This is a genomic window from Ruegeria sp. HKCCD7255 (genome assembly GCF_013031565.1).
In the GTDB taxonomy this organism is placed as follows: Bacteria; Pseudomonadota; Alphaproteobacteria; order Rhodobacterales; family Rhodobacteraceae; genus Ruegeria.
The window spans coordinates 220,721-276,885 of the sequence record NZ_WQAG01000006.1 but is presented as its reverse complement, the minus strand read 5'-3'; the positions used below and the strand labels follow the sequence as shown (position 1 = coordinate 276,885).

Annotated in this window: 55 protein-coding genes (2 of these 55 running past the window's edge); 35 read left to right on the top strand and 20 right to left on the bottom strand. The window is 58.5% G+C overall.

The features are described 5' to 3' along the window. The 4 genes in view from GOX45_RS13620 to GOX45_RS13605 are tightly spaced (at most 9 nt apart) and all read left to right on the top strand, a layout consistent with a single transcriptional unit that may run on beyond the window. Positions 1-300, top strand: the end of a protein-coding gene (locus GOX45_RS13620) for a carbohydrate ABC transporter permease (protein ID WP_171101689.1). It extends 708 nt beyond the left edge of the window; 300 of the gene's 1,008 nt are visible here — the last part of the coding sequence; its start codon lies beyond the left edge, outside the window; it ends in the stop codon at positions 298-300. Between the two features lie 3 nt (positions 301-303). Beyond that, positions 304-1,452, top strand: a complete 1,149-nt coding sequence (locus tag GOX45_RS13615) for a carbohydrate ABC transporter permease (protein WP_171101688.1) — start codon at positions 304-306, stop codon at positions 1,450-1,452. A 9-nt stretch (positions 1,453-1,461) separates the two neighbouring features. Next, positions 1,462-3,108, top strand: a complete 1,647-nt coding sequence (locus tag GOX45_RS13610) for an alpha-glucosidase (protein WP_171101687.1) — start codon at positions 1,462-1,464, stop codon at positions 3,106-3,108. A gap of 3 nt (positions 3,109-3,111) precedes the next feature. Beyond that, entirely contained in the window at positions 3,112-4,194 is a 1,083-nt protein-coding gene (locus GOX45_RS13605) for an ABC transporter ATP-binding protein (protein WP_171101686.1), read from the top strand. 12 nt (positions 4,195-4,206) lie between these two features. Here the strand turns inward: GOX45_RS13605 and GOX45_RS13600 are convergent, their stop codons facing one another. The 5 genes from GOX45_RS13600 to GOX45_RS13580 are packed head-to-tail and all read right to left on the bottom strand — an operon-like array spanning position 4,207 to position 8,413. Next, on the bottom strand, positions 4,207-4,749 hold the full coding sequence (locus GOX45_RS13600) for a DUF3833 domain-containing protein (RefSeq protein WP_171101685.1): 543 nt from the start codon (positions 4,747-4,749) through the stop codon (positions 4,207-4,209). Beyond that, positions 4,746-5,363, bottom strand: a complete 618-nt coding sequence (locus GOX45_RS13595; RefSeq protein WP_171101684.1) for a DUF3833 domain-containing protein — start codon at positions 5,361-5,363, stop codon at positions 4,746-4,748. The genes GOX45_RS13600 and GOX45_RS13595 overlap by 4 nt, the downstream gene beginning before the upstream one ends. After that, a complete protein-coding gene (locus GOX45_RS13590; RefSeq protein ID WP_171101683.1) occupies positions 5,360-6,583 on the bottom strand; it encodes an MFS transporter in 1,224 nt (407 codons plus the stop codon). Before GOX45_RS13590 ends, GOX45_RS13595 begins: the two co-directional genes overlap by 4 nt. Then, complete coding sequence (locus GOX45_RS13585; protein ID WP_254446020.1) at positions 6,583-7,128, bottom strand: hypothetical protein; 546 nt, start codon at positions 7,126-7,128, stop codon at positions 6,583-6,585. Before GOX45_RS13585 ends, GOX45_RS13590 begins: the two co-directional genes overlap by 1 nt. Next, a complete protein-coding gene (locus GOX45_RS13580) occupies positions 7,091-8,413 on the bottom strand; it encodes an NAD(P)/FAD-dependent oxidoreductase (RefSeq protein WP_171101682.1) in 1,323 nt (440 codons plus the stop codon). Before GOX45_RS13580 ends, GOX45_RS13585 begins: the two co-directional genes overlap by 38 nt. A gap of 179 nt (positions 8,414-8,592) precedes the next feature. Between GOX45_RS13580 and GOX45_RS13575 the strand changes: the two genes are divergently transcribed. Beyond that, a complete protein-coding gene (locus GOX45_RS13575; RefSeq protein WP_171101681.1) occupies positions 8,593-9,318 on the top strand; it encodes an SDR family oxidoreductase in 726 nt (241 codons plus the stop codon). A gap of 34 nt (positions 9,319-9,352) precedes the next feature. Here GOX45_RS13575 and GOX45_RS13570 read toward each other — a convergent pair whose 3' ends face one another. Continuing rightward, the gene (locus GOX45_RS13570) at positions 9,353-9,643 is read right to left on the bottom strand and encodes an I78 family peptidase inhibitor (protein ID WP_171101680.1); all 291 of its coding nucleotides are present in this window, start codon (positions 9,641-9,643) and stop codon (positions 9,353-9,355) included. 130 nt (positions 9,644-9,773) lie between these two features. Between GOX45_RS13570 and GOX45_RS13565 the strand changes: the two genes are divergently transcribed. Continuing rightward, a complete protein-coding gene (locus GOX45_RS13565; RefSeq protein WP_171101679.1) occupies positions 9,774-10,886 on the top strand; it encodes an S-(hydroxymethyl)glutathione dehydrogenase/class III alcohol dehydrogenase in 1,113 nt (370 codons plus the stop codon). Positions 10,887-10,913: 27 nt separating this feature from the next. On the opposite strand, the gene GOX45_RS13560 is transcribed toward GOX45_RS13565, so the two are convergent. Further along, positions 10,914-11,852 (bottom strand): DMT family transporter, encoded by a 939-nt coding sequence (locus GOX45_RS13560; RefSeq protein WP_171101678.1) that lies wholly within the window; start codon positions 11,850-11,852, stop codon positions 10,914-10,916. 246 nt (positions 11,853-12,098) lie between these two features. On the opposite strand from GOX45_RS13560, the gene GOX45_RS13555 reads away from it, so the two are divergent. Continuing rightward, entirely contained in the window at positions 12,099-12,563 is a 465-nt protein-coding gene (locus GOX45_RS13555) for a DUF1203 domain-containing protein (RefSeq protein WP_171101677.1), read from the top strand. Here the strand turns inward: GOX45_RS13555 and GOX45_RS13550 are convergent. Beyond that, positions 12,560-13,552: an ABC transporter ATP-binding protein gene (locus tag GOX45_RS13550; protein WP_171101711.1), complete on the bottom strand. Its 993-nt coding sequence runs from the start codon at positions 13,550-13,552 to the stop codon at positions 12,560-12,562. The genes GOX45_RS13555 and GOX45_RS13550 overlap by 4 nt on opposite strands. Before the next feature lie 87 nt (positions 13,553-13,639). Between GOX45_RS13550 and GOX45_RS13545 the strand changes: the two genes are divergently transcribed. The 3 genes from GOX45_RS13545 (at position 13,640) to polA (ending at position 17,238) form a co-directional block, all read left to right on the top strand. Beyond that, positions 13,640-13,816: a zinc-finger domain-containing protein gene (locus tag GOX45_RS13545; RefSeq protein WP_171101710.1), complete on the top strand. Its 177-nt coding sequence runs from the start codon at positions 13,640-13,642 to the stop codon at positions 13,814-13,816. 91 nt (positions 13,817-13,907) lie between these two features. Continuing rightward, the gene (locus tag GOX45_RS13540) at positions 13,908-14,369 is read left to right on the top strand and encodes a hypothetical protein (protein WP_171101676.1); all 462 of its coding nucleotides are present in this window, start codon (positions 13,908-13,910) and stop codon (positions 14,367-14,369) included. A 70-nt stretch (positions 14,370-14,439) separates the two neighbouring features. Further along, positions 14,440-17,238, top strand: a complete 2,799-nt coding sequence (polA, locus tag GOX45_RS13535) for a DNA polymerase I (RefSeq protein WP_171101675.1) — start codon at positions 14,440-14,442, stop codon at positions 17,236-17,238. Positions 17,239-17,288: 50 nt separating this feature from the next. Here the strand turns inward: polA and GOX45_RS13530 are convergent, their stop codons facing one another. Both GOX45_RS13530 and GOX45_RS13525 read right to left on the bottom strand, forming a co-directional pair. After that, positions 17,289-17,519: a DUF2798 domain-containing protein gene (locus GOX45_RS13530; RefSeq protein ID WP_171101674.1), complete on the bottom strand. Its 231-nt coding sequence runs from the start codon at positions 17,517-17,519 to the stop codon at positions 17,289-17,291. A gap of 65 nt (positions 17,520-17,584) precedes the next feature. Continuing rightward, a complete protein-coding gene (locus GOX45_RS13525; protein WP_171101673.1) occupies positions 17,585-18,343 on the bottom strand; it encodes a hydroxypyruvate isomerase family protein in 759 nt (252 codons plus the stop codon). Positions 18,344-18,517: 174 nt separating this feature from the next. On the opposite strand from GOX45_RS13525, the gene GOX45_RS13520 reads away from it, so the two are divergent. Beyond that, complete coding sequence (locus GOX45_RS13520) at positions 18,518-19,468, top strand: DMT family transporter (protein WP_171101672.1); 951 nt, start codon at positions 18,518-18,520, stop codon at positions 19,466-19,468. Here GOX45_RS13520 and GOX45_RS13515 read toward each other — a convergent pair. Next, on the bottom strand, positions 19,451-20,026 hold the full coding sequence (locus tag GOX45_RS13515) for a DUF1285 domain-containing protein (protein ID WP_171101671.1): 576 nt from the start codon (positions 20,024-20,026) through the stop codon (positions 19,451-19,453). The genes GOX45_RS13520 and GOX45_RS13515 overlap by 18 nt on opposite strands. Positions 20,027-20,090: 64 nt before the next feature. On the opposite strand from GOX45_RS13515, the gene GOX45_RS13510 reads away from it, so the two are divergent. The 5 genes from GOX45_RS13510 to GOX45_RS13490 all read left to right on the top strand — a co-directional run bounded on the left by GOX45_RS13510 (position 20,091) and on the right by GOX45_RS13490 (position 29,045). Further along, positions 20,091-21,098 (top strand): MoxR family ATPase, encoded by a 1,008-nt coding sequence (locus tag GOX45_RS13510; RefSeq protein WP_171101670.1) that lies wholly within the window; start codon positions 20,091-20,093, stop codon positions 21,096-21,098. Then, a complete protein-coding gene (locus tag GOX45_RS13505; protein ID WP_171101669.1) occupies positions 21,095-21,970 on the top strand; it encodes a DUF58 domain-containing protein in 876 nt (291 codons plus the stop codon). The genes GOX45_RS13510 and GOX45_RS13505 overlap by 4 nt, the downstream gene beginning before the upstream one ends. Next, positions 21,967-24,729 carry a DUF4159 domain-containing protein gene (locus GOX45_RS13500; RefSeq protein WP_171101668.1) on the top strand — a complete coding sequence of 921 codons (2,763 nt, stop codon included), beginning with the start codon at positions 21,967-21,969 and terminating at the stop codon, positions 24,727-24,729. Before GOX45_RS13505 ends, GOX45_RS13500 begins: the two co-directional genes overlap by 4 nt. Further along, complete coding sequence (locus GOX45_RS13495; RefSeq protein WP_171101667.1) at positions 24,726-26,768, top strand: hypothetical protein; 2,043 nt, start codon at positions 24,726-24,728, stop codon at positions 26,766-26,768. The genes GOX45_RS13500 and GOX45_RS13495 overlap by 4 nt, the downstream gene beginning before the upstream one ends. A 66-nt stretch (positions 26,769-26,834) precedes the next feature. Next, entirely contained in the window at positions 26,835-29,045 is a 2,211-nt protein-coding gene (locus GOX45_RS13490; RefSeq protein WP_171101666.1) for a response regulator, read from the top strand. On the opposite strand, the gene yaaA is transcribed toward GOX45_RS13490, so the two are convergent. The 3 genes from yaaA to GOX45_RS13475 all read right to left on the bottom strand — a co-directional run bounded on the left by yaaA (position 29,042) and on the right by GOX45_RS13475 (position 32,257). Beyond that, positions 29,042-29,818, bottom strand: coding sequence for a peroxide stress protein YaaA (yaaA, locus tag GOX45_RS13485; protein WP_171101665.1), 777 nt, complete (start codon positions 29,816-29,818; stop codon positions 29,042-29,044). The two genes, GOX45_RS13490 and yaaA, sit on opposite strands and share 4 nt — an antisense overlap. Before the next feature lie 33 nt (positions 29,819-29,851). Then, positions 29,852-31,891 (bottom strand): DNA helicase RecQ, encoded by a 2,040-nt coding sequence (gene recQ, locus GOX45_RS13480; protein WP_171101664.1) that lies wholly within the window; start codon positions 31,889-31,891, stop codon positions 29,852-29,854. A gap of 78 nt (positions 31,892-31,969) precedes the next feature. Next, positions 31,970-32,257 (bottom strand): YggT family protein, encoded by a 288-nt coding sequence (locus GOX45_RS13475; protein WP_171101663.1) that lies wholly within the window; start codon positions 32,255-32,257, stop codon positions 31,970-31,972. A 129-nt stretch (positions 32,258-32,386) separates the two neighbouring features. Here GOX45_RS13475 and GOX45_RS13470 point away from each other — a divergent pair, with 129 nt between their 5' ends. The 10 genes from GOX45_RS13470 (at position 32,387) to smpB (ending at position 40,505) form a co-directional block, all read left to right on the top strand. Further along, complete coding sequence (locus tag GOX45_RS13470; protein WP_171101662.1) at positions 32,387-33,754, top strand: MFS transporter; 1,368 nt, start codon at positions 32,387-32,389, stop codon at positions 33,752-33,754. Continuing rightward, positions 33,751-34,614 carry a penicillin-insensitive murein endopeptidase gene (mepA, locus tag GOX45_RS13465; RefSeq protein WP_171101661.1) on the top strand — a complete coding sequence of 288 codons (864 nt, stop codon included), beginning with the start codon at positions 33,751-33,753 and terminating at the stop codon, positions 34,612-34,614. The genes GOX45_RS13470 and mepA overlap by 4 nt, the downstream gene beginning before the upstream one ends. Next, positions 34,587-35,471 carry an esterase-like activity of phytase family protein gene (locus GOX45_RS13460; protein ID WP_171101660.1) on the top strand — a complete coding sequence of 295 codons (885 nt, stop codon included), beginning with the start codon at positions 34,587-34,589 and terminating at the stop codon, positions 35,469-35,471. The genes mepA and GOX45_RS13460 overlap by 28 nt, the downstream gene beginning before the upstream one ends. Positions 35,472-35,562: 91 nt before the next feature. Beyond that, entirely contained in the window at positions 35,563-36,207 is a 645-nt protein-coding gene (locus GOX45_RS13455; RefSeq protein WP_171101659.1) for a queuosine precursor transporter, read from the top strand. Positions 36,208-36,470: 263 nt separating this feature from the next. After that, the gene (gene arfB / locus GOX45_RS13450) at positions 36,471-36,890 is read left to right on the top strand and encodes an alternative ribosome rescue aminoacyl-tRNA hydrolase ArfB (protein WP_171101658.1); all 420 of its coding nucleotides are present in this window, start codon (positions 36,471-36,473) and stop codon (positions 36,888-36,890) included. A 56-nt stretch (positions 36,891-36,946) separates the two neighbouring features. Further along, the gene (locus tag GOX45_RS13445; RefSeq protein ID WP_171101657.1) at positions 36,947-37,681 is read left to right on the top strand and encodes an SDR family oxidoreductase; all 735 of its coding nucleotides are present in this window, start codon (positions 36,947-36,949) and stop codon (positions 37,679-37,681) included. 82 nt (positions 37,682-37,763) lie between these two features. Next, a complete protein-coding gene (locus GOX45_RS13440; RefSeq protein ID WP_171101656.1) occupies positions 37,764-38,795 on the top strand; it encodes a P1 family peptidase in 1,032 nt (343 codons plus the stop codon). 56 nt (positions 38,796-38,851) lie between these two features. Beyond that, a complete protein-coding gene (locus GOX45_RS13435; RefSeq protein ID WP_171101655.1) occupies positions 38,852-39,265 on the top strand; it encodes a cytochrome c family protein in 414 nt (137 codons plus the stop codon). 162 nt (positions 39,266-39,427) lie between these two features. Beyond that, a complete protein-coding gene (idi, locus tag GOX45_RS13430; protein WP_171101654.1) occupies positions 39,428-39,970 on the top strand; it encodes an isopentenyl-diphosphate Delta-isomerase in 543 nt (180 codons plus the stop codon). A 58-nt stretch (positions 39,971-40,028) separates the two neighbouring features. Then, on the top strand, positions 40,029-40,505 hold the full coding sequence (gene smpB, locus GOX45_RS13425; RefSeq protein WP_171101653.1) for an SsrA-binding protein SmpB: 477 nt from the start codon (positions 40,029-40,031) through the stop codon (positions 40,503-40,505). A 6-nt stretch (positions 40,506-40,511) separates the two neighbouring features. On the opposite strand, the gene glpK is transcribed toward smpB, so the two are convergent. The 3 genes from glpK to panB form a co-directional block, all read right to left on the bottom strand. Then, positions 40,512-41,990 carry a glycerol kinase GlpK gene (glpK, locus tag GOX45_RS13420; protein WP_171101652.1) on the bottom strand — a complete coding sequence of 493 codons (1,479 nt, stop codon included), beginning with the start codon at positions 41,988-41,990 and terminating at the stop codon, positions 40,512-40,514. Between the two features lie 72 nt (positions 41,991-42,062). Beyond that, entirely contained in the window at positions 42,063-42,914 is an 852-nt protein-coding gene (gene panC, locus GOX45_RS13415) for a pantoate--beta-alanine ligase (RefSeq protein WP_171101651.1), read from the bottom strand. After that, a complete protein-coding gene (gene panB / locus GOX45_RS13410) occupies positions 42,911-43,750 on the bottom strand; it encodes a 3-methyl-2-oxobutanoate hydroxymethyltransferase (RefSeq protein WP_171101709.1) in 840 nt (279 codons plus the stop codon). Before panB ends, panC begins: the two co-directional genes overlap by 4 nt. A gap of 168 nt (positions 43,751-43,918) precedes the next feature. On the opposite strand from panB, the gene GOX45_RS13405 reads away from it, so the two are divergent. Genes GOX45_RS13405 through GOX45_RS13385 form a run of 5 tightly spaced genes read left to right on the top strand, consistent with a single transcriptional unit; the run spans position 43,919 to position 50,304 of the window. Continuing rightward, on the top strand, positions 43,919-45,406 hold the full coding sequence (locus tag GOX45_RS13405) for an ABC transporter substrate-binding protein (RefSeq protein ID WP_171101650.1): 1,488 nt from the start codon (positions 43,919-43,921) through the stop codon (positions 45,404-45,406). 59 nt (positions 45,407-45,465) lie between these two features. After that, the gene (locus tag GOX45_RS13400; protein ID WP_171101649.1) at positions 45,466-46,413 is read left to right on the top strand and encodes an ABC transporter permease; all 948 of its coding nucleotides are present in this window, start codon (positions 45,466-45,468) and stop codon (positions 46,411-46,413) included. Further along, the gene (locus tag GOX45_RS13395) at positions 46,410-47,225 is read left to right on the top strand and encodes an ABC transporter permease (RefSeq protein ID WP_171101648.1); all 816 of its coding nucleotides are present in this window, start codon (positions 46,410-46,412) and stop codon (positions 47,223-47,225) included. Before GOX45_RS13400 ends, GOX45_RS13395 begins: the two co-directional genes overlap by 4 nt. Then, a complete protein-coding gene (locus tag GOX45_RS13390; protein WP_171101647.1) occupies positions 47,222-48,820 on the top strand; it encodes a dipeptide ABC transporter ATP-binding protein in 1,599 nt (532 codons plus the stop codon). Before GOX45_RS13395 ends, GOX45_RS13390 begins: the two co-directional genes overlap by 4 nt. Before the next feature lie 32 nt (positions 48,821-48,852). Beyond that, on the top strand, positions 48,853-50,304 hold the full coding sequence (locus GOX45_RS13385) for an aldehyde dehydrogenase family protein (RefSeq protein WP_171101646.1): 1,452 nt from the start codon (positions 48,853-48,855) through the stop codon (positions 50,302-50,304). Here GOX45_RS13385 and pncB read toward each other — a convergent pair. Then, positions 50,301-51,593 (bottom strand): nicotinate phosphoribosyltransferase, encoded by a 1,293-nt coding sequence (gene pncB, locus GOX45_RS13380; RefSeq protein WP_171101645.1) that lies wholly within the window; start codon positions 51,591-51,593, stop codon positions 50,301-50,303. The two genes, GOX45_RS13385 and pncB, sit on opposite strands and share 4 nt — an antisense overlap. A 161-nt stretch (positions 51,594-51,754) precedes the next feature. Between pncB and GOX45_RS13375 the strand changes: the two genes are divergently transcribed. After that, the gene (locus GOX45_RS13375) at positions 51,755-52,279 is read left to right on the top strand and encodes a hypothetical protein (RefSeq protein WP_171101644.1); all 525 of its coding nucleotides are present in this window, start codon (positions 51,755-51,757) and stop codon (positions 52,277-52,279) included. Between the two features lie 2 nt (positions 52,280-52,281). On the opposite strand, the gene pncA is transcribed toward GOX45_RS13375, so the two are convergent. After that, complete coding sequence (gene pncA, locus GOX45_RS13370) at positions 52,282-52,875, bottom strand: bifunctional nicotinamidase/pyrazinamidase (protein ID WP_171101643.1); 594 nt, start codon at positions 52,873-52,875, stop codon at positions 52,282-52,284. Positions 52,876-52,972: 97 nt separating this feature from the next. On the opposite strand from pncA, the gene GOX45_RS13365 reads away from it, so the two are divergent. Further along, complete coding sequence (locus GOX45_RS13365; RefSeq protein ID WP_171101642.1) at positions 52,973-53,878, top strand: rhodanese-related sulfurtransferase; 906 nt, start codon at positions 52,973-52,975, stop codon at positions 53,876-53,878. 65 nt (positions 53,879-53,943) lie between these two features. Beyond that, complete coding sequence (locus GOX45_RS13360; RefSeq protein ID WP_171101641.1) at positions 53,944-54,444, top strand: potassium channel family protein; 501 nt, start codon at positions 53,944-53,946, stop codon at positions 54,442-54,444. A gap of 16 nt (positions 54,445-54,460) precedes the next feature. Here GOX45_RS13360 and GOX45_RS13355 read toward each other — a convergent pair whose 3' ends face one another. Then, positions 54,461-54,790 (bottom strand): hypothetical protein, encoded by a 330-nt coding sequence (locus tag GOX45_RS13355; protein ID WP_171101640.1) that lies wholly within the window; start codon positions 54,788-54,790, stop codon positions 54,461-54,463. A gap of 383 nt (positions 54,791-55,173) precedes the next feature. On the opposite strand from GOX45_RS13355, the gene GOX45_RS13350 reads away from it, so the two are divergent. Next, positions 55,174-56,165: the 5' portion of an MmgE/PrpD family protein gene (locus GOX45_RS13350; protein WP_171101639.1), read on the top strand. Its footprint extends 361 nt past the window's final position; 992 of the gene's 1,353 nt are visible here — the first part of the coding sequence; the start codon lies at positions 55,174-55,176; its stop codon lies off the right edge, out of view.

The window sequence follows — 56,165 nt, the reverse complement described above, 5'->3', positions numbered from 1 at the left end:
GCAATTCTGGATGGGGCCAACCCGTTCCAGATCTTCTTCAAGATCAAGGTGCCTCAGATCAAAACCACCATCCTTGTGGTTTGGACGACGATTACCATCACCGTGCTCAAGGTCTTTGACATCGTCTTTGCCATGACCAACGGGCAGTGGGAGACGCAGGTTCTGGCTAATTACATGTATGACAAATTGTTCCGCGCCAATGATTGGGGTGTGGGGTCGGCCTCGGCCATGGTCATCATGCTGCTGGTCACCCCGATCCTGATCTGGAACGTGCGCAATGCGCGCAAGGAAATGGAGTAACCCATGAGCGATATTGCAGGAACCAAACCGGCGCTCAGATGGGTTGTGCACCTTTCAGTTGTCGCTCTTGTGGCCCTTTGGGTGCTTCCCACACTGGGTCTGCTGGTGTCGTCCTTTCGGACTGCGGATCAGATCGCAACCAGCGGCTGGTGGCGATCGTTGTTTCCATCAGAACAGAACCTGACGCTACGCAGTGCCGCGCTAGAAACGCAAGTGTTGGAAAACGGTGTCTATGTCATCGAAGGCCAACTGTTTGGCGCAGAAGACCAGGCCACCATCTCACGCTGGGGTGTCAGCTCACGCGATGTGGATGCCTTTGTGCCGGGTGATGTGGCCGAGATGCGGCGCGGTGGCACCGTCACCGTGGACGCGCAGGGCAACTACCGGATGGAGAATACGGAAGAATTCACCGGCAATCGCGGTGCGCGTATCTTCGTGACAGCCGAGCTGCCGCCCGAATTCACCACCGATAACTATCAAAAAGTCCTGCTGGACGAGAGCAGCACTGACAGTATGGCCAAGGCGTTCTTTAACACCCTGACCGTGACGATCCCGGCTACGATCATTCCCATTCTGGTCGCAGCTTTTGCGGCCTACGCGCTTGCGTGGATGGAGTTCCCGGGCCGCGCCCTGTTGATCGCAGCGGTTGTCGGGCTCTTGGTGGTGCCTTTGCAGCTGGCGCTGATACCTTTGCTGAAATTCCACCTCAATATCGGGATCGGCAAAGGCTATCTTGGGGTCTGGATGGCCCATACCGGCTTTGGGATGCCATTGGCGATCTATCTGTTGCGCAACTATATGGCCGGGCTGCCCCGCGACCTGATCGAAAACGCCCGGGTCGATGGTGCTACTGAATTCCAGATCTTCACCAAACTGATCCTGCCACTCAGCTTTCCGGCATTGGCCTCGTTTGCGATCTTTCAGTTCTTGTGGACATGGAACGATCTGCTGGTGGCCAAAGTGTTCCTGATCGATGCAACAGGGCAGACCACCGTGATGACCAACCGCATTGTCGAGCTGTTGGGCACGCGGGGCGGAAACTGGGAAATCCTTGCCACGGCGGCCTTTGTCTCGATTGCGGTGCCGCTCGTGGTCTTCTTTGCAATGCAAAAATATCTGGTCCGCGGTCTGTTGGCCGGGTCCGTTAAGTAGAGGCGTGATATGAACGTGCAAAACACTGTTGGGGCTTCGAAGCCAAGTAAATCCGCAGCCGATTGGTGGCGTGGCGGGGTGATCTATCAGATCTATCCGCGCAGCTTTCAGGACAGCACCGGCGACGGGGTGGGCGATCTGAAAGGCATCACCAGCCGTTTGGAGTATATCGCGTCCCTGGGTGTTGATGCGATCTGGATCTCGCCTTTCTTCAAGTCGCCGATGAAGGATTTTGGTTATGACGTCAGCGACTATCGCGACGTTGATCCGATGTTCGGAACGATGGAGGATTTTCAGGCGCTTCTGGATCAGGCCCATGCCCTGAACCTGAAAGTGATGATTGATCTGGTGATGTCGCACACCTCGGATCAGCACCCATGGTTCGTGGAAAGCCGCGCCAGCCGTGAGAATCCCAAATCCGATTGGTATGTCTGGGCCGATCCTAAGCCCGACGGGACGCCGCCCAACAATTGGCTGTCGATCTTTGGTGGATCCGGCTGGCAATGGGATACGCGACGTCAGCAGTATTACCTTCACAACTTCCTGTCGTCGCAACCGGATCTGAACTTCCACTGCCGTGAGGTGCAGGATGCGCTTTTGGACGTGGCGCGGTTCTGGCTGGATCTGGGCGTTGATGGCTTCCGTCTGGATACGATCAACTTCTATTTCCACGACAAAGAGCTGCGGGATAATCCGCCCTTGCCGATGGATCAGCGCAACGCCACGATTGCGCCGCAGGTCAACCCGTATAACCATCAGGATCACCTCTATTCCAAAAGCCAGCCTGAAAACGTCGCCTTCCTGGAACGGTTGCGGGCACTGACCGACGAATACGAAGGCCGCGCCTGTCTGGGTGAGATCGGCGACGCGCAACGTGGCCTTGAGATCATGGGTGAATACACCACCGGCGATAAGCGGATGCACATGTGTTATGCCTTTGAGTTCCTTGAGAAACGCGCATTGACGGCGGCCTATACCCAACAGGTATTCGATCAGCTGGCGCAAAAGGCTGGCGATGCATGGCCCTGCTGGGCGTTCTCAAACCACGACGTGCCACGCCACGCTTCGCGCTGGGGGCTGGACGACGCAGCCATCCGTCAACATGCGGTGTTGATGATGTGCCTGCGCGGCTCGGCTTGCCTGTATCAAGGTGAAGAGCTGGGCCTGCCCGAAGCAGATGTGCCGTTTGAACGGCTTCAGGATCCTTATGGCATCGAGTTCTGGCCCGAGTTCAAGGGGCGCGACGGCTGCCGGACCCCCATGGTCTGGACCGCGCAAGATGAACAATCCGGGTTCAGTACGGGTGAGCCCTGGCTTCCGGTCAGTTCGGATCAGGCAACGCGAGCGGTTGATCGGCTCGAAGCCGATCCCTCCTCGATGTTGCATCACTATCGTCGCGCGATTGCTTTGCGCCATGCGCATCCTGCTTTAGCGACCGGGGATCAAGTGGACATGACGCAGAACGGGCCTGTTCTGAGCTTTGTCCGCGAAAATGGGTCAGAACGGGTGTTCTGCGCCTTCAACCTCGGCGACGCAACGGGTGAGGCCGCGCAGCCTGCCGGAATGTGGCATGTCATCGGGCAGGATCTGGGTGGGTCTGACACCCTGACGCTAGAGGCGGGGCAATTCTGCCTCATGGTTCAAAGCAAGGGGTAGGTCATGTCGGAACTTAAACTCACAGATGTCGCCAAGACCTATGGCGCAGTAGATGTCTTGAAACATATCAATCTTGATATCGAACAAGGCGAATTGATCGTATTCGTCGGTCCCTCTGGCTGCGGAAAATCGACCCTATTGCGGATGATTGCCGGGCTTGAAAAGATCTCGGGCGGTACGCTTGAGATCGAAGGTCAGGTGATGAACGAGGTGCCGCCTGCGCAACGCGGCATTGCGATGGTGTTCCAGTCCTATGCGCTTTACCCGCATATGACGGTGCGCGAGAACATGGCCTTTGCATTGAAGATCGCCAAGATGCCCAGTGCCGAGATTGACACGGCTGTCGAACGCGCCGCCTCGATCCTGCAATTGGAACCCTATCTGGACCGCCTTCCCAAAGCACTGTCCGGCGGGCAGCGTCAGCGTGTCGCCATCGGGCGGGCCATTGTGCGCGACCCGAAGGTTTACCTGTTTGATGAACCGCTCTCGAACCTGGATGCTGCGCTGCGCGTCGCGACACGGATCGAGATTGCGCGCCTGAAAGAGGCGATGCCGGATAGCACGATGATCTATGTCACCCATGACCAGGTCGAGGCCATGACCCTGGCCAGCCGCATTGTGGTGCTGGCGAATAAGGGCATCGCGCAAGTCGGTACGCCGCTGGAACTGTATGAGACGCCAGACAACGAGTTTGTGGCTCAGTTCATCGGGTCTCCATCCATGAACCTGCTGCCTGGCGTCATCACCGAAACCGGTGAGACCACGAAAGTTGCGCTGGACTCAGGTGGGGTTGCGGTGTCCTCGATCCCGACAACCAACGACAAAAAGGGCCTGAAGGTCAATGTGGGTGCCCGGCCCGAAGACATGACCCCCGGCGAAGGACCCGCGTTCTTTGAGGGTGAGGTGGATTTCGTCGAAGCCTTGGGTGAGGTTACGCTGCTTTACTTCACGGACCAGCCGGGGGCCGAAGGTCTGGTGGCCAAACTGCCGGGGATCGCAACAGATCTGCGTGGCAAGTCGGTCAAACTGACCGTTGATCCAGCGAAGGTCCATCTGTTCCACGACGGGTTGTCGCTGCGGAGCTGACGGGCGCGGATATCACTTCTTTTCGAAGAAGAGCACCACTTCGCCCAATCGCACTCCAAAGCGTGAGACATAGGCTCGATTCAGCAGGCGATCATCGCTCAGCAACCACATCCAGTCATCAAAATTCACGCGCATCGTACCGTCTTTGACCGGCAGGTCGATCTTGTATTTCCAATTGAACGTATCGCCCCGTTCAACGCCGGTCGCCTCACCCAGAACGCCCGACGCAGTGCCCGTCCAGGTGTCGTCGCCGGTTTTGGTCAGGGTCCAGATCCGCTGTTCGGTTGCACCGTCGTCATAGACGAAATCTTCAACTAGGGTCAGTGTCTCTCCGTCCCAGGTACCGTCGATCTCGACTGTGAACCGCCGAGGAACGTTGCCCAGAATGTCCTGAAACTGCCCATAAGCTACGGTTTCGCCCTCGAAGAATTCCTCAAGGTTCAGCTTGCGGTCGGACAAGAACGTTTTGGGCACACGGGGTTTTGCGGCACAGGCCGAGAGAACGGCCAGCCCGACAAGGGCAGCCACAGCGATCAGAACGCGACGTGAGATCATTGCAGCGGCCTCGTTTCAGTTGTGGAGTCGTACCCGTTGGCGCCATTCAGATGGGCTTGCTTGATCTCGGGTGCCGGGCGCATGGTTGCCACCAACTCGGCAACTTTCAACCCGAACTTGCGCATCTCGGACCGGTTCATGATCGTGCCGTTTTCGGTCAGATACATCCAATCGGTCACGTCCAAAGTATGCCCTCCGGCGTCTTCGGGCAGGATGATCCGATAGCTGAGCTTGACAGTCGCGCCCGAGATCACGCCACGCCCTTCGCCAACAATATCGTCAGCGGTGGCAATGAATGTATTGCCGGTACCCAGGGTCAGATGCCATTTGCGGGTCATCTGCTTGCCGTTGGAATAGGTGAAATACTCGGTCAGAGTGCCCGCGTTTCCGTCCCACTCGCCGACCATACGTGCAACAAAGCTGTTCGACATCTTGCCGTTGGGGCCATAGATCAGGCCTTCTGACAATATCTCGCCATTCAGGTTTTCCTTGAGCGAGAACTCGGGCCCGGTGCTGGCATAATCTGATGGTTCCTGCGACCGGAAGCTGAGGAAGCGGGCTTTGCCAATGATCACGGCAAGTATTGCGAAGAGAAGGATAGTAAGGAGTTTCATTTGACTGTGACCTCCGTCGGCAGCGTCAGAACCAATCCAAACGCTCCGAGTTTCAGGATGCAGGGAAGAACGGCATAGGCGAGGGTGAGAACCTCAAGCGCCTCAGCCGAATTGCTTTGTCCGGGGACAAATCCGCTGCGTTCCAGCAGCGGCAGAGTGAAAAAGGCAGCCAGGGCCAGACCCAGTTTGCCCGCAAAAGACCAGATGCCAAAGGCGGCTGACGCGTTCAGCCCAGCGCGTGTCAGAACGACCGAGAACATGGCGGGCAGAACCACCATATCGGCCCCAAGCGCGGCCCCAGATGCGATGCAGATCAGGGCAAACCCGCCCAGATTTCCGGTCGACAGCATGGCTGCGCCGATGAAGCCTGCGATAGACAGCGGCATGGCAATGATCAGAGTCTGTTTCGGCCCGATCCTGTTGCTTAGCCGTGCCCAAAGCGGAACACTGACGCCAGCGCTGAGGAAGAACAGGATCAGCAGGGGGCCTGCTTGCCCGGGCAGTTGCAGGCGATCTTCGACAAAGAACAGAAACAGGGTCGAGGTGATGGCGACCGGCAGGCTGTTGACCAGGGCGAGCAACAGCAATCGCAACGCTCCGGCCTGTCCGAGACCGGCAAAGGACAGGCCATCCCCCGTTACCGGAGTACGCCGCCAGATCGGGATCGTCACCGCCAGGGTGACCAAAGCCAGCGTTCCCAAGAAGAGGCCAAAGGCCGGATAGCCTTGTGAAGCCGCTCCAAGCGCCACGAACACAGCTGGTGCGCTGGCGGCCAGGATCACGCCAGTCAATTGACCCCCTTCGCGGAATGCGGCCAGCCGCATCAGCTCATGTGCTGTGGCCTTTTTCGCCAGGGTTGCACTGCGGCCGTATAGCAGGATGGTTCCGAGGCTGTAGGCCGAGAATAAGAGGATCAGCACAGCCACCAGAGCCATCACGCTTGTACCCTCCGGAAGGCTGAACAGCAGTGGAAAGCCAATGGCCAACCCCAGTGCCGCTGTTGCTGCGAACACCATCTGAGCGTTGGGCCAATGATCAATCGCCCAGCCGATCAAGGGATCTTGCACCAGATCCACCAACCTGATGGCCAGCAAGACCGTTCCGATCACCGCCAGACCCAATCCCAGATTGACTGACGCAAATCGCGGCAGGTGGATGTAAAGCGGGATGCCCGCCGCAGCCAGCATAAGCGCATACAGGCTGACACGCGGATACAGCATCACTGGCCCTTCAACTGCTGGGTAAAACTTGCCGATCGCGAATTGTCACCGAGAAAGATCGACATGAATGACCGTTTCGCCCCGGGATAGGTCAGTGAGCAGGTCTTACTGCCATTGCGCCAGAAATCAACCTCGTTCGGGCCTTTGGAGACCGCCAAATAGCTGTCGCCCTTGCTGACTGCTTGAAAGCACGCCTCCAATTGCGCTTGCGTCGGCGCTGAATTGCCCTGGCGAGCGATTTCTTCCAGCGTCGATTCAACCAACGACTTTTGTTTCAGGTTCTTGCGGTAGGTCAGTTGAAGCCCGAAATCCTCGTCCCAACTGAACGCGGCGCCTGCGGGTGTATACAGTTTGGCGTCATAGAGAGGCAGCCCCAGAAAGCGAAACGTCGCGCTTCCCAATTGCTTGGGGTCCTTGAGGTCACCCGGAATCGGTGATGCTGCCAGACCTATTGGTGCCAGCAGCAGGATCGTTAGAGTAAATACGCCCAGCCAAGCGGTTCTATTGCTATGCAGGAATGGCTGGATCTTCTTTGAGAATGCCATTGTCAGCTCCGATGGGTTGCGGGGTGCCATTCAACTGGTCGACGACATGCATCGCGCTGGCGATCCCGTCTTCGTGAAAACCATGCCGGTTGTACGCACCGGCAAACCATGTTCGGTTCTGTCCCTGCATCTCGCGGATCTGACCTTGGGCTTTCAGCGCGCCCTTGTCGAACACCGGATGGGCAAATTCGACCTGATCATAGATTTTGTCCGCGGCAATTTCCGACCCGGCATTCAGCGTCACAAAAAGCGGATCGCTGTCGGGGATATTCTGAAGCCGGTTCATCCAATATGTGACCCCAACATTGCCCTTTTGCGAGCGATAGGTCCAACTGGACCAGCACGCGCGCCGGCGCGGCATTTGCCCGGGGTCGCAATGTAGAATGGCGGTATTGGGCTGATAGCGGATCGCGCCCAGCGCCGCGGCCTCGGCCCGCGTGGCGTTTTCGCCCAGAATGGCCAGAGACTGATCTGAATGGGTGGCCAGAATGATCTCGTCAAACAGATCGGCCTGCCCCTGACTGCGCACGGTGACGCCCAGATCGTGCCGTTCAACGGCCTGCACTGGTGCGCCAAGACGGATATCGGCACCGCGCGTGCGCAATGCGGCTTCGATCCGGCGCACATATTCGACGCTGCCGCCTTTGACCGTGTACCACTGGTGTTGATTGGCGCGTCCACTGGCCAGTAATGCATGGTTGCGGAAGAACTGCACCAGCGAGCGGGCTGGGAATTGGTCCACGAACTCCACTGGTGTCGACCAGATCGCGCCACACATCGGCATCAGATAGTTGTGGCGGAACCAATGGCCCAGCCGCAACTGGTCTACCAATTCTCCGATTGTGGTGTCGTCATCTTGGGCGGCCTCGGGCGCCTCTTTGCCGAAGCGCAGGATATCGGCGATCATCTTGTAATAGGCGGGCCGCGCAAGGTTGCGCTTTTGCGCGGTTAACGTGCGCAGGTTGTTCAACCCGTATTCGATGCGGCCATTGTCGATCGTGGCGCCAAAGCTCATTTCGCTTTTGGTGACGGGCACGTTCAGCTCGTCAAAGAGCTTGGTCAGATACGGGTAGGTCACATAGTTGAACACGATAAAACCGGTATCCACCGGCTGATCGCCGTTCTTGCCCGCCAGTACCGTTCGGGCATGTCCGCCCAGCGTAGGCTCGGCCTCATACAGTGTTACGTCGTTGTTTTCTGACAGATAGTACGCAGCGGAAAGCCCCGAAATGCCTGCTCCAACAATTGCAATCTTTTTCCGGGCACCCCGGGTTTCGTCGAACATTCCAGCCTCGTTAACTGACGTTTTACAATAAGATACGCATCGTAAACGGGTATGGATCAATCAGGTTAGATGTTTTTAACAAATGCACTATGTTAAGACTTCGGGTCAGCGAATACAGGGCTGATCCAAAGCTGCCGCATGGCCGTAAAACCTAACGTATCAACTGGAACGGTTCACGCATGAGCAGCTTTGAGGGCAAAACCTATTGGATCATCGGCGCAAGCGAGGGATTGGGTCGCGCCTTGGCCAAAGAGCTGAGCGATAAAGGTGCGCATCTGATCCTGTCCGCGCGCAACGCCGAGCGCTTGGCCGAAATCTGCGCCAACCTGCCCAATGCGCGCTTTATCCCCATGGATGTGACTGATTTGAACGCTGTACGCAGCGCGGTTGCCCAGGCGGGGGCAATCGATGGCCTTGTATATAACGCCGGAGCCTATGACCCGATGCGTAGCCCTGAGTGGGACACGGAAACCGCGCTCAGGATTAGCGATGTGAACTATATGGGCGCAGTACGCGTTCTTGGAGAAACAGTACCCGGATTTGTAGCGGCAGGCCGAGGAGAGATCACTTTGATCGGGTCGCTTGCAGGGTATCACGGGCTTCCTGCCGCAATCGGCTATGGGGCCAGCAAGGCCGCACTCATTTCGCTGGCCGAAACCATGCGCCATGATCTTGCGGGCAGTGGCGTCACTGTGCGCATCGTCAACCCCGGGTTCATCAAGACCCGATTGACCGACAAGAACGAATTCAAAATGCCAATGCTGATGACGCCCGAAGACGCGGCCTCACGCGTGATCAAAGCCATGGCGCGCAGACGGTTCCGCACCGATTTTCCGGCTCCGTTTTCCTGGGTAATCCGCGTGATCGACTATCTGCCAGACTGGCTGGTTTATCGCGGGAAATAGGCTCTAATAAAGCTCAAAACGCCTTCGTGTCAGCTTATCCGCAGGTGATATTTTCGATGATCCCGTCGTCATCGACAAAAACATTCAACCTATCAATACGGTAATCCTGTGCCATCAGATCGTTCGGCCCCAACACACGCGACCGTTCCGGAAGCGCGGCTTGGATGGTCTGGACCGGTTGGCCGATCGAACCCGCAAAAGGGTCCCCCAGACAAAACGCCAGATCGACCGAGGGGGCGCGGGACGGCAGGCGCGGCGATTGCTGTTCTGACGGTGTTTCGGAACAGGCGGACAGCAAGATCAGAATGGGAAAAAATCTATACATTGGCGCTCCTTATTCTGGCTATGTCGTTTCTTGAATATCAAAGGTTTAGTCCACCAGCCATCAAAGCGCAGTTGAAAATACCCTTCAATTGACGCAGGGTCGAAACAAAGAAGACAGGGAGACAAGCACAATGCGCACGCGTGCAGCCGTCGCCGTTCAGGCGGGTAAACCTTTGGAAGTGATGGATGTAAACCTCGAAGGCCCCAAGGCGGGCGAGGTGTTGGTTGAGATCAAGGCCACCGGGATTTGCCACACTGATGAGTTCACTTTGTCGGGTGCTGATCCCGAAGGTCTGTTTCCCGCCATTCTGGGTCATGAAGGCGCAGGCGTCGTTCTTGAGGTGGGCACAGGTGTGACCAGCCTGAAACCGGGTGATCACGTGATCCCGCTTTACACACCCGAATGTCGCGAATGCGAATATTGTCTGCATCCCAAGACCAACTTGTGCCAAGCGATCCGAGAGACGCAGGGCAAGGGTCTTATGCCGGATGGTACCTCACGGTTTTCGACTCTGGATGGTGACCCGATCCTGCATTACATGGGCTGCTCGACCTTCTCGAACCATACTGTCCTGCCCGAGATTGCCTTGGCCAAGGTGCGCGAGGACGCGCCGTTCGACAAGATCTGCTATATCGGCTGCGGTGTGACTACAGGCATCGGCGCGGTGATCAACACCGCCAAGGTCGAGATTGGCAGCCGCGCCATTGTGTTCGGCCTGGGCGGCATCGGTCTGAATGTGATCCAGGGCCTGCGTCTGGCGGGTGCGGATCAGATCGTGGGTGTCGATCTGAACCCTGCCAAGGTCGAGATGGCCACTAAATTCGGCATGACCGATTTCGTGAACCCGACCGAGGTCGAAGGAGATCTGGTGCCTTATCTTGTCAATCTGACCAAGGGCGGTGCCGACTACACCTTTGACGCGACGGGCAATGTGGGCGTGATGCGCGATGCGCTGGAATCGGCCCATAAGGGATGGGGCGAATCCATCATCATTGGTGTGGCACCTGCGGGGGCCGAAATCTCGACCCGACCGTTCCAGCTGGTCACCGGCCGATCATGGCGCGGAACAGCATTTGGTGGCGCGCGGGGCCGGACTGATGTGCCCAAGATCGTCGATTGGTACATGGACGGTAAGATCGAGATCGACCCGATGATCACTCACACGATGGGGCTTAGCGACATCAACCACGGCTTTGACCTGATGCACAAAGGGGAAAGCATCCGGTCCGTGGTGGTGTACTAGAGTTTGAGGCAAAGCAGGCCGGGGGAACTATTTCCCCGGCCGCGACGCACCAGTATCCGCCCGCGGTGAGCGCACCCGGAGGACCGGGGTATTGACCGAGGTTGTGTTCGAACGGCTTTCCCGCCAGACCACAAAAATACCAGACGCGATGATGATTGATGCGCCAACAGCCACCCAAGCGTCGGGCTGTTCTTCGAAAAACAGCATTCCGAACAATGTGGCCCAGATGATCTGGCTGTATTGGCTGGGGGCTACTACGCCAGCAGGGGCCGCGCGATAGGCCAGGATAATCAGGTGCTGCGCAATAACCGAGAAAAGACCAACCAGAGCCATCATTGCCAGATGCAGCAGTGATGGTGGTTGATATACAGCCGGTTGCAGCAGGCTCATCACCACGATGGCTAGCAGCATCGGATAAAGGATCAGAACGGCCGAACGCTCTTCATTTCCGATCTTGCGCACCAACACCGAAGAGAAGGCACTGCAAAACGCTGCCGTCAGTGCAGCAATGTGGCCCAGAGTGATATCTGTTGCACCCGGGCGCAAAACGATCAGAACACCGATCAGGCCAACACCAACGGCGGCCCAGCGTTGTATGCGCACGACCTCACCCAGAATCGGGATCGACAAAACGGTGACGATCAGGGGAAAGGAAAACAACAGCGAATAAACCTCGGCCAGCGGAAGAACCGAGAAGGCGTAGAACGCACAGGACATGCCCATGACCATCAGGCCGGATCGCAGCAGAACCAGCCAGGGATGATGAGGGCGGAAGTTTCCGGTGGCTCGATCAGTCAGGATGGTTACCGCCATCGGGACAAAAGAAAAGAGGGTCGCAAAAAAGATGATCTGCATCACCGAATAGGTTCCGCCCAGCACTTTGATCAGTGCGTCATGACTGGCGAAAACCGCGAATCCCAGAAACGCGAAACCAAGTCCCTTAAGGGTGGTGTTTTGAGTGCTCATGAACATGGCCTCGGGCGGAGTGTCGGTGTGGTTGCTATTCGCCGCAGCGTTGAAAACCGGGCTGCATCGCCTTTTTGAGTAAACACATTTGACCCATCCGCATAGCCCTTATTTTACCGCTAACACTGCAAGGCTGATATGCTCAGGGATCAACACGACATGGCTGATAGACGCTCGAAATGCGCAAGATGCGGGTCGCCTGCAGGTGTTGGATTCAGGCAGTCTGGCAAAAACCGGAGACCAGATATGTTCAAGATCACTGCCTTGCCCACTCAAGATGTACGTCGCCTTCAGGCCGGAGGACCTGACGCCTATGGCGCGGCGCCCGAGCGTGCCCTTTCCGATGGTGCTGGTAACCCGTGTCGCCACTGCCTGCGCCAAATCCCGGAAGGCCGGGACATGCTGATACTGGCACATCGTCCCTTTTTAGAGACACATCCTTATGCAGAAACCGGCCCGATATTCCTGTGTGCGGATCCTTGCGATCAGTTTAGAGGCGATGACATGCCCGAAATACTGACCTCTTCCCCCGACTATCTGATCAAGGGATATGGCACCAATGACCGTATCATCTATGGAACCGGAGCGGTCACGCCGACGGATCAGATCAGCGCCAAGATCGACGAAATCTTTGCGCGCCCTGACGTGGCCTATATCCACATCCGGTCCGCGCGCAACAATTGCTATCAGGCGCGTGTCGATCGAGTTTAAAGTTTGACGCGGTGCATGCCCCGGCGCGGTTGATCGTGATCGTCTGCCGGGGGATCATCGGCGCGGGCTGAGGTCAGCGCAAGGAATACATCCTCAAGATCGGCTTCTTCGGTGCGCACGTCACGAATGCGGATATTTGCGGCGCGAACTGCCTCCAGAACCTGCTCGGCGGTGGTTTGGGCGCTGCGATAGTTGAGCTCAAGGCTGCCATCATCGCGAAGCGCGGCTTCGACCCCATCGGTTGTCGGAAGATCAACAATCGGACTGTCAGGAACGATCACCATCGTGCGGCTGTCCATGCGCGACAGAAGGTTGGCCGTGCTGTCCTGTGCGATCTTCTGGCCATGGTTAATGATAGCGATCTCGTCACACATCTCTTGTGCTTCTTCCAGATAATGCGTGGTGAGGATGATGGTCATACCCTGATCGTTCAGCTTGCGCACATTGGTCCACAGCATTTGACGCAGTTCGATATCCACCCCCGCCGTGGGTTCATCCAGGACCAGGATTTTGGGGTGATGCACCAGTGCCTTGGCCAGCAGCAACCGACGCCGCATCCCGCCTGACAATGTGCGGGCATAGGCCTCGGCCTTGTCACTCAGGCCCACCAGTTCCAATATCTCATCGCTGCGCCGCTGGGCTTTGGGTATACCGTAAAGCCCGGCCTGAACCTCCAGCGCTCCGCGCGGGGTAAAGAATGGATCCAGGTTCAGCTCTTGCGGCATGACACCGATGGCGGCGCGGGACTGGCGCGGGTGCTTGTCCTGATCAAAGCCCCAGATCGACACATGACCGGCGGATTTGACCACAAGCCCGGCCAGAATGTTGATCATCGTCGACTTTCCAGCCCCGTTTGGCCCCAGCAACCCAAAGACCGAGCCGCGCGGGATGGTCAAATCGATGCCTTTAAGCGCCTGTTTTTCCGGCTGGCCCTTGCCGCCCCGATAGGTTTTGCGCAGCCCCTCGATTGTGATTGCTGCATCGCTCATGTGGCTCTTGCCCCCGGTTTGCTCATCGCTCATAAACGCACCTAATACATGCCCGCGAGGCCGACAACCGAAGAAGGATCGCCAGCCGTGACCATCGAAGCGCCGGAAACCAAGATTGTGGAAACCTCTCGCGTTGCCTGTGACGGCGGTGAAGGCGCCTTGGGTCATCCGCGCGTCTGGCTGCAAATCCCGGAAGATACCGGCTGGGTCGAATGCCCCTATTGCGATTGCAAGTATGTTCTGAAGGGCACAGAGCAAATCTAACCATCAATTCTGGCGCTAAGCGTCAAATTCTTGCCGTGATCGTCCAGCAAGCACTGTGTTGGAACACGTCCGCATAGAGGCAAGGATCAAGATGACTGCTGATGATACGGCCAATCCGGTATTTGGATGGATCGGGTTTTGTGTGGGTGCTCTGGCCTTGTTTGCCGCGCTGTTTGTGTTTTGGGCCGGGCCTTTTGCACCTCAGCATTCAGCGGGTGTGACGCTGGGCGAACTGGCCGCCGAAATCGGAAAATCGACCTTGCGCGCAGCCGCTGGTCTGGATCAGCCCGAACCCGTCGCGCCGACCCGGGATCTGGATGATCTGCTGCAGATCGGCGTAGCGATGCTGGGCGGATTGGCCATCGTGTTGTCTGCGATCGGTTTCCTGCGCCATGAAAGAAGGCGACCCGCCCTTGCTGGCGTGGCAATTGGCATCGGTGCGATCCTATTCCAGTTTTTTGCTTTTGCGGTTTTCGCTTTCTTGGGCGTCTTGCTTGTCATGGCGCTTTTGAACAGTTTCTCGGACGTGTTCAGCGGCCTCTTTGGTGGCTGACTTGCGTTCTTGACTGGCCACCCGCGCAGGCCTGTGGCAGAACCGTCCCTGACAATCAGGGAGCGCGCGCATGAGCAATTTCGGAAAAGGGTGTCACCTGCATCTGATCGACGGATCGGCATTTATTTTCCGGGCATATCACGCCTTGCCGCCACTGACGCGGAAATCCGATGGGTTGCCGATTGGCGCGGTTTCGGGGTTCTGCAATATGCTGCAGAAATATGTCGAAGGGAACGCCGGGCCGGATGCGCCGACCCACGTCGCAGTAATCTTCGACAAAGGCTCGCACACGTTCCGAAACGATCTCTACGATCTCTACAAAGCCAACCGTGAGGCCATGCCCGAGGATCTGCGCCCGCAGATGCCCCTGACCCGCGAAGCCACCCGAGCCTTCAACATCGCCTGTAAAGAGCTTGAAGGCTTTGAGGCCGATGACATCATCGCAACGCTTGCAGTTCAGGCCCGCGAAGCAGGTGGTCGCGTGACCATCGTGAGTTCCGATAAGGATCTGATGCAACTGGTCGGCGATGGCGTCGAGATGCTGGACGCGATGAAAAACAAGCGCATCGACCGGGATGGGGTGTTTGAGAAATTCGGCGTGGGCCCAGAACGGGTGGTGGATGTTCAGGCGCTGGCCGGGGACTCGGTCGATAACGTGCCGGGAGCTCCGGGCATTGGTGTGAAAACCGCCGCTTTGTTGATCAACGAATATGGTGATCTGGAAACGTTGCTGGACAGGGCCGACGAGATCAAGCAACCCAAACGCCGGCAAACGCTGATCGAAAAGCGGGACCAGATCGAGCTGTCGAAGAAACTGGTGCAACTGGATGAGAACACGCCGCTGGATTTCACTCTGGATGATCTCGAGGTGAAAGACCCGGACGCAGAAACCTTGTTGGGTTTTCTGGCCGAGATGGAGTTCCGCACCCTCACCAAGCGGATTGCGGATAAGCTGGGTGCCGAGGCCCCCGTGATCGCTGACATTCCTGCACCAGCGGCTCAGGTCGAAGAAGAAGAGGCCCTGGCCTTCGATGCGTCAAAGTATGAATGCGTGCGCGATGCGGACGCTTTGCAGACGTGGATTGATAAGGCCTATGAACGCGGTTGGGTTGCGGTGGATACCGAGACCACGGGTTTGAACGAGATGATCGCTGATCTTGTGGGCATTTCGCTGTGTGTCGAGCCCGGTGCGGCCTGCTATATCCCGCTGACCCACAGGGATGGGGCTGCGGATGATCTGTTCGGTTCGGACGCATTGGCCGAAGGGCAAATGCCCCTGGATCAGGCTCTGACTCTGTTGAAACCGATGTTTGAGGATCCGTCGATCCTAAAGATCGGGCAGAATATGAAATACGACGCCAAGATTTTTGCGCGCTACGGCATCGAGGTTGCGCCGATCGATGATACGATGCTGATGTCCTACGCCATGCACGGTGGCGAGCATGGGCACGGAATGGATATGTTGTCGGAACGGTACCTGAGCCACACACCGATCCCGATCAAACCACTGCTGGGCTCGGGCAAATCAGCCATTACTTTTGACAAGGTTCCGATTGACGAGGCCACGGCTTATGCCGCCGAAGATGCGGATATCACCCTTCGCCTGTGGCAGCTGTTCAAGCCGCAACTGCATCAAGTGCAGGTGACTACCGTATATGAGACGCTGGAGCGTCCTCTGGTGCCGGTTCTCAAAGAAATGGAGATGCATGGTATCAAGGTCGACCGCGATGTGCTGAGCCGCATGTCCAACGCCTTTGCGCAGAAAATGGCTGGATTAGAGGCTGAAATTCACGAATTGGCCGGTGAGACTTTCAATGTCGGCTCGCCCGCGCAGCTGGGTGAGATCCTATTTGACGAGATGGGGCTGGAAGGTGGCAAGAAGGGCAAGACCGGGAAATACTCGACCGGCGCGGATATTCTTGAGGATCTGGCGACCGAGCATGAGCTGCCCCGCCGGGTGCTGGACTGGCGGCAGCTGTCCAAGCTGAAATCGACCTATACCGACGCCTTGCAGACCCATATCAACCCCGATACGGGGCGGGTGCATACCTCTTATTCGATCACCGGGGCCAATACCGGTCGTCTGGCCTCGACTGATCCGAACTTGCAGAACATTCCTGTGCGCACCGAGGAAGGGCGGCGCATCCGTGAGGCGTTTATCGCCGAGCCGGGCAATGTGCTGGTCAGCCTGGATTATAGTCAGATCGAGCTGCGGATCCTGGCGCATATCGCGGATATCCCGGCGTTGAAACAGGCGTTTTCGGATGGGCTGGATATTCACGCAATGACCGCGTCCGAGATGTTCGACGTGCCGTTGGACGAGATGACGCCGGATATTCGACGTCAGGCCAAGGCGATCAATTTCGGGGTGATCTATGGCATTTCCGGCTTTGGCCTGGCGCGCAACCTGCGCATCCCGAGGGCCGAGGCTCAGGGGTTCATTGATCGGTATTTCGAGCGTTTCCCGGGGATCAGAGCCTATATGGATGACACTATCGCCTTTGCCAAAGAGCATGGCTATGTGCAGACCCTGTTTGGGCGGAAAATCCATACGCCCGAGATCAATGCTAAAGGCCCACATGCCGGGTTCTCGCGCCGGGCGGCCATCAACGCGCCGATTCAGGGTACGGCGGCGGATGTAATTCGACGCGCGATGGTGCGGATGCCCGATGCCATCAACGGGCTGCCCGCGAAGATGCTGCTGCAAGTCCACGACGAATTGCTGTTTGAAGTGGCGGAAGATGCGGTGGATCGGTTGGTCTCGGTGGCCAAGGAAATCATGGAAGGCGCATCGGATCCGGCGGTGAAACTGGACGTGAAGCTGGAAGTAGATGCAGGCCAGGGCGCCAATTGGGCCGAGGCGCATTAGCGGTCCGGGAGCGCTGCTCATCAGGCCCGATGGGCCCTCTTCGCACCGGGTCAATCCTGTGGTTTGACCAGCCCGTTGACGAACCGTTGCACGGTGGGCCCCAGCAACAGGATAACGGTAAAGGCGATGGGCCAGCAGAAGGCCCAGGCCGCCATCCAATCGCCAAAGGTGCTGGGCCCGAACCCAATTGCTTTAACTGTTGCGATGCCGGTGACGATGCAGGACATCAGACCTGACATGATCAGGCTGAACAGTGCGCGGGCATAACGTGCAGGGATCATGGGCGGTCCTTGAGTTCAGGCCCCATTGATCTGCGATATTTTCGAAAAAAACGCCAGTGGCGATCTCAGGACACGCGCATCCAGCCCAAAGTCTGCGTGGTCAGCGGTTTTGACGGGGTGTATTCGGCGCTGACATGGCCGCTATAGCCGCTGTGATCCATCGCCTCGAACAGCGACGCGAAATCCGTGGGACCGCGCCCGGGTTCTGAGCGGTCCGGAGCCGCACCGATCTGCGCATGGATGAAGCGGTCGTGATAACGGTGCCAAATCTCTAGCGCGTCACCGTGGATCATGTGGGCGTGAAAACTGTCATATTGCAGACCGATATTGGACCGATCTACTCGATCCAGAATTTCGGCCGCCAGATCAAAACTGTTCAGGAAATACCCGGGCTGTGAGACAGGGTTCAGCGGCTCGATCGTAAATCTTTGATCCGGGGCGAAATCTGCGGCCCATTGCAGGTTTCGGACGAAACTCGCCTCGGCCTCGGACCCTGAGGCCGCACCAGACATGATGTGGATCATGCGGGGGCGCAGGATCTGAGCATAGCGCAGCACCCGTTTGATGTCGGACTGAAACCGCGCCTCACCGCCGGGGATTGCAGCATAGCCGGGTTCTCCGCCCGTATAGTTGGGCGGGGGTGCGTTGATCAGGATCAGGTCAAGCCCATTGGCCAAAAGGGCGCGTCGGGTTTCCTTGGCCGCCAGATCATAGGGAAAGAGAATCTCGACCGCGTCAAACCCGGCCTGCGCGGCTGCGTTAAACCGTTCGAGATAGGGCAGCTCGGCAAAGAGCAGCGAAAGATTGGCGGCAAATTTTGGCATGAGCGGTCTCGGGTGGTGGTCGAAAAACTCTATCCGGGGATAGGTCACAGGGAAAGAGATGGAAAACGACAGATTGTCGAAAATCGACCAGAAATACAGGCGCATCTTCCTGACAATCAGACCAACGGGGCGAATCAATTCATCGTTGTCCCGCCTGCAAAAAGAGCGAAACCCATGGCGATAAGCCCTAATCCTGCACGCGGGTCGCCCTTCGGAGCACCGAGCGGTCGCAATGCGGCCTTGTCCGGCAACGGGTTGGCCGTGGCGTCGATGGTGACCTGGGCCGCGGGGTTTCCTGCGGCCGAAATTCTGCTGCAGACATGGCCGCCCGTGGCGCTTTTGATTGGGCGCTTGGCTTTGGCCGTTGCGGTTATGTTTCCGATCTGGCTGATCATCGACGGCCCGCGCCGCGTGGCATCCGCGCGCTGGGGGCGGGCCATGATCGTTGGCAGTTTTGGGTTTGGTGCAAGTATGTTCCTGATGATCCTGGCGCAGAAACTCACGGATCCCGTGACCGTCGCGATTATTGCCTCGTGCGCGCCTTTGATGGCGACGCTTTTGGAGCTTGCATCGGGGTCACGGCGATTGCGGTGGAACTTCGCTCTGGGTGTCGTGGTGTCGGTTGTGGGCGGCTTGATTGCCACCAGTGCGCTGGCGCCCGCCCAATTGGGTCTGGGTGCAGCCTGCGCCGTGCTGTCAACAGCAGGGTTTTGCTGGGCCAGTATGATGACCGTCCGCGACTTTCCAGAGCTAAGCTTTACCGGCAGGACAACGATCACATTTACGGGCGGGCTTTTGGCAGCGGTGGTACTGGTTTCGCTGATGGCAGGGCTTGGTATCAACGTTCTGCCGACCTCTCCTGTGGATCTGCATCAGGCGAGTATGCTGGCCATCTATGCGCTGCTCGCCATGGGCCTAAGCCAGGTTTTGTTCATTTCCTCTGTTGGCAGAATCGGCGTCGCCCTCAGCTCGTTTCACATCAATGTGGCGCCGTTCTATGTCATGGTCATCATGCTGGCGCTGGGAGAAGACTGGAATTGGACCCGCGCGCTGGGCGCGGCCATCGTTGCCATGGCGGTGTTCTTCGCGCAGGACCGCGCACCTCGCTCAGCCAAGGTCGTCTGACGGGATCAGGCCAAAGAACTGGCCGCCGGACCAGACGCCAAACCAGCCCTCATGATGGGTGGCGATATCCACCATCCGGTAAAAGCTCTTGCGGTCGATACGCGCCTCGAGGTTGCTGCGGATCAGGATATAGGGCGAAGGCTCTGCGGTATCCGGGTCAATCTCAATGCGGATCGGGTGGTCTGCCCCGGCCTCGGCCTGATCACCGACAGAAGTGGTAAACCGCAGGACCTGGCCGTCGCCCGAACCGATCTGGTCAAAGTCTTCGGCGATGAAAGGCGCATCCTCAACGGTGATTCCCACCTTCTCAACCGGGGTGACCAGATAGTATTTGCCGTTTTCTTTCTTAAGAATTGACGAAAAAAGCTTCACAAGCTCGAACCGCCGGATCGGTGACCCTAAATAAGTCCAAGTGCCATCTTTGGCGACGCGTATGTCCAAATCGCCGCAAAACGGGGGATTCCACAGATGAACGGGCGGTAAACCACGAGTTTTGGCCGCTTTGACCGAAGCCGCCAGACCGTCTGGCGAAGGGGTCACGGGTTTTTGTCCGCTCATTGCTTTTGCCATTTCCTCTCAGCGCGATACACTTCAACCATATCAGTTCACGGAAGGGAACCTCATGTCCGAACCTGCCGACCTCGTCGTCGAGATCGAAGCGCTGGAAAACAAGCTGCAAGAGGCGAAATCCTCGATCACCCGTCGCTTTATCGGGCAAGAGCGGGTCGTTGACCTGACCCTGACCGCTTTGTTGTGTGGCGGTCACGCTTTGTTGATCGGCTTGCCCGGGTTGGGAAAGACACGACTGGTTGAAACTCTGTCGACCGTGATGGGTTTGCATGGCAATCGGATCCAGTTCACTCCCGACCTGATGCCGGCAGATATCATTGGGTCCGAGGTTCTGGATACCGCCGAAGACGGTACACGCCGCTTCCGTTTCATCCCCGGCCCGATCTTCTGCGAGCTGTTGATGGCCGATGAGATCAACCGCGCCAGCCCGCGTACCCAATCGGCGCTTCTGCAGGCCATGCAGGAACGGACTGTAACCGTCGCTGGCGAAGATCGGAGTCTGGGCACGCCATTCCACGTTTTGGCCACCCAAAACCCGATTGAACAGGAAGGGACCTATCCGCTGCCCGAAGCGCAGCTTGACCGGTTTCTGGTGCAAATTGATGTGGAATATCCCGACCGCCAGACCGAACGCGATATCTTGCTCGCGACCACCGGAGTTGAAGAAGACGAGGCGCATCAGATCTTCAGCAAGGAAGAATTGCTGGCCGCGCAGGTTCTGTTGCGCCGGATGCCCGTGGGAGAATCGGTGGTTGAACTGATCCTCGATCTGGTCCGTGCCTTCCGCCCGGAAGAGTCCGGTGTTTCCGAGCGTGTGGCCGAGACGGTGGCCTGGGGTCCGGGGCCGCGTGCGGCGCAGGCTCTGATGATGACGGTGCGCGCCCGGGCGCTGTTGCAAGGGCGGCTGGCCCCCAATGCAGATGATGTTCTGGACATGGCGCGCCCGGTGCTGAGCCACCGCATGGCGCTCAACTTCGCTGCCCGTGCGCGGGGTGACAGTCTGGCTGATCTGATTGAGACAACGGCTCGTGGTCTGATCCGGGCCGAGGCCGCAGCGTGAATGCGGCGCTGACTCTTCGCGAAAGATCCGAGGCCGAGGCGTCCCGGCTGCCGCCGCTATTGGCGCGCGCCGAGCATTTGGCCGGAACGGTGCTGCTGGGCGATCACGGGCGGCGTCGGTCGGGTATGGGTGATGACTTTTGGCAATATCGCCCGGCACAACTGGGCGACAGCCGCCGTATGATCGACCATCGGCGTTCGGCCCGCGGGGATCAGCAATTTGTCCGCGAGCGCGAATGGCAGATTGCGCAATCCGTTATGCTTTGGGTCGATCAGGGGGCATCGATGCGTTTTGCGTCGGATAAGATGCTGCCGACCAAGGCCGATCGCGCACGTTTGCTGGGTCTGGCAGCGGCCATCCTGCTGGTGCGCGGCGGTGAGCGTGTAGGGCTTACTGGTACAAGCCTACCGCCCCGACGCGGTAACGCGCAGATCGTTCGCCTGGCGCAAGCCTGGTCTGAGGATGCCGAGGTGGATTACGCACCGCCGGAACACAAAGCCATGATCCCTCATGCCCGCGCTGTGTTCCTGTCTGATTTTCTGGGCCCGCTCGGCGAAGTCGAGCTTGCCCTGACCAAGGCCGCTGATCGCGGGGTACGGGGTGTTTTGCTGCAAATTCTCGACCCGTCAGAAGAAGCGTTCCCGTTTCGCGGGCGGACGATCTTTGAAAGCGTTGGCGGCACCGCCCGGCACGAGACCTTGAAGGCTGGCGACCTGCGCGACCGCTATCTAGAACGGCTGGCCCGACGCAAGGATGACCTGGCCCGACTATGCCGCGCCACCGGTTGGCAATTGGGTCTGCACCACTCCAAAGACAGTGCGCAATCGGCGCTATTGTGGCTCTATCGCGCGCTGGATGGGGGTGTGCAATGACGGTTCTCGCAGGTATCGGTTTCACTGCGCCGTGGATTTTGCTTGGTCTGCTGACCCTGCCGATCCTGTGGCTGATCCTGCGCGCCGTACCGCCTGCACCGATCCGTCGACTGTTCCCGGCAGTAACACTGCTTTTGGGGCTGAAGGACGAAGAAAGCGTCTCGGACCGCACACCATGGTGGCTTTTGCTGCTGCGGATGCTGGCGGCAGCGGCGATCATCATCGGTCTGGCCGGTCCGGTTCTGAACCCGTCACGGGATGAGACCAGCTCGGGTCCCCTGTTGCTGGTGCTGGATGGCAGCTGGGCCGGGGCCACCCGCTGGTCGGCCACGCTGGATCAGATCGACGCGCAGCTGACCGAGGCGGGCCGGGCTGGGCGCCCGGTTTCGATCCTGCGCCTGACCGAGCCGGAAGCGCCGGTTTTCCAGGCGGCTGAGGCATGGCGTGGACGACTGCCCGGGCTTGTGCCGATGCCGTGGCAGCCCACACCTCAGCAATTAGATGCGGCGATCCAGTCGTTGAATGATGTTGATGGTGGGTTTGACACGCATTGGTTCAGCGACCGCCTGACCTATGACAGTCAAGATCAGATGGTCGACGCATTGCAGGCGCGGGGGGATGTGACAGTCTTTCAATCTCCGTCCCCGGTCATGGCCATTGCGCCCGCAACATATCAGGACGGTGCGATCGCGCTGACTGTGCTGCGTGCGGAACCCGGCCCGGCCGATACCGTCACCGTGTTGGCGCAAGGTCGCGATCCGGCAGGCACCATGCGCGTGCTGCATTCGGTTGATCTGGAGTTTGAAAGCGACGCCACCCAGGCGCAAACGCAGATCGTCCTGCCGTCCGAGCTGCGCGCCCGGATCACGCGGTTTGAGATCCAGGGCCAGCGCGCCGCAGGGGCTGTTACGCTCACCGATGACAGCCTGCGCCGCCGCGAAGTGGCTTTGATTGCGGGAACGCTTGACCGCGAAGGGCTCGAGCTGTTGTCGCCGTTGCACTACCTGACACAGGTTCTTATCCCCACCGCTGATTTTGTCGATGGCGGTCTGCTTGATGTTCTGCCTGCCAACCCGGATGTGATTGTGCTGGCAGATGTCGCCACTCTGGCCGCCGCCGAAGAAGTTGCGCTGACCGAATGGGTGGAACAGGGCGGCTTGCTGCTGCGCTTTGCAGGCCCGCGCATGGCCGCCAGTGATCTGGGCCGCGCCGCCGAGGATACCTTGCTGCCGGTGCGTCTGCGCAGCGGGGGCCGCTCGGTTGGGGGCGCGATGAGCTGGGGGGAAGCCAAAGGCCTGGCCCCGTTCCCCGAGGATTCGCCCTTTTTCGGTCTGAACATTCCTGCGGATGTGTCTGTCACCACGCAAGTCATGGCGCAACCAGACCCAAATCTGGCGGATCGGGTGATTGCTTCGCTATCAGACGGCACGCCGCTTGTGACCCGCAAGGCGCTGGGTCTGGGGCAAGTTGTGCTGTTTCACGTCACCGCAGACGCCGAATGGTCCAGCCTGCCTTTGTCGGGCCTGTTTGTCGAAATGCTTGACCGTCTGGCTGTCGCCTCTGCCGCCAAGTCGCGGCAAGAGGCGCAGCTGCAGGGCACAACATGGGAGCCTATTCAGGTTCTCGACGGTTTCGGCACCCTGTCGGATGCGGGTAACTTGCCCGGTGTGGATGGTGTCAGCCTGATCTCGGCTCCAATCGGGCCCGAACTGCGCCCCGGGCTTTATGAAAGCGGCAAGCAAAAGCTCGCATTGAACGTTTTGTCCGAGGACTCGGTGCTGAGCCCGGTGGTTTGGCCTGCAGATATCCCGATCCGCGGACAAGAGATCAGCACCGAGACGCCGATTGGCGGGCTGCTCTTGAGCCTCGCGCTTCTGTTGCTGACCGTCGACATCGTCGCCTCGCTGGCTTTGTCAGGGCGTTTGGGGCTGGCGCGCGCCGCAGCCGTTTTGGCCGGTGGCTTGCTGCTGGTGCCTGAGGTTCAGGCGCAAACCCCCGAGGATACCGAATTTGCCCTGCAAGCGACGCATGAGCTTGTTCTGGCACATGTCCTGACCGGCAATGCGCAGGTGGACGAGGTTGCTCAAGCCGGGATGCGCGGTTTGGCTCAGACCTTGTATTTCCGTACGTCGGTCGAGCCTGCTGACCCGATTGGGGTTGATCTTGAACGAGATGAACTGGCGTTCTTCCCGTTGCTCTATTGGCCCATCACCCCCGATCAACCGCAGCCGTCGGCTGAGGCTTACGCCAAGCTCAACACCTATCTGCGGTCGGGCGGGATGATCCTGTTTGACACGCGGGACGCCAATGTCGCCAGTTTCGGGGCCTCCAGCCCCAATGGCCGGAAGTTACAACAGCTGGCAGGTCCGCTGAATATCCCCGCGCTAGAGCCTGTTCCGAAGGATCACGTGCTGACCCGGGCCTTCTACCTGCTCCAGGATTTTCCGGGCCGGCACATGGGCACCGAGGTCTGGGTCGAGGCCGCGCCGCCCGATGCCGAGCAGATCGAAGGGATGCCCTTCCGCAATCTGAACGACAATGTGACACCCGTGGTCATTGGCGGCAATGACTGGGCCAGCGCCTGGGCTGTGGATCGCAATGGGCAGGCCTTGTTGCCGGTGGGTCGTGGCTATGCCGGTGAACGGCAGCGCGAGTTGGCCAATCGCTTTGGTGTCAATCTGGTGATGCATGTGCTGACCGGGAATTACAAATCCGATCAGGTCCATGTGCCTGCGCTATTGGACAGGTTGGGACAATGAACGGAACGCTTCTTTTTGATCCGCTGATCCCCTGGCCGGTTCTGGCCATTGTGGGCGCCGTGGCGCTGGGCGGGATTGCTGTCGCACTCTGGCGTGGATTGTCCGGTTGGGCGTTGCGCGGTCTGGCAGCGATTGTGGTGCTGATCGCGCTCAGCGGGCCGGTCTATCAGATCGAAGATCGTGCGCCTTTGACCGACATCGTTCTGATGATCGAAGATCAAAGCGCCAGCCAGACCCTGTCAGACCGGGCCGAGCAGACGGTGCAAACCGCAGACGCGCTGGCCGAAGAGATCGAAAGCCGCGCCAACACCGAATTGCGCCGTATCCCCGTTGGCGACAGTGACGGGGATGAGGGAACACAGGTGATGGCGGCTTTGAACGCGGCCCTGGCCGAAGAACCCCGGGCGCGAATCGCGGGGATCGTCGTCGTCTCGGACGGGAACGTGCATGATGTGGATCAAGCCCCGGATCTGCCCGCCCCGATGCATCTGCTGCAAACCGGACGGGCCGAGGATTGGGACCGCAGGCTGATCGTGCGCAACGCCCCGGCCTTTGCCATCATTGGCGAGTCGGTCACCCTGACGCTCAGGATCGAAGACAGCGGCGCGGTGCCCCCAGGTGCTACAACAGCACCGCTTGAGATCTCGATTGACGGTGGTGCGCCGCAGACCTTCACCATGCCCATCGGCAGCGATATCGAAGTGCCTGTTTCGCTGCCCCATGGCGGGCGCAATGTGATCCAATTCAGTGTGCCGCAGGCCGAAGGCGAGCTGACCGACCGCAACAACACTGCCTTGATCCAGATGAACGGTGTGCGTGACCGGTTGCGGGTGCTGCTGGTCTCGGGCGAGCCGCATCCGGGCGGGCGCACCTGGCGCAACCTTCTGAAATCCGACAGCTCGGTCGATCTGGTGCATTTCACCATTCTCCGTCCACCCGAAAAACAGGATGGCGTGCCTGTGGATGAGCTGTCTTTGATTGCCTTCCCGACCCGAGAGCTGTTTTTGGAAAAGATCAACGATTTTGATCTGATCATCTTCGACCGCTACAAACGGCGGGGCATCCTGCCCGCGATCTATCTGGATAACGTAAACAACTATATCAACGACGGCGGGGCCGTGCTGGTGGCCGCCGGTCCTGATTTCGCCACCGCCGACAGCATCTTTCGATCACCGCTTGGGCCGGTTCTGCCTGCCCAGCCTACCGCGCGGGTGATCGAGGAACGCTTTGTCCCCATGGTGTCCGAGCTTGGTGAACGTCACCCGGTCACCACCGATTTGGGCGCGTCGGATGGCTGGGGCGCATGGCTGCGTCAGATCGATGTGCGGCCCCGGACGGGCGGAGTGCTGATGACCGGAGTGGATGAACGTCCACTGCTGGTACTGGACCGCGCAGGCGAAGGCCGCGTCGCCTTGCTGGCGTCGGATCATGCCTGGCTGTGGAGTCGCGGATTTGACGGCGGCGGTCCGCAGTTGGAACTTCTGCGCCGTCTTGCACATTGGCTGATGAAAGAGCCCGAGCTTGAAGAAGAAGCCCTTTGGGCCGAAGCCAACGGCCAAACCATGCGCATCATTCGCCAGACCCTGAACGAAGAGATTGGCCCGGTCACGATCACTCGGCCCAATGGTGAGAGCCTGCAGATCAACTTGAACGAAGTCTCGCCCGGCCGCTTCGAGGTTCAGTATTTCGGCCCTGAAATTGGCCTTTATCGCCTGGAAGAGGGTGAGCATTCTGCTGTGATTGGTCTTGGCCCCGCAGCGCCCAAAGAGTTCGAACGCACTATTGCAACGTCCGAGATACTGGAACCGCATCTGTCCAGCCTCCGGGGGGGCGAGATCCGGGTCGAAGACGGCCTGCCTGCCATTCGCAATGTCCGCGCCGGGCGCCCGGCGGCAGGGCGCGGCTGGATTGGTCTGACCCCGCGCGACGCTTATGAAACCCGAGATGTCACCCAGGCGGGCCTGTTCCCACCGTGGCTGGCGCTGCTGCTGGCTGGTGGGTTCTTATTGGCGGGATGGCTGCGCGAAGGGCGTTCGTAACCGCTTTAAGCACTTTTTCACCGCTTCCCGGGATGCTGCACGCAGCTAACCCGGGAAGAGCATGACATGAGCCTTGCAGAAAAACTGGCCCAAGAACGGCGCGCGCGGCTTGCAGCCGAAAGATTGTTGCACCTCAAACAGGCCGAGCTTTCCGCTGCCAACCGCAAATTGGGTCGTCATGCGCTGGCCCTGACCCGCCAGATCGGTGAGACACAGGCCGAAGTGGAAACGGTGCGGGGCGAGAATGAAAAGGTCAAATCCGATCTGACCGTCGCCAACGCCAAGATCGAAGTGGCCGAGCGCCGCCTGTGGCATTCCATTCAGACCATTCAGGATGGCTTTGCTTTTTTCGACGAGAACAGCCAGTTGATCAGCGCCAATACCGCTTACCTGAGCGTGTTCGAAGGTTTGGACGAAGTTTCGCCCGGCATCGAATATCGCCGCATTCTTCAGCTTCTGACGGATGAAGGCATTGTCGATATCGGCGACGAACCTGTGGCTGAGTGGCGAGCGCGGATGTTAAGCCGGTGGGCCAGTCTCAACCCCGAACCGGTGGTCATTCAGCTGTGGAACGGAGAGTATATTCGCCTGATCGACCAGCGTGGCAGTGGTGGCGATGTGGTCAGCCTGGCGCTGAACATCACCTCTTCGGTCCGGCATGAGGCCGAACTGAACGCCGCGCGCGAACGGGCCGAGGCCGCGAACCGCGCGAAATCTGCGTTTCTGGCCAATATGAGCCACGAAATTCGAACTCCGATGAACGGGATCGTCGGCATGACCGAACTGCTGACAGAAACGCCTTTGGCCGAGGAACAGCGGCTTTACGTCAATACGATCCGCAACTCGGGGGAGGCGCTGCTGGTTATCATCAATGACGTGTTGGACTATTCCAAGATCGAAGCCGACAAGCTGACCCTGCACCCCGAGCAGTTTGATTTGGAGCGGTGCATTCTTGAAGTCGCGATGTTGCTGCAACCCAGCGTGCGCGACAAGGGGCTGACCCTGCTGGTCGATTATGACCTGTTCTTGCCCACGCTGTTCGTCGGCGACCCGGGACGTCTGCGGCAGATCATGACCAATCTGGTTGGCAATGCGGTCAAGTTCACCTCGGACGGCCACGTGCTGATCCGGGTGACCGGAGTGCCAAATCCTGACCAGCAAAGCTGCGATATTCATGTGGCTATCGAAGACACCGGCGTTGGGATCGCGGCGGACAAGATCGATCATATCTTCGGTGAGTTCAATCAGGTCGAGGATGAGCGCAACCGTCAGTTTAAAGGCACAGGACTGGGTCTGGCGATCACTGAACGGCTGATCAAGATGATGGGTGGAAAGTTCTGGGTGGAAAGTGAACAGGGCGCGGGTTCCTGTTTCGGCTTTCGGGTTTCTCTGCCCACTGCCGAAGGCCCGCAACCGGCGCCGCCTGATCTGGCCGGGCGCTTGAAACATGTTCTGGTGGTCGAAAATCTTGCGGTGAACCGCGCCATTCTCACCAAGCAACTCAGCCGTTTGGGGTCCCGCGTGACGGTATGCACCAGCGGAGAAGAGGCGCTGCGAGCGGTGGATGATACAATCGACCTGGTGCTCTGCGATCAGGACCTGCCCGATATGGAGGGGCTGGAGCTTGCGACCATGTTGCGCGAACGAAACTGGTCGGATCTGCCGATTGTCGTAATGTCGGCCAACCCGGGCGTCATCCATGCAGACCCGGCGAACCGGCTGATCGAAGGTATTTTGCAGAAACCGATCCCAAGGGCCGAACTCTTTTCACGTTTGATGGCGCTTGGCGCCCCTGTGTTCGAGCCTCAGAAACGGGCGGGCGAACCTGCCGCGCCATCAAGCGGCCCAGACACCGATGGCCATCGGCGCATGAAGGTGTTGGCAGCGGAAGACAACAAAACCAATCAGCTGATCCTGAAGAAAATGACCAAGGATCTGGACATCGAGCTTAGATTTGTCAGCAACGGGCTTGAGGCGATTGAGGCTCATGCCGCGTTCGATCCCGATCTGATTTTTGTGGATATCTCGATGCCGAAGATGGACGGGAAAGAGGCCACTGGTGAAATCCGGCGACGCGAGGTTGGAACGGGGCGCAGGGTTCCGATCGTTGCTTTGACTGCGCATGCCATGGCAGGCGATGATCAGGGTATTCTCGCCGCGGGGCTCGATCATTACCTGACCAAGCCGCTGCACAAGGCGCTGATCCACGAAATGATCAAGACCCATTGTCCGGAAGACGCCCGCCCGGTGGCCCAACCCGAAGGCGCTGAAAGCTAGCCTTGAGCCTGATAGGGGCGCACAAAAACCGGTTTGTCTGCTTCGGAGAGATCAGGGCGATAGGCGTATCCGCCGGTGTCGAACTCGACCAGGGCTTTGGGATCGGTCAACCGATGCTGCACGACATAGCGCGCCATCGCGCCGCGCGCCTTTTTGGCAAAAAAGCTCACGATCTTGGGCGTGCCACCCTTGTCCTCCATAAAGACCGGAGTGATCACACGCAACTTCAGCGCTTTCAGATCGACCGCGCCGAAATATTCCTGACTGGCACAATTGACCAGAACATCACTGCCCATCTCGGCGGCTTGCGCGTTCAAAGCCTTGCTCAGTTGATCGCGCCAATACTCATACAGGTTCTTGCCACGCCGCGTTTTCAGCTTGCTGCCCATCTCAAGCCGATAGGGTTGAATGGCATCCAGCGGGCGCAACACCCCGTAAAGGCCGGACAAGATCCGCAGATGATCTTGCGCCCAGGCCATTTCATCGGTGTCCAACGACACGGCCTCAAGCCCCTGGTAGGTGTCACCGGCAAACGCCAGCGCCGCAGGGCGGGTGGTCGTTGCATCAGGTGCATCGGAAAAAGCCCGATATCGGTCGCGGTTCAGACGGGCCAGATCATCGCTGAGGTCCATCAGCTTTTTCAGATCCCCCAGGGTCAGATTTCGCGCGGTTTTCGATAGCCGAATGGCGTCATCCTGAAAATCGGGTTGCGTGACATCCACGTTCCGTTCTGCCCAATCCAGCCGCTTGGCCGGCGAGATAACAACCAGCATGTCCGCCCTCTTTTCTTGCCTGACCCGCCGTATCTAGCTCGCCTGTTGCAGCACGTCCAGAAACGCGGCACCAAACCTTTCGTGACGGCGATCGCCCAATAGCTGTTCCAACCCGCGCGGGTCGTCCGGGCGCATCTGCGCCACCTTGGCCAATTGCGCGGCTGAACAAGTCAGCGGTTTGTCGATCCCTTCGGGGCCGCGCGACAATTGCGACTGTACTTCTAGCAGACGATCATAAATCTCGCCCTGTTCACGACCCGCCAGCTTGCGGCGCGCAGGATGCAGTGCTTTGGCCTCGCCCGCGACCACCTCAAGGAACGTATCGCCATAGCGTTCCAGCTTTTTGGCGCCAACGCCGCCGATACGAGCCATTTCGTCCAATGTCATCGGGCGCTTCTCGGCCATCTCGATCAGGGTGCGATCGGGGAAAATCACATAAGCCGGAACCCGCGCGGCCTCGGCCAGGGCGCGGCGCTTGGCCTTGAGCGCTGACAACAGCGGCGCGTCTTCCTCGGCCACCATAGCCTTGACTGCCGGGCGGCGCGTGGCCTTGCGGATCGTATCTTTGCGCAAGTTGATCTGCGCCTCGCCTTTCAGAATGGGTTTCGCGGCTTCGGTCATGCGTAGCGCGCCGTGGCGGTCGGGGTCGGGGCGCACCAGATCATGCCCCATCATCTGCCTGAAAACCGCCTGCCATTGCGGGCGCGACCAGTCTTTGCCGATCCCCCAGGTCGAGAGCGCATCATGGCGGCGGGCGCGGATCTTGTCGGTCTCATTGGCCAGCAGGATGTCGATCAGATGACCTGCACCAAACCATTCCTCGGTGCGCAAAATGGCAGACAGGGCCATGCGGACAGGTGTGGTACCGTCGAACACCTCGGGTGGGCTGTTGCACAGATCGCAATTCCCGCAGGGTTCGGCCTGTTCGCCGAAATATCCCAACAGGGATTGACGACGGCACTGCAACGCTTCGGCCAACCCAAGCAAGGAATTCAATCGCGCGTGATCGGCCATCCGTCGTTCTGGCGGGGCCAGGCCCTCATCAATCTGAGACCGGCGCAGGCGGATGTCATCCGGGCCGAACAGAGTCAGCGTTTCGGCAGGCGCGCCGTCACGGCCCGCGCGGCCGATTTCCTGATAATAGGCCTCGATGGATTTGGGCAGGTCCGCATGGGCGACCCAGCGGATATCGGGTTTGTCGATCCCCATTCCAAAGGCCACCGTCGCCACGACAATCAGACCGTCTTCGCGGGCAAACCGGGTTTCCACGGTGCGGCGGTCTTCCGCCTCCATCCCGCCGTGATAATGGCAGGACACATGCCCTTCAGCGCGCAGGGCCTGCGCCAACACTTCGGTCTTGTTACGGGTGCCGCAATAGAGGATGCCGGATTGACCCTTTCGCGCAGCGGCAAAATCCAGGATCTGTTTGCGCGGCCCGTCCTTGGCGGCAAAGGCCAGATGAATATTGGGCCGGTCAAAGCCACGCAGGAACTTGCGCGGCTCGGTTCCGTCAAACAGCTTTTGGACGATCTCATCCTGCGTTTCCGCATCGGCTGTGGCGGTGAATGCCGCCAGCGGCACATCCAACGCGCGCCGCAGTTCCCCGATCCGCAAATAGTCCGGGCGGAAGTCGTGGCCCCACTGGCTGACGCAATGAGCCTCATCCACCGCGATCAAACTGACATTGATCCGCCGCAGCATCCCCAGTGCTGACCCTGCGGCCAGACGCTCGGGTGCCATGTAAAGGAGCTTCAGCCGACCCTCTTCCAGAGCATCCCACACGGCGTCGGTTTCTTCGGGGGTATTGCCCGAGGTCAGAGCACCCGCTGCAACGCCGGATTCCTGCAAGCCGCGCACCTGGTCGCGCATCAGGGCAATCAAGGGCGAGATGACCACAGTCACCCCGTCGCGCTGCAGGGCAGGCAGTTGAAAACACAGGGATTTACCGCCACCCGTTGGCATGATGGCCAGCACGTTTTCACCGGCGGTCACGGCCTCGACAATCTCTTCCTGCCCGGGGCGGAAGGAGTCGAATCCAAAGACATCTCGCAACAAGGGTGCGGCGTCTAGCATCTGCTTGGGTGCCCTGTCTTATCGTTTAACTGCTCTTAAGACAGGACAATCACATACTAAGATTCAGTGAACAAGTGGTCAGACGAAATAGACCGCGTTGTTGACCAGAATAATCCGAAGCGCATAGACGATGATCAAAACAACCAACGGTGTAAGATCCAATCCGCCCATATTCGGCAGAATGCGTCGGATTGGTCCGTATATCGGCTCCAGCAAGCGGTTCAGCCCATACCAGATCTGTGCCACCAGTTGTTGATGAAGGTTCAGCACCTGGAAGTTGATCAGCCAGCTCATGATCACATGGACGAGGATTATGAACCAGACAATGTCCAGGATCAGAAGCAGGATTTGGATCAGCGACAGCATAGAAACTCCGTTTTCGTATGACCTGAGACCTAAGCCGCCCTGCGGCAAAGAGCAAGTCTGCGCCAACAGAACGCTTGCGAAACGGTCCAAAGCCTCGTCTTATAAAGTCAACGATAAGCAGGGACAGGCATGGCGGTAATTTCCAAGCGCAAGCGCATCTGGGGGTGGTGGTTCTTTGACTGGGCCAGTCAGCCTTACCATTCGCTTTTGGTCACCTTTGTCTTTGGTCCTTACTTTGCGGGCGTTGCAGCGGGGTATTTTTCGGGCACCGGGCTCGATGCGCAGGCCGCAGCGGCGCGGGCGCAGACCGTATGGGCAAATTGCTTGACGATCACCGGCCTTGTCATCGCATTTGGTGCGCCTCTGCTGGGCGCCATGGCCGATGTGACCGGACGGCGTATCCCATGGATTTTCGGGTTTTCGGTGATGTATGTCGTGGGCTCGGCGGCGCTGTGGTACACGATGCCGGATGGCTCGAACATGTGGCTGATGCTGTCCGCCTTTGGTCTGGGCTTTGTAGGCGCGGAATATGCACTGGTCTTCATCAACTCTCAGTTGCCTGATCTGGGGGATGACAACGAAGTCGGCGAGATCTCGGGGTCAGGCTTTGCCTTTGGGTATTTCGGCGGTCTGATCTCACTGGCGATCATGCTGCTGTTGTTTGTCGAACAACCCAATGGCAAGACTTTGATCGGGTTAGAGCCTGCTTTGGGCCTGAATGCAGCCGCGCAGGAAGGCACCCGATTTGTCGGGCCCTTTACGGCTGCATGGTTCATCCTGTTTATGGTGCCCTATTTCCTGTGGGTTCGCGATGATCCCGACAGCGGCAAACATGGCAGTCTGGGCGAGGCGTTGCGATTGCTGGGGAAATCCATCTCGGACCTGCGCCACCGGGTCAGCCTGGCAACCTATCTGGGCTCGTCCATGTTCTATCGCGATGCGTTGAATGGGCTTTACAGCTTTGGTGGCGTCTATGCGCGCCTTGTGCTGGAATGGGATCTGATCAAGATCGGGGTCTTTGGAATCGTAAGCGTTCTGGCTTCGGCCATCTTTTCCTGGATTGGTGGCAAGCTCGACAAGAAGTACGGCCCTAAACCCGTCATTCTTGTTGCGATCTGGGTGCTGATCTTTGTTTGTCTGACCGTCGTGTCGATGGACCGAACTCAGATCTACGGGATCTCTTTGCCAGAAGGATCGGGCCTGCCGGATATGGTCTTTTTCGGATGCGGTATCCTGATCGGCGGCATGGGTGGTGTTCTGCAATCGGCCAGCAGGTCCATGATGGTGCGTCACACAGATCCGGACGCTCCGGTCGAAAGCTTTGGGCTTTATGGTCTATCAGGGCGCGCAACGGCCTTTGCGGCGCCCTTGCTGATCGGGATTGCAACAACGGTCACCGGCAGTGCACGTCTGGGGGTGTCACCGATCATTTTGTTGTTTATCCTGGGGTTGATCCTAATGCGCTGGGTAAAGGCGGAAGGAGATCAGAGCAGATGATTTTACGACGTTTTTTCATACTCATAGCGGCGCTTTTATTTGCACAGACCGCCGGGGCCGAGCCTTTGGCCAAACAATTGTTCGGGGCTCAAAAGGCGGGTTCTACCCAGAAAGCAGCCGCTTTTGGCAGTTATTCGCGCGGATGCGCGGCGGGGTCAGTGCAACTGCCCGAGACGGGACCGACCTGGCAGGCCATGCGCCTGTCGCGCAACCGCAATTGGGGGCATCCCGAGGCCATTGACTATGTGCAGAACCTCAGCCGTTTTGCGGCCAAACAACCGGGCTGGAATGGGCTCTATATCGGGGATATCAGCCAGCCGCGGGGCGGGCCGATGACATCCGGTCACCGCAGCCATCAGCTGGGGCTGGATATCGATATCTGGATGCTGCCCGGCGACAATATGCGCTTGAGCCGCAGCGCGCGCGAGAACATCTCATCCATTTCCCTGCGCCGCGCCAACGGGGCCTATGTAAATGGAAACTGGACCAAGCAGCATCACGCAGTGCTGCGTGCGGCCGCCAAAGACAAGCGCGTGGCGCGGATTTTTGTCTTTCCGGGTGCCAAGGTGCAGATGTGCAATGACGAAAAAGGCAACAAAGCCTATCTGCGAAAGATCCGCCCCTGGTGGGGGCATCACTATCACTTCCATGTGCGATTAAACTGTCCCAGAGGGTCCAAAGGCTGCGTCAATCAGGATCCGCCACCAAAGGGCGATGGGTGTGCCGAAGCGCAGCAATGGGTGCAGAACATCCTGAACCCACCGCCGCCGGACCCGAACGCTCCGGCCCCCAAGAAACGACGTGAATATGTTCTGGCGGATCTGCCCCAACAATGCGCCGCCGTCTTACAGTCCAACTGATCGCAGCTTTTCTGTGGGTCGGAACCGCGTGGGCGGTTGAGGTCAAGACCGCCACCCATCTGCAAAGCTATGCCTGGCGCCACCCTGCGGAATGGTTCGGCGGGTTTTCAGCGCTGCACATCTCGGACAATGGCCACCAGATGCTGGCGCTCAGCGACCGCGCCCACATGCTGACCGCCCGGATCACGCGTGAGGGTGATCAGATCTCGGCGATTGACGTGCAGGATCAATGGCCTGTGCTATCCAGCACAGGCCAGATCATGAAAGGGGCGGCAGGCGATTCCGAGGGGCTTGCGTTGGCAGGCGATGGCAGCTTTTTCATCTCGTTTGAAGGCGTCCACCGGGTGGCCCATTTCAAAGCGCCCGACGCTCGATCAAAAGTTCTGCCCCGCCCAAAGGTGTTTGACGCTTTGTCCCGGAACGGGTCGTTCGAAAGTCTGGCGATAGATGCCCAAGGCCGCCTGCTAGCCCTGACCGAGAAAAGCCGGGCTGCAAATGGCGAAATACTGGTCTATCGCTGGGACGGTCAGGCTTGGTCCAGCCCGTTTGGCCTGCCTGCACGGGGCAAGTTTCAGCCGGTTTCGGCTGATTTCGGCCCGGATGGGCGGCTTTACGTGCTCGAGCGGGCTGTTTCGGTACTGGGCTTTCGCTCGCGATTGCGCCGGTGGGACATTGTTGACGACAGCCCCGGGTCCGAGGAAATCCTGTTTGAAACTGGCACCGGTACCCATGACAACCTCGAAGGGCTGTCCGTATGGCGCGACGGGCAAGACCGGTTGCGCGCCACCATGATCTCGGATGACAACTTCCTGGCCCTGCAACGCACCGAGCTGGTGGAATATCTGCTGCCCGATTGACAGGCCTTTGGCAAAGGTCTAAACGCACGGCTTGCCTTGGGACGGTCCCTTGGCCAAGTCGCCGCTACCTTGTCAAAACGGGCATCAAAACATGCAACGCAGCTTTATTCCCGGCATCATTGCCATGGCCACCATTGTTGTGGCTTCAAACATTCTGGTCCAATTCCTGATCCTTGATGGGTTGTTGACCTGGGGTGCTTTCACCTATCCACTGGCCTTTCTGGTCACCGACATCATGAACCGCGTCTATGGCGTGGGTCCCGCCCGCAAGGTTGTCTTTGCCGGGTTCGTCACCGGTATCATCTGTTCGCTGATCGGCAGCCAGATCATTCTGCAAGGTGATGGCTTTACCTATGCCGCCGTGCCGCTGCGCATCGCCGTGGCTTCGGGTACAGCCTTCCTGATCGCGCAATTGACCGATGTCACCGTTTTCAACGCCATGCGCGGCGGTCAATGGTGGCGCGCGCCGCTGGTCTCGACCCTTGTAGGATCTGCCCTGGATACCGCGATTTTCTTCACCTTGGCTTTCTCGGCTTCGGTGGCCTTCTTCGGGGCCAATGCCGACGCTGCTATCAGCTGGGCGTGGGAGCCTGTGCCCTTCATGCTGACCGGTCCCATGGCACCGCTTTGGGTAACGCTGGCATTCGCTGATTGGCTGGTCAAACTGTCTCTGGCCCTGATCGCCTTGATTCCGTTCAAAGTGATCGTGGGTCGGCTGACAGCACAGCCTGCGTAAAAAAGTGCTTTGAGATTGGCACAACTTGTGCCACGCTCAGAATTAACCGCAACAGATAGAAAAGGAGGTGATCCAGTGTCAAGAAAGAGATTGGAGAGAGGTGTCGGAACAACCGGGGGGACCGCCTACTAGGGCAGCCCTTGGTGGAGCGTTTGCTCCGGCTGGTCGATTGATCTAACCGACCCGACCTCCTGAACTTTCGAAGGGCCGTCCCGCCGGGGCGGCCCTTTCTGTTTTCGCGTGCGCCGGTTAAGGTCGCGCCCATGTTGCGCATAACCGACGATATCGCCATTCAAGACTGGGAAATGACCGAGAGCTTTGTCCGCTCGTCCGGTCCCGGTGGGCAAAACGTCAACAAGGTCTCGACCGCTGTCGAGTTGCGGTTCGAAGCCGCGCGCTCGCCCGCGTTGCCCGACCCGGTTAAGGCCCGGCTGAAGCGACTGGCCGGGCGGCGCTGGACCAAAGACGGTGCGATCATCATCCAGTGCGAAGAGACGCGCAGTCAGGCCCGCAACCGAGAAATCGCCCGCGCGCGGCTGGCCGAGCTGATCACCCGAGCATTGGTCAAGCCCAAACGCAGGCTCGCCACCAAACCCACCTATGGGTCGGTCAAACGCAGGCTTGCGGCAAAGAAGGCCCGCGGCGATGTCAAAGCGCTGCGGGGCAAAGTGTCAGAAGATTGATCTGGCATCTTTCAAGCGCGACGCTAATCTGACCCGGTAAAAGGGGGACCAAACGTATGAGGTTAGAGGGAAAAACCGCTATCGTCACAGGCGGCGCATCCGGCTTTGGTGCCGGGATTGTGCAGAAATTCCTGGCCGAAGGCGCTCGTGTTGTAATCGCGGACATCAATGGTGCGGCCGCCGCTGACCATGCTGATCAACTCGGCCCTCAGGCGACCGCCCAACAAGTCGATGTCGGTGATGCCGCATCGGTTCAGGCCATGGCGGATGCATCCGGTCCGATTGACATTCTGGTCAACAATGCTGGTGTCACCCATCTGCCCACCCCGCTGGAAGACGTCACCGAAGACGATTTCGACCGGGTCTTCACCGTCAACATGAAATCCGTCTACCTGACCGCCCGCGCCTTTGTTCCGGCGATGAAGGCGCGCGGCTCTGGCGCAATCCTCAACGTCGCCTCCACCGCAGGCCTGTCGCCGCGCCCCAATCTCAACTGGTACAATGCCTCCAAAGGCTGGATGATCACGGCCACCAAAACCATGGCCGTTGAACTCGCCCCCACAGGTGTCCGCGTAAATGCGATCTGCCCGGTGGCCGGGGAAACCCCGCTGTTGAAATCCTTTATGGGTGAAGACACGCCCGAGATCCGCGCCAAGTTCCTCTCGACCATCCCGTTGGGCCGCTTCTCAACCCCCGAAGACATGGCCAATGCGGCCTGTTTTCTCTGCTCGGACGAGGCCAGCATGATCACAGGCACAGCGCTCGAAGTCGATGGTGGCAGATGTATCTGATTCACCGCTTCTTCTGTTCCAAAATACCTCCGCCGAAGGCAGCGCGCGATAGCGCGCTTCTGATCTAACAAAAAAGACAAACATGACACCCGGACCCCGAAACATGATCACCGATGTCCCCGGTATACTCGTCGGCAATGCGCAGGACGATGCCCTGAAATCGGGTACAACGGTGCTGACTGCCGATGCGCCATTATTGGCCTCGGTGCATGTCATGGGTGGCGCACCAGGAACGCGTGAGACTGATTTGCTGGCCTCGGACAAGTCGGTTGAACATGTGGATGCCATCGCCCTTTCCGGCGGCTCTGCCTTTGGGTTGGATGCCTGTTCTGGCGTCTCGGATATGTTGCGCGCGCATGGTCGCGGGTTTCAGGTGGGTCAGGCCATCGTGCCCATTGTTCCCGGCGCAATCCTGTTTGATCTGCTGAACGGTGGCGACAAGGATTGGGATGATAACCCTTATCGCGCGCTAGGGGCTGCGGCCTATCGATCGGCCTCCGATCAGTTTTCGTTGGGCTCGGTCGGAGCAGGAACAGGAGCGCTTGCGGCGATGCACAAGGGGGGGCTCGGTTCGGCCTCTTGCAGGTTGGAAAACGGCATTACTGTCGGGGCTTTGGTTGCTGCCAATCCTATGGGCAGCGTGACCACGCCTAAAGATCGCCATTTCTGGGCCGCACCGTTCGAGATTGGGGCCGAGTTTGGCGGGCTTGGGCCAGATCCCGCATCCGGGCTTGGCGAATTCCCCGCCAGCCGCAAGGCGCAGGCTATGCATCCCGCGAAACCCGATCAAGCGAACACCACAATCGCGATTGTCGCAACCGATGCTGCCTTGACCAAAGCGCAATGCCAAAGGCTTGCAACAGCGGCCCATGACGGGATCGCGCGCGCTGTGTTTCCGGCCCATACACCGGGTGACGGAGATCTTGTTTTCGGCGTCAGCACCCGGGCGCAGAAGGTTGATCCGTCCGTCATGGCGATGCTGGGCCATGTCGCGTCGCTGTGTCTGGCGCGCGCGATTGCGCGGGCGGTTTACCTTGCGACTCCCGCACCCGGGGACCTATTGCCGTGCTGGGCGCAGTTGAACGACCCGGACGCGCGGCAATCCGCGCGTTGACTCTTCTACTGCGCACAGCACCTATTGCGTAAGCTGAAAGAACGTGGAGTTTTCACATGAATCGCATTCTCGCCACTGCACTGATGGGTCTGCTGGCCATGCCCGCCTTTGCCGAAGGGGACGCAGAAGCCGGTAAGAAGGCTTTCAACAAATGCAAATCCTGCCACCTGATCGCTGATCCTGCCGGAGAGGTCATCGTCAAGGGTGGCAAGACCGGGCCCAACCTCTACGGCATTGCGGATCGGACTGCGGGAACGGTCGAGGGCTTCAAATACGGCGACAGCATCGTGGCCGCTGGTGAAAACGGGCTGGTTTGGGACGAAGCAAGCTTTGTGGAATATACCAAAGACCCGAAAGCCTTTTTGAAAGACTATCTGGGGGAAACATCAGCCAAGTCGAAAATGACGTTCCGCCTGAAATCAGGGGCCGAGGATGTCTATGCCTATATCGTCAGCGTTTCGGGCGAATAACTAGGACATTTGATCCAGTTCTGATTTTTCTGAAAGGCCGCACCCCCCTGCGGCCTTTCGTGCTGTTGATTGCTGGGCAGATCACCACCAGTTTGGAAGCATCAGTAATTGATCAGGTCTATGCACCTCAAAACTTGAACCAGTAACAAGAGAGAACAACAGATGGGTATCATGATCCCGGCCTGGGTCGATGGCGTTCTGACCCCTGTTGAAAAACTGGAAGCCCATAAAAAGGGGCTGCGGCACAAGGCCGTTTCCGTATTTGTCGTGCGTGGAACCCAGATCCTTCTGCAGCGCCGCGCCATGGGCAAGTACCACACGCCCGGTTTGTGGGCGAATACCTGCTGCACTCATCCCGATTGGGACGAGGTGCCATCAGCCTGCGCCGTGCGGCGGATGCGCGAAGAGCTGGGGATTACCGGCCTTTACCCCGAATACCGTCACCGCCTGGAATATCATGCGGATGTGGGCAATGGCCTAATCGAGAATGAGGTGGTCGATGTCTTTCTGGCCCATGTGCGCGGGCCGCTGAAAATCGAGCCTAACCCTGACGAAGTGATGGATATCCGTTGGGTCGACTACCATGACCTTCTGGCCGAGGTGAAACGCCACCCCGACAGGTTTACCCCGTGGTTGAAGATCTATCTGCACAATCATGCGGATACGATTTTCGGGCCAGACCTGATTATTTCCGCCAATTCCTGACCATTGACGCATCAGCCTGTCTTGCATGGACGGGCCAAGCCGCCTACATCAACGCGTCATGGCCAAGCAGAAGACAGACCCGAATTACAAAGTGATCGCCGAAAACCGGCGGGCCCGTTTCGATTACGCAATCGAGGACGATCTTGAATGCGGGATCGTGCTGGAAGGGTCCGAGGTTAAATCCCTGCGTGCAGGCGGGTCGAATATCGCCGACAGCTATGCCTCGGTCGATGACGGAGAGCTGTGGCTGGTCAACAGCTATATCGCGCCCTATGAGCAGGCGAAAACCTTCAAGCACGAAGAACGCCGCCGTCGCAAGCTGCTGGTCTCGCGTAAGCAGATGTCGGATCTGTGGAACGCCACGCAACGCAAGGGCATGACCCTTGTGCCCCTGGTTTTGTACTTTAACCACAAGGGCCGGGCCAAAATCAAAATCGGCATCGCCAAGGGTAAAAAGACCCATGACAAGCGCGAGACGCAGGCCAAGCGCGATTGGTCACGCCAAAAGCAGCGCCTGATGAAAGACCATAGCTAAGCCTGTTCAGAACGCCATTGCCGCCGCAACTGCGCGTTGCCAGCGCGCATAGGCCGTATCACGTTTGTCAGCCGCCATTGCGGGCTGGAATTGCCGGTCCAGAGCCCATGTTGCCGCAAACTCATCCTGTTGCGGGTAAATTCCCGCGCGCATCCCGGCCAGCCAGGCGGCACCCAGGGCCGTTGTTTCCTGCATGACCGGACGATCAACCGGCGCTCCCAGAATGTCCGAAAGGCCTTGCATGGTCCAATCCGACGCGCTCATGCCGCCATCGACCCGCAAGGTTACATCCGTATCCGCGCCCCAGTCGCTTTGCATTGCGTGCCACAAGTCTCGGGTCTGGAAGGCGATGCTTTCCAACGTGGCGCGCGCAATCTCGGCCCGGCCCGAGTTTCGGGTGAGGCCAAACATCGCCCCGCGACAATCCGGCTGCCAATAGGGCGCGCCCAGACCGGTAAAGGCAGGAACCAGAACGAGATTCTGAGTGGTATCCGCACGCGCCGCCAGGTCACCGCTTTCGGCCGCGTTGTCGATGATCTGCAAGGCGTCGCGCAGCCATTGCACAGCGGCACCGGCGATAAAGATTGATCCTTCCAGCGCATAGGTGCGTTTTCCGTCCAACTGGTAGGCGATGGTTGTCAGCAGGCGGTTTTTCGACATCACCGGCGCATCGCCGGTGTTCAGCAGCGCGAAACAGCCTGTACCATAGGTCGATTTGAGCATTCCCGGTTCGAAACACGCCTGCCCGATTGTTGCAGCTTGTTGGTCACCGGCCACGCCTAGGATCGCAATCGTGCCCCCAAACAACGTCGTTTCCCCGAAATCCGAGGCGCAGTCCTGTACCGCAGGCAACATGCCGCGCGGCACATCCAGCAAATCACAAATCTCAGCGCTCCATTCGCCCTGATGGATGTCAAACAGCAAGGTACGGGCCGCGTTGCTGGCATCCGTGACATGCGATCGACCTTCGGTCAGGCGCCAAATCAGGAAGGTATCGATTGTTCCGAAGAGCAGATCTCCGGCGGCGGCGCGGTCGCGCGCGCCGGGTACAGTGTCCAGCAGCCATTTGACTTTGGTGCCCGAGAAATACGGGTCCAGCAGCAGTCCGGTGCGGGCGGTGACATCTTCTTCCGATCCGGCCTCGCGCAGGGTGGCGCAAATCTCGGATGTGCGGCGGTCTTGCCAGACAATGGCGTTGTGAATGGCCTGACCTGTGTGGCGATCCCAGATCACCGTGGTTTCGCGCTGATTGGTGATACCGATCCCGGCTATCTGGTCGGCGGAAATTCCAACGGTCTGCATCACCTCGCGGCAGACGGCCACAACACTGTTCCAGATATCTTCGGGGTCATGTTCGACCCAGCCTTCCTGCGGGAAATGCTGAGGAAATTCTTGCTGCGCAGTACCCACACGCTGCATCTTGGCGTCAAACAGAATGGCCCGTGATGATGTGGTACCCTGATCGATTGCCAGAATATAGGTCATGGCTGCTCTCCCCCTGAAGTCTCGTTCCGCCGGACTTTAGCGCAAACACTGCCGCAGGGGCCAGAGCAGAAATCAGGCGGGGTCAACAGCGATATTGTCGATCAGTCGGACGCCATCTGCCCAGGCCGTCACAAACAGACGCGCGGGCCTGCTGGCTTTGGTCAAAGCCTCAAGCGTTTCGGCGCAGCGCAGGTCGAAATACTCGATTTCGGTGAATCCTGCCCGGATCAAATCGGTCTTGGCCTGCTCTGCCAGATCGGCAAAATCGTGTCCAGCAGACAGTTTTGCAGCGGTTCTTTTCATGATCGCATGTTTGTGCGCTGCTATCGCCAGCCCCTCTTGAGACAAACGTAGATTGCGCGACGACATCGCAAGGCCGGAAGGTTCACGCACAGTTGGGCATCCGATAACCTCAATCGGGATGTCGAGATCCCGTGCCATACGGCGCACAACAAGCAGCTGCTGATAGTCTTTTTCCCCGAAATAGGCTCGATCCGCCTGAGTTTGCAGGAAGAGTTTCGCCACAACAGTGGTCACCCCTTCAAAATGTCCCGGTCGAAACGGACCTTCCATTACATCAGTCAATCCGCCCACGGTCACTGTGGTCGAAAACCCTTGGGGATAGATCTCATCCGGGTCGGGTACATAGATCGCATCGACCTTATAGGGCAGCAACTTTTGTGCATCTTCAAGCTCGGTCCGCGGATAGTTCGCCAGATCCTCGGGGTTGTTGAACTGTTTGGGGTTCACAAAGATCGTCACGATCACCCGGTCACACCCGGACTTGGCGGCCTCGACCAACGACAGGTGACCCTGGTGCAAGGCGCCCATTGTCGGAACAACCCCAATCACTTCATCCTTGCGTTGCCAGTCGCGGGTCAGGGTGCGTAGTTCCGAAAGCTTGCGTAGAATGGGCACGGTCATGACTTGATACCTTTGGCAGGGGCCTGATCCGCGAAGACATGTTCCGCCGCAGGAAAGCTGCGGTCACGCACTTCGGCTGCGTATTCTGCGATGGCAGCCTCGGCCAGAGGCCCAAGCTCGGCATAGCGTTTGACGAATTTCGGCTTAAACGCGGTGAAAAAGCCAACCATATCGTCGACCACCAGGATTTGCCCGTCACACCCGGCAGACGCGCCGATGCCAATCGTGGGGATTGGAATTTCGGCTGTGATTTTGTCGGCCAATCCCTGCGGAATCTTCTCTAAAACAACGGAAAACGCGCCTGCTTCCGCTACGGCACGGGCATCGGCCAAGACCGCGTCTGCTTGATCATCGCGCCCCTGAACCTTGTATCCGCCCAAAGTGTTGATCGACTGTGGAGTCAGCCCGATGTGGGCCATTACCGGAATGCCGCGTTGAACCAGAAAGCGGATGGTTTCAGCCATTTCGACGCCGCCCTCCAGCTTAACCGCCCCGGCCCTGGTTTCGGCCATCAGACGGGCGGCATTGCGAAACGCCTCGGCCGGGTCATGCTCGTAACTGGCGAATGGCATGTCGATGACCATCATCGCCTTCTCCAAACCCCGGGAAACCGCCTGACCGTGCAAGATCATCATCTCCATGGATACGCCAAGGGTGGAGTCGAGCCCATGCAGCACCATGCCAACGCTATCGCCCACCAGCACAAAGTCACAATGGTCATCCATCAGCCGTGCCATTGGCGTCGTATAAGCTGTCAGACTGACCAGAGGCAGGTCACCTTTGCGGGCGCGAATGTCTTCGGCGTTGGGGGCTTTTTTGCGGGCCGTGGCGCTCATGATCGCTCCTCCGGGGTTATACTGCGGCGCGGCATAGCAGATGCCGCAGGTGCAGCGAAAGCCCGGTTGCGCGAACATTTTCTTGATTGACCCAAGGTTTAAAGGAACATTGGTCTCAGACAGAGCCGTAACCAGCGGCCTAACCTGTTCCAATGGGGAGTAATTGCCATGACACTGTACTCGGTCCGCACCTGCGCATCAGCCCTTGCGCTGGGCGCTACATTGCTTGCGTCACAGGCGCTGGCGAAATCGGACATCACCATCGCGATGCAGCTTGAGCCACCGCATCTGGACCCGACCAGCGCCGCAGCGCAGGCCATTGATTCGGTGGTCTACACCAACATCTTCGAAGGCCTCACCCGATTTATGGGCGACGGATCTGTGGTTCCGGGCCTTGCCGAAGGGTGGGAGATTTCGGATGACGGCACCGTTTACACCTTTACGCTGCGCGACGGGGTGACGTTTCATGACGGATCGACGATGGATGCCGAAGACGTCAAGTTCAGTCTGGACCGCGCGACAGCAGAAGACAGTGCCAACGCTCAAAAGGCGCTGTTTGCCGGGATCGAAAGCGTCGAGGTTGTTGATCCCTTAACGGTCAAGATCACCCTGTCCGAGCCGAACGGCAATTTCCTGTTTAACCTGGCCTGGGGCGATGCAGTCATTGTCGCACCCGAAAGCATTGATGACATCAAGACCAACCCAGTGGGCACCGGTGCCTATACCTTTGGCGACTGGGTGCAAGGCGACAGCATCACGCTAAACCGCAACCCAAATTACTGGGGCGATCAGCCCGCATTAGAGACTGCAACCTTCAAGTTCATCTCGGACCCAACTGCGGCGTTCTCGGCGATGATGGCCGAAGATGTGGACGTGTTCGACAATTTCCCGGCACCTGAAAACCTTCCGCAGTTCGAAGCAGATCCACGCTTTCAGGTGTTGGTCGGATCGACAGAAGGCGAAACGATCCTGTCCACAAACAACAAACAAGCACCGTTTGACGACATTCGTGTGCGCCAAGCACTTGCCCACGCGATTGACCGGCAAGCCATCATTGACGGGGCAATGTTTGGATATGGCACGCCGATCGGCACCCATTTTGCACCGCACAACCCGGCTTATGTCGATCTGACAGGAAATTCGGCTTATGACCCCGAAAAAGCCAAAGCGATGTTGGCCGAGGCAGGTTTTGCCGATGGGTTTGAAACCACATTGCACTTGCCGCCGCCATCCTATGCGCGCCGGGGTGGTGAGATCATCGCGGCTCAGCTGGCCGAGGTCGGGATCAAGGCCGAGATCATCAATGTGGAATGGGCCCAATGGCTGGAATCAGTGTTCAAAGGCAAAGAATTTGGCCTGACGATCGTCAGCCATACCGAACCGATGGATATCGGCATCTATGCGCGGCCTGAATACTATTTTCAGTACGATAGCACGGATTTTCAGGCGCTGATGGACACACTGAACTCGACGACGGATCCGGATGAACGTACCCGGCTGATGGGTGAGGCGCAGCGTCTGATCGCGGATGACTATGTCAACGGCTACCTGTTCCAACTGGCCAAGCTTGGGGTGGCCAAAGCAGGCGTTCAGGGCCTGTGGGAGAACGCTCCCACAGCGGCCATCGACCTGAGCGCCATCAGCTGGAGCGAATAACCAAATCGGGCGGGTCATAATGCTGGACCCGCCCGACCCGCGCCCCTAACGTGGCCGTAATGCTGCGCTACACTCTCAAACGATTGCTATCCTTGCTTGTCAGCCTGGCCGTTGCCTCGGTTGTCATTTTCGCTGTGATCGAGGTTGCACCGGGTGATCCGGCCTCGTTCATGCTGGGGGTCAATGCGCAAGAGGATACATTGGCGGCACTGCGGGCCGAACTGGGATTGGACGTGTCAAAAACCCAGCGGTATTTCAACTGGATCAGCGGGATGCTGGTCGGAGATTTCGGCACCTCCTACACCTATCGCACGCCGGTTTCGCAGATGATTGCTGACAGGTTATGGGTGTCGCTGCCGCTGGCGCTTTATGCGCTGACAATGTCGACCCTCATTGCTTTTCCAGCGGGGATCTACGCCGCTGCACGTCGGGGCAAACCGGGTGATCTGACAGTGATGGGCGCAACGCAGCTGGGCATCGCCGTTCCAAATTTCTGGTTTGCTATGATGCTGGTGCTGATCTTTGCTATCAACCTGCGCTGGTTCAATGCCGGAGGCTTCGCGGGTTGGGACAATGGGTTCTGGACCGGCCTGCATTCATTGACCCTGCCCGCGATTGCACTTGCCTTGCCACAGGCGGCGATCCTCGCGCGCGTCATGCGGTCGTCGCTGCTGGACATACTGGCCGAAGATTTCATGCGCACCGCTCGCGCCAAGGGTCTCACGCGTCGCCAAGCGCTGTGGCGGCACGGCGTGCGCAACGCTCTGATCCCGGTGCTGACCATCATCGGGTTGCAATTCTCGTTCCTGCTGGCTGGCTCGATCATCATCGAACAGGTGTTCTATCTGCCGGGACTGGGACGGCTGGTGTTTCAGGCGATCTCGGCCCGCGACCTGATCGTGGTCGAATCCGTGGTCATGCTGCTGGTCTTCGCGGTAATCACGGTGAATTTCCTGGTCGACCTCGCTTACGCCGCCGTTGACCCAAGGCTGAGGAGCAGGACATGAGCCGCAACCTGATCCTTGGTTCGGCGCTGTCGTCTCTGGTGGTGCTTGCCGCGCTGGTATCATTCGTCTGGACGCCCTATGACCACGCCGCGCTGAATATCCCCGACAAGTTGCAGCCTCCGAACGCGCAACACTGGTTCGGCACCGACCATTTCGGGCGTGACATGTTCACGATGATCATGGTGGGTGCGCGCACCTCGATCGCCGTGGCCTTGGTGGCGGTCGGCATCGGCATGGCGCTGGGCGTACCCTTGGGCCTGACCGCTGCAGCGCGCAAAGGTTCGTGGCTGGATGAAGTGATCATGCGCGGTAATGACCTGGTCTTTGCCTTCCCCTCGCTGGTCATTGCGATCCTGATTACTGCCGTCTTTGGTGCGGGTGCGATTAACGCAATCATCGCCATCGGCATCTTCAATATCCCCGTCTTCGCCCGCATCACCCGAGGCGCGGCCCTGTCCTTGTGGGAGCGAGAGTTTATTCTGGCCGCGCGTGTGGCGGGCAAAGGTGCCGCGCGGATATCGGCGGAACATATCCTGCCCAATGTGGCCAACCTGTTGATCGTTCAGGGCACCATCCAGTTCAGCCTGGGTATCCTGGCCGAGGCGGGGCTGTCCTATGTCGGTCTGGGCGCGCAGCCGCCCACGCCCAGTTGGGGGCGGATGCTGGCCGATGCGCAGACAATGGTCAGTTTTGCCCCACATTTGGCTCTGATTCCCGGTCTGGCGATCATTGTCACTGTGCTCGGATTGAACCTGTTGGGCGATGGGCTCCGCGACTGGCTGGACCCAAGAATTCGGGTGGCACGGGCGTGAGTTTGCTTCAGATCCAGAACCTCTCGTTGTCGATTCACGGCCAGCCGATCCTGAAGGATGTCAGCCTTTCCATCGATCCGGGTCAGATCGTGGCGGTCACCGGTGAAAGCGGGTCTGGCAAGTCGATGACTGCGCTTGCTGTGATGCAACTTTTGCCGAACGGAGCCGACGCGACTGGGACAATCGAACTGGACGGTCAGGCGCTTTTGCATCGCCCCGAGGCCCAGATGTGTGCCCTACGCGGGGCTGCGATTGGCATGGTGTTTCAAGAGCCGATGACAGCGCTGAACCCGGTGAAAACCATTGGCGATCAGGTGATGGAAACCATCCTGATCCATAAAGCCATGCCACCGGCTCGGGCGCGTGCGCGCGCCCAAGAGGTGTTGGAACGCGTCGGTCTGCCACCAGACCGCTTTCCCCTTGGTCGCTATCCGCACGAATTGTCGGGTGGGCAACGTCAGCGCGTAGTCATCGCCATGGCCATCGCGCTGCGCCCCAAGCTGCTGATCGCGGATGAGCCAACAACCGCGCTGGACGTGACCACACAAGCCCAGATCCTTGATCTGCTGAAAGACCTCGTGCGCGAATATGGTATGGGCTTGCTGATGATCACTCATGATCTGGCCGTAGTGGCCGAAATGGCCGATCAGATCACGGTCATGCGCCATGGCGAAGTGGTCGAGCGTGGGGCGACCCAGCACCTATTGCAAAATATGCAACACCCCTACACCCGGATGCTGTTCGAGGCGTCGGATCATCAGGTCAACCTGCCTGATCCGGCAAGCCCGCAACCGCTGCTGGAGGTCACACAAGTTGTCAGGGAATACCGCCTACCGCGCACAGGGCTGTTCGACACCCCGGGTTCTCACCGTGCGGTTGACGGCGTCAGCTTTACCCTGAACCGTGGTGAGCGGTTGGGCCTGGTTGGCGAGTCCGGCTGTGGAAAATCGACCCTAACGCGGGCGATTTTGGGTTTAGAAGAGGTGCAATCCGGGCAAATCCTCTTGGATGGGCAGCCGGTCTTTTCTGGTCACCGGCCCAACTTGGCCGTGCGTCGCAAAATGCAGGTGGTGTTTCAGGATCCCTATGGCAGTTTCAATCCACGCCACCGGGTTGCCCGGCTGATCACAGAGCCGTTTCACTTGCTGGAAGTACCGCCGACTGGGACAGAACGACAAGAGCGTATCGCTGAAATGCTGACCGCCGTGGGCCTCCGCCCCAATGATGCGGGGAAGTACATCCATGAATTCTCGGGCGGGCAAAGACAGCGTATTGCCATTGCGCGCGCGCTGATCACGCGCCCCGAACTGATCGTCTTTGACGAGGCGGTCTCGGCCCTAGATGTCTCGGTCCGGGCGCAGATCCTGGATTTGCTGGCCGAACTCTGCGCCGCCTATGACCTGACCTACCTGTTTATCAGCCACGATCTGAGCGTTGTACGCACCATCACTGACCGCGTCTTGGTGATGCAATCGGGGAAGATCGTCGAACAGGGTGAGACGGGACAGGTGTTTTCGAACCCTCAACATCCTTACACCCAAACGCTGATCGCCGCCGCGCCAAAACTACCAGATATCCACGTAGAAACCGCCTGAACGACCTTGTTAGAGACGAAACGGAGAGCAAAATGACCCAGCAGCCATGGTTTGACCCTAGCTTGTGCCTGATCGGAGGAGATTGGGTTCCGGCGCGCTCTGGCCAGTTGCTTGCTTTGATCAATCCCTCGGATGGGGGCGAAATCTGCCAAATCGCGCGCGGGTCGTCTGATGATATCGATGCTGCGGTTGTGGCGGCGAGATCGACGATGAACGGGGAATGGGGGCGCATGACCGCGTTAGAGCGGGGTCGCATTCTGACCCGATTGGGGCAATTGGTACTGGACCGGGTCGAGGCTCTGGCCGCGCTGGAAGCGCTGGATGTGGGCAAGCCGCTGACGCAGGCGCGTGCCGACGCCATCGCGCTGGCGCGGTATTGCGAGTTCTACGGCGGTGCTGCCGATAAGGTGATGGGTGAAACGATCCCCTATCTGGATGGCTACACCGTTTACACCCTGCGCGAACCGCATGGGGTGACCGGCCATATCGTGCCGTGGAACTATCCGATGCAGATCATCGGACGCTCGGTCGGGGCGGCGCTTGCAATGGGCAATGCCTGCGTTTTGAAACCGGCGGAAGAGGCCTGTTTGACGGCACTTGCCTTTGCGCATCTGGCGGTCGAGGCCGGGCTGCCCGCCGGAGCGCTGAATGTCGTGCCCGGATTGGGCGCCGAGGCCGGGGCCGCCCTGTCGGGGCATCCGGGCGTCAACCATATCTCGTTCACTGGATCAGTGGCCACGGGCGCTTTGGTCCAGCAAGCCGCCGGGCGAAACGTGGTGCCGGTGACCCTGGAGCTGGGCGGGAAATCCCCTCAACTGGTATTTGACGATGCCGATCTGGATGCGGCGCTGCCTTTTCTGGTGAATGCAGGCATTCAGAATGCGGGGCAAACCTGTTCAGCCTCTTCGCGGATTCTGGTGCAGCGCCGGGTCTATGAGCAGGTCAAAACTCGCATGGCCGAGGCCTATGGGGCGCTGACTGTTGGCCCTGCGATGCAAGACCTGCGGGTTGGGCCATTGATCTCGGAGCGGCAGAAACAGATTGTCAGCGCGTTCCTAGAAAAGGGCGCGGATCTGACGGTTGCCGCGCAGGGTGAAATTGTTGGCGACGCACCAGAAGGCGGCGCCTATATCCAACCTACACTGTTTGCCGATGTACCACCTGATCACGTTCTGGCCCGGGATGAAATCTTTGGCCCCGTGCAGGTTATGATCCCGTTTGAAACGGAAGAACAGGCTCTAACCATAGCGAACTCCACCGAATACGGCCTTGTCGCCAGCATCTGGACACGGGACGGCGCCCGCCAGATGCGTCTGGCCAAAGCGCTGCACTCCGGGCAGATCTATATCAACAACTATGGCGCTGGAGGCGGGGTTGAGCTTCCTTTCGGTGGCGTCGGAAAATCCGGGCATGGCCGCGAAAAAGGGTTCGAGGCGCTCTATGGCTTTTCGCAACTGAAAACGGTGGCTGCCTATCACGGCTAGACGATGACCTCGATCGCCTGCTGCGCGCCGACGCCAAACACCCGTTTATAGCGTTCGATCTGGTCTTTGGGGCCCATGGCCTTTTCCGGGTTGTCCGACAGTTTCACCGTCGGCCGACCATTGGCTGACACCGCCTTGCACACCAGTGAAAACGGTGCGAGCGCGTCATCGGGTACCAAGCCGCGAAAGTCATTGGTCAGCAGCGTGCCCCATCCAAATGAGACATTGACCCGCCCGGAGAACTGTCTGTGTAGCTCTTTGATCTTGTCCGCATCCAGCCCGTCCGAGAAAATGACACGTTTTTGCGTCGGATCCTCGCCACGATCCTTCCACCAGTCTATGGCAATTTCAGCTGCGGCGGCCGGATCGCCGCTGTCGATGCGAATACCTGTCCAACCCGCCAGCCAATCTGGCGCGCGATCCAGAAAGCCCTTGGTACCATAGGTGTCGGGCAGGATGATACGCAGGTTCCCTTCGTGTTCATCGTGCCAATCACTTAGAACGTCATAGGGCGCCTGGGCCAGTTCCGCATCCGTATCGGCCAGCGCGGAATAGACCATGGGCAACTCATGCGCGTTCGTTCCGATGGCCTCAACCTCGCGCCGCATCGCGATCAGGCAATTGGATGTGCCGGAAAAGGCAGATCCCAATCCTTCGATCATGGCCTGCACGCACCAATCCTGCCACAGGAATGAGTGGCGCCTCCGGGTGCCGAAATCAGCGATTCCCAGACCATCGATTTGACGCAGTTTCTCGATTTTTTCCCACACGCGTGTCATCGCGCGGGCATACAGCACCTGCAGTTCGAACCGGCGCATGCCATTCAGAACAGCGCGCGACCGCAGCTCCATCAATGCGGCCAGGGCCGGGATTTCCCACAGCATGACCTCGTGCCATTTGCCTTCGAATGTCAGTTCATACTGATCCCCGCGGCGCTCAAGATGATAGGCGGGCAGGCGCATATTCTCGAACCATTCCATGAAATCCGAGCGGAACATCTGCCGTTTTCCATAGAACATATTGCCCCTTAGCCAGGTGCTTTCACCACGGCTCAGGCTGAGCGACCGAATGTGATCAAGTTGCTCGCGCAGCTCACCTTCGTCTATCAATCGGGCGAGCGGAACGTGATTCGACCGATTAATCAGCGAAAAAACCACATCCGTTTGGGGCTTATTTCGAAACACTGACTGGCACATGAGCAGTTTGTAGAAGTCTGTGTCGATTAAAGAACGTACAATTGGGTCAATTTTCCATTTATGATTGTACACCCGTGTCGCTATGTCGACCATGAGGAGCTCCTGCCATTTCTGTCGTTAGATCAATCTGAACGGCAATTGGCAAGAGTCGCGGAATTGGGAACAATGCCAAGGACAAGTCACATTGCGGGCTTAATACGAGTGCTCCTTGCCCAGTAGGTTATGGGCGGGATGGTGAAAGTTAAGAGTTGTGGATGAGTCTGAATTACGACTTTGATATTGTAACGATTGCGCCTGATGAGGTTGACCCGGAACATGGTTTCGCGTCGATGACAGGAACGCGCCCCGTGCGCGCGGTCTTCCGCGACTTCCAAACAGCTGAAGCGCTTCGCTCTGCGTCTCCCAAGATCCGCAGGATATTCCTGGAGTCGGGTTTCAGCCTGGAAACGCGTGAGACCGGTGTTGGAAGAGGCTTCTACCGCGCAGAAGACGCCGAAGCGCGCCAGCGCGTGCTAAAGCGGCTGTTTACCAATATTCGCAACATGGGTGTTCAGGGCGAATACTGTGGGGATTTCGACTTTTGGTCTTTTCTGGAACAGACCCGAAACGCGCAGCCTCTGCCGGCATCTGGACGTAAGGAATTTGCGCCGGTCGCCGATCAAACAGAAACGCAGCCGCAACGCCGCCCGATTGCGGCTAAGATTGGGATTGCGATTGGTGTCGCCCTGATTCTGTTTGCGCTGCTAAAATTGCTGGCTGCACAAGGTGCAAACCCCTGATCTCAGATCAGTTTCACACCGGCTTCCCGCATAGCCTGTTCGGCAGCGGCCAAAGATCCGTCCATATCAATGGCGCGACATGCATCAAGACGCACGGTGACGTCAAAGCCAAGCCTTGCGGCATCAACGGCTGAGAAATGAACGCAGAAATCCGTGGCCAGGCCAACCATCGACAACGCGGTGATCCCGCGTGTGTTCAGATAGCCTTGCAGCCCCGTGGGCGTTGACTGGTCATTCTCGAAAAACGCCGAATAGCTGTCGATCGCGGGCCGGAACCCTTTGCGGATAATCAGATCTGCATCTGTGCGAAGGCCAGAGTGAAACGCCGCGCCGTTGGTGCCTTGAACGCAGTGGTCGGGCCAAAGGACCTGCGGTCCATATGGCATTTCAGTCATTTCAAAAGGTGATTTGTCCGGATGCGAACTGGCGAATGAGGAATGACCCGCCGGATGCCAGTCTTGCGTCAGGATCACGGCCTCAAAATCATCCATCATGGCGTTGATCGGCGCAACGATTTCGTCCCCGCCCGCGACGGCCAAAGCACCACCCGGGCAGAAATCATTCTGTACGTCGATCACGATCAGAGCATGGGTCATTTCGGTCTCCTGTTACTGCATGTATCGGTAGGTGGCCGGACGGGCTAGGTCAATGCGGTCTCTTGCGTCTGATCCGCGTCAGGAGTAGATCGCGCGCATGTATACTATCGCTGCTCTCTATCACTTTACGCGTTTCTATAATCCCGATGCTTTGCGTCCTGCATTGATCGAGTTGTGCCGCGCCCAGAAGGTCAAAGGTACCTTGCTGCTGGCACGCGAAGGCATCAACGGGACAATTGCCGGTCCTCGCGCTGGCATCGACGCGGTCCTGGCCCATATCCGTGCGCTGCCTGGTTGCGCAGATCTGGAATGGAAAGAGGCGACGTCGGATCACCCGCCCTTTGGCAAAATGAAAGTGCGGCTGAAGAAAGAGATCGTCACCATGGGGCAACCCGATGTCGATCCACGGGCCAGTGTCGGACATTACGTCGAACCAGAGGATTGGAACGAACTTATCCGCTCTGACGATGTGGTGGTGATCGACACGCGCAACGACTATGAGGTGGCGATTGGGACATTTGAAGGCGCAATAGACCCTGAGACAGCCAGTTTCCGCGAATTTCCGACCTGGTGGGAGGCCAACAAAGACCGGTTCCACAACAAGCGCGTGGCCATGTTCTGTACCGGTGGTATCCGGTGCGAAAAGTCCACCAATTATCTGTTGGGGCAGGGGGTCGAGGATGTCTATCACCTCAAAGGTGGGATTTTGCGCTATCTCGAGGAAATGCCCGCTGAGGAAAGCACTTGGCAAGGTGAGTGCTTTGTCTTCGACAACCGCGTTTCCGTGGGCCACGGTCTGGTCGAAGGGCCGCACAAACTGTGTCACGGGTGCCGCCGCCCAATCCTGCCTGAAGATGTAAAGCGCACTGAATACGAACATGGTGTTGCCTGTCATCAGTGTGTTGATGAGACCTCGGAACAGGACAAGATGCGGTTTCGCGAACGCCAAAAACAGATTCTCTTGGCCCGCAAACGCGGGGGTGAGCATTTGGGAACGGACTGAATTTGGCTTGCAGCCGAGTTTTGAATTCCAGATGATCCCGCTTGTAACCCCGTGCCGGAGCGTTCATGTCCCGCGAACCCAGAACCCTTGAGGAATGGAAATCCACTCTACTCGCAGCGCTTGGGCTGATGCTGGCCAGCTTTATCGCGTGGTTTGGCCTGTCGCGCCTGAATGAGACCACCGCAGGCGATACAATCGGAACCCTGGCGTCGGTCGGTTTGCTGATCTGGATCGCGTCGCAATCCTGGTTCTACGTTACTCAGGTCAAATCGCCGCGGCGGTTGCTATTGCTGATGGGGATTTCCTTTATTCAGGTTGTCCCCTTCCTGTTTGCCGCTGTTTATGGCGCGTTTGGCTATAACGACAACTGCGTCGTTGGCGCGGGTGGACCGGCGGATATTCTGTATTTCTCTTATGTTACTTTCACCACAGTCGGGTATGGCGACATGTCTCCAACCGGTCTGTGCCGCGGGTTGGCCGTGGCCGAAGCGGTGACGGGCTACATCCTGCTGGGCATGTTCGTCGCGGCGGCTGTTGCTATCTATTCTCGCGAACACAATCATTGAAAGAAGCGAAGCAGATCTACTTGTTCTGATCGATCCAGCGCGACATCAGCTGCTTGTCTTTGAAGCATTCCGCAGGGATCGGTCGCCGTTTGCTGCGAGAGATACGTTCCGCAAAAGCAATCTGTTTGCCTGTTGGGTAGTTCGCAAACGGTGACGTGTCTTCCGGTTTATGAGCTGAAATCCAGGCAGACATGGAATTCCGATCGCGTTGCGCCTCAACCGGGATATCCAGGGCTGATTTTTCTGCAATGGCACGGGCATAGCGCATTTGCCGGTCGGTGACCGGTAACAGGTGGTAGTCGTTGCTGGGTGCATCGAACCAGCTTTGACGGGCAGCATTTGTCATCGCTCGAATACCTCCGCTCCACACAGGAACAAATATAGAACATTTGTGGAACTTTTTCAAGAATACCGTCAGTTTCGACACTTGATTTGCCGATACCCAAACAGCCTGTCCCGTCGTTATTCGACTTCGCGTGCACGCATTTTTGCGTGTCTTACCTCAATGAAGGGTGCGATTTTGGCAATTCAACCCAAACGGATTCACGTCTTTGCGCGTTTTTTGTCATTGAGCACAAATTTGCTGATTCAGAGCCTGAATTTGTCAGACTTTCGGGTCTATTTCGTCTAATCCGCGCGGTTCTCGACATTTCACGTCGGGATCAGATCATATTCCCGGCCGGTCCTGTGGCTGAATTCCTGTACATGCACTTGTTTGGGGGTTTGATCATGAACGATACGTTTGGCCGCGTCGCCGAGCTGACGCTGAATACTCCAACCAATGCGATACCAGAGTCGACGCAAGAAACCGCAGCTTTGCTTTTTCTGGATACGCTGGGTGTTCTGATTGGTGCGGTCCCGATGGAGGCTGGTGTGATCGCACGCGACACAGCGGCATTGCTCTACGCCAGTTCCGATCCAGCATTTTCAGCAGGCATGTTGTTCGACGGGCGCCGGGTCAGTTTGGCGGGGGCGGCCTATGCGACAGCGACGCAGACTGACAACCTCGACGCTCATGACGGATACAACCCCACCAAGGGCCATATCGGCGTTGCAATCGTGCCAGCTTTGGCCGCTTTGGCCGAGCAGCGACCAGAGTTGAGCGGGCCCGAGGCCTTGGCCGCCATGACAATAGGTTACGAGATTGCCGGGCGCGCGGGTTTGGCTTTGCATCACAGCGTCAGCGACTATCACACATCAGGAGCTTGGAACGCGCTGGGAGTGGCGGCCATGGCTGCACGGCTGCGCGGGCAGACCCCAGATCAGTTGCGCCATGCTCTGGGGATCGCTGAATATCATGGTCCGCGCAGTCAAATGATGCGCGAGATCGCAAATCCAACAATGTTGCATGACGGATCTGGATGGGGTGCAATGGTGGGCCTGTCTGCATCGGTTCTGGCAGAGCGTGGGTTTACCGGTGCACCTGCCATCACGCTTGAAGACGATGATGTCGCACAGTTTTGGTCGGATCTGGGTTCGGATTGGCTGATCGACGATCAGTATATCAAACCCTATCCGATCTGCCGCTGGGCCCATGCTGCGATTGACGGAGTACGCCAGTTGATGCAGCAACACGATCTGTCTCATGAGCAGATCAAAGAGCTGAGGGTCTTCAGCTTTCATGAGGCCGCCCGCCTGTTCCCCGGTATGCCAAAGACAACATCGCAGGCACAATATTCGCTGCCTTTTGCGGTGGCCACCCACGCTGTGCACGGTCGCAT

What these genes read in the sequence shown, in the direction of transcription:
- GOX45_RS13615 (WP_171101688.1), top strand. Translation starts at nt 304, where the DNA reads ATGAGCGATATTGCAGGAACCAAACCGGCGCTCAGATGGGTTGTGCAC.
- GOX45_RS13610 (WP_171101687.1), top strand. Translation starts at nt 1,462, where the DNA reads ATGAACGTGCAAAACACTGTTGGGGCTTCGAAGCCAAGTAAATCCGCA.
- GOX45_RS13605 (WP_171101686.1), top strand. Translation starts at nt 3,112, where the DNA reads ATGTCGGAACTTAAACTCACAGATGTCGCCAAGACCTATGGCGCAGTA.
- GOX45_RS13600 (WP_171101685.1), bottom strand. Translation starts at nt 4,749, where the DNA reads ATGATCTCACGTCGCGTTCTGATCGCTGTGGCTGCCCTTGTCGGGCTG.
- GOX45_RS13595 (WP_171101684.1), bottom strand. Translation starts at nt 5,363, where the DNA reads ATGAAACTCCTTACTATCCTTCTCTTCGCAATACTTGCCGTGATCATT.
- GOX45_RS13590 (WP_171101683.1), bottom strand. Translation starts at nt 6,583, where the DNA reads ATGCTGTATCCGCGTGTCAGCCTGTATGCGCTTATGCTGGCTGCGGCG.
- GOX45_RS13585 (WP_254446020.1), bottom strand. Translation starts at nt 7,128, where the DNA reads ATGGCATTCTCAAAGAAGATCCAGCCATTCCTGCATAGCAATAGAACC.
- GOX45_RS13580 (WP_171101682.1), bottom strand. Translation starts at nt 8,413, where the DNA reads ATGTTCGACGAAACCCGGGGTGCCCGGAAAAAGATTGCAATTGTTGGA.
- GOX45_RS13575 (WP_171101681.1), top strand. Translation starts at nt 8,593, where the DNA reads ATGAGCAGCTTTGAGGGCAAAACCTATTGGATCATCGGCGCAAGCGAG.
- GOX45_RS13570 (WP_171101680.1), bottom strand. Translation starts at nt 9,643, where the DNA reads ATGTATAGATTTTTTCCCATTCTGATCTTGCTGTCCGCCTGTTCCGAA.
- GOX45_RS13565 (WP_171101679.1), top strand. Translation starts at nt 9,774, where the DNA reads ATGCGCACGCGTGCAGCCGTCGCCGTTCAGGCGGGTAAACCTTTGGAA.
- GOX45_RS13560 (WP_171101678.1), bottom strand. Translation starts at nt 11,852, where the DNA reads ATGAGCACTCAAAACACCACCCTTAAGGGACTTGGTTTCGCGTTTCTG.
- GOX45_RS13555 (WP_171101677.1), top strand. Translation starts at nt 12,099, where the DNA reads ATGTTCAAGATCACTGCCTTGCCCACTCAAGATGTACGTCGCCTTCAG.
- GOX45_RS13550 (WP_171101711.1), bottom strand. Translation starts at nt 13,552, where the DNA reads ATGAGCGATGCAGCAATCACAATCGAGGGGCTGCGCAAAACCTATCGG.
- GOX45_RS13540 (WP_171101676.1), top strand. Translation starts at nt 13,908, where the DNA reads ATGACTGCTGATGATACGGCCAATCCGGTATTTGGATGGATCGGGTTT.
- polA (WP_171101675.1), top strand. Translation starts at nt 14,440, where the DNA reads ATGAGCAATTTCGGAAAAGGGTGTCACCTGCATCTGATCGACGGATCG.
- GOX45_RS13530 (WP_171101674.1), bottom strand. Translation starts at nt 17,519, where the DNA reads ATGATCCCTGCACGTTATGCCCGCGCACTGTTCAGCCTGATCATGTCA.
- GOX45_RS13525 (WP_171101673.1), bottom strand. Translation starts at nt 18,343, where the DNA reads ATGCCAAAATTTGCCGCCAATCTTTCGCTGCTCTTTGCCGAGCTGCCC.
- GOX45_RS13520 (WP_171101672.1), top strand. Translation starts at nt 18,518, where the DNA reads ATGGCGATAAGCCCTAATCCTGCACGCGGGTCGCCCTTCGGAGCACCG.
- GOX45_RS13515 (WP_171101671.1), bottom strand. Translation starts at nt 20,026, where the DNA reads ATGAGCGGACAAAAACCCGTGACCCCTTCGCCAGACGGTCTGGCGGCT.
- GOX45_RS13510 (WP_171101670.1), top strand. Translation starts at nt 20,091, where the DNA reads ATGTCCGAACCTGCCGACCTCGTCGTCGAGATCGAAGCGCTGGAAAAC.
- GOX45_RS13500 (WP_171101668.1), top strand. Translation starts at nt 21,967, where the DNA reads ATGACGGTTCTCGCAGGTATCGGTTTCACTGCGCCGTGGATTTTGCTT.
- GOX45_RS13495 (WP_171101667.1), top strand. Translation starts at nt 24,726, where the DNA reads ATGAACGGAACGCTTCTTTTTGATCCGCTGATCCCCTGGCCGGTTCTG.
- GOX45_RS13490 (WP_171101666.1), top strand. Translation starts at nt 26,835, where the DNA reads ATGAGCCTTGCAGAAAAACTGGCCCAAGAACGGCGCGCGCGGCTTGCA.
- yaaA (WP_171101665.1), bottom strand. Translation starts at nt 29,818, where the DNA reads ATGCTGGTTGTTATCTCGCCGGCCAAGCGGCTGGATTGGGCAGAACGG.
- recQ (WP_171101664.1), bottom strand. Translation starts at nt 31,891, where the DNA reads ATGCTAGACGCCGCACCCTTGTTGCGAGATGTCTTTGGATTCGACTCC.
- GOX45_RS13475 (WP_171101663.1), bottom strand. Translation starts at nt 32,257, where the DNA reads ATGCTGTCGCTGATCCAAATCCTGCTTCTGATCCTGGACATTGTCTGG.
- GOX45_RS13470 (WP_171101662.1), top strand. Translation starts at nt 32,387, where the DNA reads ATGGCGGTAATTTCCAAGCGCAAGCGCATCTGGGGGTGGTGGTTCTTT.
- mepA (WP_171101661.1), top strand. Translation starts at nt 33,751, where the DNA reads ATGATTTTACGACGTTTTTTCATACTCATAGCGGCGCTTTTATTTGCA.
- GOX45_RS13460 (WP_171101660.1), top strand. Translation starts at nt 34,587, where the DNA reads ATGCGCCGCCGTCTTACAGTCCAACTGATCGCAGCTTTTCTGTGGGTC.
- GOX45_RS13455 (WP_171101659.1), top strand. Translation starts at nt 35,563, where the DNA reads ATGCAACGCAGCTTTATTCCCGGCATCATTGCCATGGCCACCATTGTT.
- arfB (WP_171101658.1), top strand. Translation starts at nt 36,471, where the DNA reads ATGTTGCGCATAACCGACGATATCGCCATTCAAGACTGGGAAATGACC.
- GOX45_RS13445 (WP_171101657.1), top strand. Translation starts at nt 36,947, where the DNA reads ATGAGGTTAGAGGGAAAAACCGCTATCGTCACAGGCGGCGCATCCGGC.
- GOX45_RS13440 (WP_171101656.1), top strand. Translation starts at nt 37,764, where the DNA reads ATGACACCCGGACCCCGAAACATGATCACCGATGTCCCCGGTATACTC.
- GOX45_RS13435 (WP_171101655.1), top strand. Translation starts at nt 38,852, where the DNA reads ATGAATCGCATTCTCGCCACTGCACTGATGGGTCTGCTGGCCATGCCC.
- idi (WP_171101654.1), top strand. Translation starts at nt 39,428, where the DNA reads ATGGGTATCATGATCCCGGCCTGGGTCGATGGCGTTCTGACCCCTGTT.
- smpB (WP_171101653.1), top strand. Translation starts at nt 40,029, where the DNA reads ATGGCCAAGCAGAAGACAGACCCGAATTACAAAGTGATCGCCGAAAAC.
- glpK (WP_171101652.1), bottom strand. Translation starts at nt 41,990, where the DNA reads ATGACCTATATTCTGGCAATCGATCAGGGTACCACATCATCACGGGCC.
- panC (WP_171101651.1), bottom strand. Translation starts at nt 42,914, where the DNA reads ATGACCGTGCCCATTCTACGCAAGCTTTCGGAACTACGCACCCTGACC.
- panB (WP_171101709.1), bottom strand. Translation starts at nt 43,750, where the DNA reads ATGAGCGCCACGGCCCGCAAAAAAGCCCCCAACGCCGAAGACATTCGC.
- GOX45_RS13405 (WP_171101650.1), top strand. Translation starts at nt 43,919, where the DNA reads ATGACACTGTACTCGGTCCGCACCTGCGCATCAGCCCTTGCGCTGGGC.
- GOX45_RS13400 (WP_171101649.1), top strand. Translation starts at nt 45,466, where the DNA reads ATGCTGCGCTACACTCTCAAACGATTGCTATCCTTGCTTGTCAGCCTG.
- GOX45_RS13395 (WP_171101648.1), top strand. Translation starts at nt 46,410, where the DNA reads ATGAGCCGCAACCTGATCCTTGGTTCGGCGCTGTCGTCTCTGGTGGTG.
- GOX45_RS13385 (WP_171101646.1), top strand. Translation starts at nt 48,853, where the DNA reads ATGACCCAGCAGCCATGGTTTGACCCTAGCTTGTGCCTGATCGGAGGA.
- pncB (WP_171101645.1), bottom strand. Translation starts at nt 51,593, where the DNA reads ATGGTCGACATAGCGACACGGGTGTACAATCATAAATGGAAAATTGAC.
- GOX45_RS13375 (WP_171101644.1), top strand. Translation starts at nt 51,755, where the DNA reads ATGAGTCTGAATTACGACTTTGATATTGTAACGATTGCGCCTGATGAG.
- pncA (WP_171101643.1), bottom strand. Translation starts at nt 52,875, where the DNA reads ATGACCCATGCTCTGATCGTGATCGACGTACAGAATGATTTCTGCCCG.
- GOX45_RS13365 (WP_171101642.1), top strand. Translation starts at nt 52,973, where the DNA reads ATGTATACTATCGCTGCTCTCTATCACTTTACGCGTTTCTATAATCCC.
- GOX45_RS13360 (WP_171101641.1), top strand. Translation starts at nt 53,944, where the DNA reads ATGTCCCGCGAACCCAGAACCCTTGAGGAATGGAAATCCACTCTACTC.
- GOX45_RS13355 (WP_171101640.1), bottom strand. Translation starts at nt 54,790, where the DNA reads ATGACAAATGCTGCCCGTCAAAGCTGGTTCGATGCACCCAGCAACGAC.